Origin of the sequence: Arthrobacter sp. SO5, from assembly GCF_020532805.1 — a bacterium.
Lineage (GTDB): Bacteria > Actinomycetota > Actinomycetes > Actinomycetales > Micrococcaceae > Arthrobacter.
Map to the genome: position 1 here is coordinate 1 of NZ_MQTQ01000037.1, position 50,172 is coordinate 50,172.

The 50,172-nt window shown below is 67.1% G+C and carries 50 protein-coding genes and 1 tRNA gene; 10 read left to right on the forward strand and 41 right to left on the reverse strand.

All coding sequences use genetic code 11. The features are described from left to right. The 29 genes from BJG92_RS06470 to BJG92_RS06610 all read right to left on the reverse strand — a co-directional run. Positions 1-465, reverse strand: a 465-nt coding sequence (locus BJG92_RS06470; protein WP_232083204.1) for a hypothetical protein, incomplete at its 3' end; no start/stop codon positions are given. Then, positions 443-2,491, reverse strand: coding sequence for a flagellar biosynthesis protein FlhA (locus tag BJG92_RS06475; RefSeq protein WP_232083205.1), 2,049 nt, complete (start codon positions 2,489-2,491; stop codon positions 443-445). The genes BJG92_RS06475 and BJG92_RS06470, both read right to left, overlap by 23 nt. 37 nt (positions 2,492-2,528) lie before the next feature. Beyond that, the gene (locus BJG92_RS06480; RefSeq protein WP_232083206.1) at positions 2,529-3,641 is read right to left on the reverse strand and encodes a flagellar biosynthesis protein FlhB; all 1,113 of its coding nucleotides are present in this window, start codon (positions 3,639-3,641) and stop codon (positions 2,529-2,531) included. After that, positions 3,641-4,399, reverse strand: coding sequence for a flagellar biosynthetic protein FliR (locus BJG92_RS06485; protein WP_232083207.1), 759 nt, complete (start codon positions 4,397-4,399; stop codon positions 3,641-3,643). Before BJG92_RS06485 ends, BJG92_RS06480 begins: the two co-directional genes overlap by 1 nt. Before the next feature lies 1 nt (position 4,400). Continuing rightward, positions 4,401-4,676 (reverse strand): flagellar biosynthesis protein FliQ, encoded by a 276-nt coding sequence (fliQ, locus tag BJG92_RS06490; protein ID WP_232083208.1) that lies wholly within the window; start codon positions 4,674-4,676, stop codon positions 4,401-4,403. Further along, entirely contained in the window at positions 4,673-5,563 is an 891-nt protein-coding gene (gene fliP, locus BJG92_RS06495) for a flagellar type III secretion system pore protein FliP (RefSeq protein WP_374199764.1), read from the reverse strand. Before fliP ends, fliQ begins: the two co-directional genes overlap by 4 nt. After that, positions 5,560-6,159, reverse strand: a complete 600-nt coding sequence (gene fliO, locus BJG92_RS06500) for a flagellar biosynthetic protein FliO (RefSeq protein WP_232083209.1) — start codon at positions 6,157-6,159, stop codon at positions 5,560-5,562. Before fliO ends, fliP begins: the two co-directional genes overlap by 4 nt. Next, complete coding sequence (gene fliN, locus BJG92_RS06505; protein ID WP_232083210.1) at positions 6,160-6,888, reverse strand: flagellar motor switch protein FliN; 729 nt, start codon at positions 6,886-6,888, stop codon at positions 6,160-6,162. Then, positions 6,885-7,781 (reverse strand): flagellar motor switch protein FliM, encoded by an 897-nt coding sequence (locus tag BJG92_RS06510; RefSeq protein ID WP_232083211.1) that lies wholly within the window; start codon positions 7,779-7,781, stop codon positions 6,885-6,887. The genes fliN and BJG92_RS06510 overlap by 4 nt, the downstream gene beginning before the upstream one ends. Before the next feature lie 47 nt (positions 7,782-7,828). Beyond that, entirely contained in the window at positions 7,829-8,656 is an 828-nt protein-coding gene (locus BJG92_RS06515) for a flagellar motor protein MotB (RefSeq protein ID WP_232083212.1), read from the reverse strand. After that, a complete protein-coding gene (locus tag BJG92_RS06520; RefSeq protein ID WP_232083213.1) occupies positions 8,653-9,468 on the reverse strand; it encodes a motility protein A in 816 nt (271 codons plus the stop codon). Before BJG92_RS06520 ends, BJG92_RS06515 begins: the two co-directional genes overlap by 4 nt. 3 nt (positions 9,469-9,471) lie before the next feature. Next, complete coding sequence (locus BJG92_RS06525) at positions 9,472-9,759, reverse strand: flagellar FlbD family protein (protein ID WP_232083214.1); 288 nt, start codon at positions 9,757-9,759, stop codon at positions 9,472-9,474. A gap of 100 nt (positions 9,760-9,859) precedes the next feature. Next, positions 9,860-10,858, reverse strand: coding sequence for a right-handed parallel beta-helix repeat-containing protein (locus tag BJG92_RS06530; RefSeq protein WP_232083215.1), 999 nt, complete (start codon positions 10,856-10,858; stop codon positions 9,860-9,862). Positions 10,859-11,105: 247 nt separating this feature from the next. Beyond that, complete coding sequence (locus tag BJG92_RS06535; protein WP_232083216.1) at positions 11,106-12,269, reverse strand: flagellar hook protein FlgE; 1,164 nt, start codon at positions 12,267-12,269, stop codon at positions 11,106-11,108. A gap of 31 nt (positions 12,270-12,300) precedes the next feature. Continuing rightward, positions 12,301-12,750, reverse strand: a complete 450-nt coding sequence (locus BJG92_RS06540) for a flagellar hook assembly protein FlgD (RefSeq protein WP_232083217.1) — start codon at positions 12,748-12,750, stop codon at positions 12,301-12,303. 18 nt (positions 12,751-12,768) lie between these two features. Continuing rightward, positions 12,769-14,403: a flagellar hook-length control protein FliK gene (locus BJG92_RS06545; protein ID WP_232083218.1), complete on the reverse strand. Its 1,635-nt coding sequence runs from the start codon at positions 14,401-14,403 to the stop codon at positions 12,769-12,771. Further along, positions 14,400-15,098 (reverse strand): C40 family peptidase, encoded by a 699-nt coding sequence (locus BJG92_RS06550; RefSeq protein ID WP_232083219.1) that lies wholly within the window; start codon positions 15,096-15,098, stop codon positions 14,400-14,402. The genes BJG92_RS06545 and BJG92_RS06550 overlap by 4 nt, the downstream gene beginning before the upstream one ends. Continuing rightward, positions 15,095-15,529, reverse strand: a complete 435-nt coding sequence (locus BJG92_RS06555; protein WP_232083220.1) for a flagellar FliJ family protein — start codon at positions 15,527-15,529, stop codon at positions 15,095-15,097. Before BJG92_RS06555 ends, BJG92_RS06550 begins: the two co-directional genes overlap by 4 nt. Beyond that, positions 15,526-16,854 (reverse strand): FliI/YscN family ATPase, encoded by a 1,329-nt coding sequence (locus BJG92_RS06560; protein ID WP_232083221.1) that lies wholly within the window; start codon positions 16,852-16,854, stop codon positions 15,526-15,528. Before BJG92_RS06560 ends, BJG92_RS06555 begins: the two co-directional genes overlap by 4 nt. Then, positions 16,851-17,504: a FliH/SctL family protein gene (locus BJG92_RS06565; protein WP_232083222.1), complete on the reverse strand. Its 654-nt coding sequence runs from the start codon at positions 17,502-17,504 to the stop codon at positions 16,851-16,853. The genes BJG92_RS06560 and BJG92_RS06565 overlap by 4 nt, the downstream gene beginning before the upstream one ends. Next, positions 17,494-18,507: a flagellar motor switch protein FliG gene (gene fliG, locus BJG92_RS06570; protein ID WP_232083223.1), complete on the reverse strand. Its 1,014-nt coding sequence runs from the start codon at positions 18,505-18,507 to the stop codon at positions 17,494-17,496. Before fliG ends, BJG92_RS06565 begins: the two co-directional genes overlap by 11 nt. After that, entirely contained in the window at positions 18,504-20,111 is a 1,608-nt protein-coding gene (gene fliF / locus BJG92_RS06575) for a flagellar basal-body MS-ring/collar protein FliF (protein WP_232083224.1), read from the reverse strand. The genes fliG and fliF overlap by 4 nt, the downstream gene beginning before the upstream one ends. Beyond that, complete coding sequence (fliE, locus tag BJG92_RS06580) at positions 20,111-20,416, reverse strand: flagellar hook-basal body complex protein FliE (protein ID WP_232083225.1); 306 nt, start codon at positions 20,414-20,416, stop codon at positions 20,111-20,113. The genes fliF and fliE overlap by 1 nt, the downstream gene beginning before the upstream one ends. Then, positions 20,416-20,808, reverse strand: coding sequence for a flagellar basal body rod protein FlgC (locus BJG92_RS06585; RefSeq protein ID WP_232083226.1), 393 nt, complete (start codon positions 20,806-20,808; stop codon positions 20,416-20,418). Before BJG92_RS06585 ends, fliE begins: the two co-directional genes overlap by 1 nt. Continuing rightward, complete coding sequence (gene flgB / locus BJG92_RS06590) at positions 20,808-21,149, reverse strand: flagellar basal body rod protein FlgB (RefSeq protein WP_232083227.1); 342 nt, start codon at positions 21,147-21,149, stop codon at positions 20,808-20,810. The genes BJG92_RS06585 and flgB overlap by 1 nt, the downstream gene beginning before the upstream one ends. 145 nt (positions 21,150-21,294) lie before the next feature. Then, positions 21,295-21,690 (reverse strand): hypothetical protein, encoded by a 396-nt coding sequence (locus BJG92_RS06595; protein WP_232083228.1) that lies wholly within the window; start codon positions 21,688-21,690, stop codon positions 21,295-21,297. Further along, positions 21,683-22,222, reverse strand: coding sequence for a flagellar export chaperone FliS (gene fliS, locus BJG92_RS06600; RefSeq protein ID WP_232083229.1), 540 nt, complete (start codon positions 22,220-22,222; stop codon positions 21,683-21,685). The genes BJG92_RS06595 and fliS overlap by 8 nt, the downstream gene beginning before the upstream one ends. Beyond that, complete coding sequence (gene fliD, locus BJG92_RS06605; protein ID WP_232083230.1) at positions 22,219-23,550, reverse strand: flagellar filament capping protein FliD; 1,332 nt, start codon at positions 23,548-23,550, stop codon at positions 22,219-22,221. The genes fliS and fliD overlap by 4 nt, the downstream gene beginning before the upstream one ends. Before the next feature lie 188 nt (positions 23,551-23,738). Then, a complete protein-coding gene (locus BJG92_RS06610; protein WP_232083231.1) occupies positions 23,739-24,575 on the reverse strand; it encodes a flagellin in 837 nt (278 codons plus the stop codon). 307 nt (positions 24,576-24,882) lie between these two features. Here BJG92_RS06610 and BJG92_RS06615 point away from each other — a divergent pair, with 307 nt between their 5' ends. Genes BJG92_RS06615 through BJG92_RS06630 form a run of 4 tightly spaced genes read left to right on the forward strand, consistent with a single transcriptional unit; the run spans position 24,883 to position 28,094 of the window. Next, entirely contained in the window at positions 24,883-25,365 is a 483-nt protein-coding gene (locus BJG92_RS06615) for a flagellar protein FlgN (protein WP_232083232.1), read from the forward strand. Positions 25,366-25,375: 10 nt separating this feature from the next. Beyond that, positions 25,376-26,809 carry a flagellar hook-associated protein FlgK gene (gene flgK, locus BJG92_RS06620; RefSeq protein ID WP_232083233.1) on the forward strand — a complete coding sequence of 478 codons (1,434 nt, stop codon included), beginning with the start codon at positions 25,376-25,378 and terminating at the stop codon, positions 26,807-26,809. 2 nt (positions 26,810-26,811) lie between these two features. Then, positions 26,812-27,705 (forward strand): flagellar hook-associated protein FlgL, encoded by an 894-nt coding sequence (gene flgL, locus BJG92_RS06625; RefSeq protein WP_232083234.1) that lies wholly within the window; start codon positions 26,812-26,814, stop codon positions 27,703-27,705. Then, positions 27,702-28,094: a flagellar assembly protein FliW gene (locus tag BJG92_RS06630; protein ID WP_232083235.1), complete on the forward strand. Its 393-nt coding sequence runs from the start codon at positions 27,702-27,704 to the stop codon at positions 28,092-28,094. Before flgL ends, BJG92_RS06630 begins: the two co-directional genes overlap by 4 nt. A gap of 19 nt (positions 28,095-28,113) precedes the next feature. Here BJG92_RS06630 and BJG92_RS06635 read toward each other — a convergent pair whose 3' ends face one another. The 6 genes from BJG92_RS06635 to BJG92_RS06660 all read right to left on the reverse strand — a co-directional run bounded on the left by BJG92_RS06635 (position 28,114) and on the right by BJG92_RS06660 (position 33,538). After that, positions 28,114-28,659, reverse strand: coding sequence for a hypothetical protein (locus BJG92_RS06635; protein ID WP_232083236.1), 546 nt, complete (start codon positions 28,657-28,659; stop codon positions 28,114-28,116). 243 nt (positions 28,660-28,902) lie between these two features. Next, positions 28,903-29,205, reverse strand: coding sequence for a DUF4193 domain-containing protein (locus BJG92_RS06640; protein WP_090956868.1), 303 nt, complete (start codon positions 29,203-29,205; stop codon positions 28,903-28,905). A gap of 212 nt (positions 29,206-29,417) precedes the next feature. After that, on the reverse strand, positions 29,418-29,906 hold the full coding sequence (locus tag BJG92_RS06645; protein ID WP_232083237.1) for a GyrI-like domain-containing protein: 489 nt from the start codon (positions 29,904-29,906) through the stop codon (positions 29,418-29,420). A gap of 137 nt (positions 29,907-30,043) precedes the next feature. Beyond that, on the reverse strand, positions 30,044-32,122 hold the full coding sequence (locus tag BJG92_RS06650; protein WP_232083238.1) for a multicopper oxidase family protein: 2,079 nt from the start codon (positions 32,120-32,122) through the stop codon (positions 30,044-30,046). 297 nt (positions 32,123-32,419) lie between these two features. Continuing rightward, positions 32,420-32,496: transfer RNA gene (locus BJG92_RS06655), tRNA-Thr, on the reverse strand. Positions 32,497-32,647: 151 nt separating this feature from the next. Then, on the reverse strand, positions 32,648-33,538 hold the full coding sequence (locus tag BJG92_RS06660; protein ID WP_232083239.1) for a DsbA family protein: 891 nt from the start codon (positions 33,536-33,538) through the stop codon (positions 32,648-32,650). Between the two features lie 275 nt (positions 33,539-33,813). Between BJG92_RS06660 and BJG92_RS06665 the strand changes: the two genes are divergently transcribed. The 4 genes from BJG92_RS06665 to BJG92_RS06680 all read left to right on the forward strand — a co-directional run bounded on the left by BJG92_RS06665 (position 33,814) and on the right by BJG92_RS06680 (position 38,898). Next, positions 33,814-35,223, forward strand: a complete 1,410-nt coding sequence (locus tag BJG92_RS06665; RefSeq protein WP_232083251.1) for a trehalose-6-phosphate synthase — start codon at positions 33,814-33,816, stop codon at positions 35,221-35,223. After that, positions 35,213-36,013 (forward strand): trehalose-phosphatase, encoded by an 801-nt coding sequence (otsB, locus tag BJG92_RS06670; RefSeq protein WP_232083240.1) that lies wholly within the window; start codon positions 35,213-35,215, stop codon positions 36,011-36,013. Before BJG92_RS06665 ends, otsB begins: the two co-directional genes overlap by 11 nt. Before the next feature lie 256 nt (positions 36,014-36,269). Beyond that, positions 36,270-37,352 carry an ABC transporter ATP-binding protein gene (locus BJG92_RS06675; RefSeq protein WP_232083241.1) on the forward strand — a complete coding sequence of 361 codons (1,083 nt, stop codon included), beginning with the start codon at positions 36,270-36,272 and terminating at the stop codon, positions 37,350-37,352. Positions 37,353-37,485: 133 nt separating this feature from the next. Next, positions 37,486-38,898 (forward strand): DUF4032 domain-containing protein, encoded by a 1,413-nt coding sequence (locus BJG92_RS06680; protein WP_232083242.1) that lies wholly within the window; start codon positions 37,486-37,488, stop codon positions 38,896-38,898. 39 nt (positions 38,899-38,937) lie between these two features. Here BJG92_RS06680 and BJG92_RS06685 read toward each other — a convergent pair whose 3' ends face one another. The 5 genes from BJG92_RS06685 to BJG92_RS06705 form a co-directional block, all read right to left on the reverse strand. Further along, complete coding sequence (locus BJG92_RS06685) at positions 38,938-40,305, reverse strand: FAD-binding oxidoreductase (RefSeq protein WP_232083243.1); 1,368 nt, start codon at positions 40,303-40,305, stop codon at positions 38,938-38,940. Between the two features lie 59 nt (positions 40,306-40,364). Continuing rightward, positions 40,365-42,302, reverse strand: coding sequence for a glycoside hydrolase family 13 protein (locus tag BJG92_RS06690; RefSeq protein ID WP_232083244.1), 1,938 nt, complete (start codon positions 42,300-42,302; stop codon positions 40,365-40,367). 2 nt (positions 42,303-42,304) lie between these two features. Next, positions 42,305-43,270 (reverse strand): sugar ABC transporter permease, encoded by a 966-nt coding sequence (locus BJG92_RS06695; RefSeq protein ID WP_232083245.1) that lies wholly within the window; start codon positions 43,268-43,270, stop codon positions 42,305-42,307. After that, on the reverse strand, positions 43,267-44,913 hold the full coding sequence (locus BJG92_RS06700; RefSeq protein WP_232083246.1) for an ABC transporter permease subunit: 1,647 nt from the start codon (positions 44,911-44,913) through the stop codon (positions 43,267-43,269). Before BJG92_RS06700 ends, BJG92_RS06695 begins: the two co-directional genes overlap by 4 nt. Before the next feature lie 133 nt (positions 44,914-45,046). Continuing rightward, entirely contained in the window at positions 45,047-46,345 is a 1,299-nt protein-coding gene (locus tag BJG92_RS06705; RefSeq protein WP_232083252.1) for a maltose ABC transporter substrate-binding protein, read from the reverse strand. A gap of 338 nt (positions 46,346-46,683) precedes the next feature. Here BJG92_RS06705 and BJG92_RS06710 point away from each other — a divergent pair, with 338 nt between their 5' ends. Beyond that, complete coding sequence (locus BJG92_RS06710; protein WP_232083247.1) at positions 46,684-48,465, forward strand: glycoside hydrolase family 13 protein; 1,782 nt, start codon at positions 46,684-46,686, stop codon at positions 48,463-48,465. A gap of 2 nt (positions 48,466-48,467) precedes the next feature. Further along, the gene (locus BJG92_RS06715; RefSeq protein ID WP_232083248.1) at positions 48,468-49,502 is read left to right on the forward strand and encodes a LacI family DNA-binding transcriptional regulator; all 1,035 of its coding nucleotides are present in this window, start codon (positions 48,468-48,470) and stop codon (positions 49,500-49,502) included. Between the two features lie 45 nt (positions 49,503-49,547). On the opposite strand, the gene BJG92_RS06720 is transcribed toward BJG92_RS06715, so the two are convergent. Further along, positions 49,548-50,036, reverse strand: a complete 489-nt coding sequence (locus tag BJG92_RS06720; protein ID WP_232083249.1) for an SRPBCC domain-containing protein — start codon at positions 50,034-50,036, stop codon at positions 49,548-49,550. Positions 50,037-50,172: the final 136 nt, after the last annotated feature.

The following is a 50,172-nucleotide window of genomic DNA, read 5'->3' on the forward strand; positions in this document are numbered from 1 at the left end:
GGGTGCGGCGGGTGCGGGTGCGCGCAGCCCGGCGCCGAGCTGCGCGAGCAGCTCGGCGAAGTCCGGGGACTCTGTGGACAGGCCTGCGTTGGCGGGCCGGTGCATGCTGACCTCGGCCGCGTCCGCCTCCTCGAGCAGCGCTGCGATGGCGGCACCGTGGAGTTGGTGGGCCGGGGCAGCCGGCGCACGCGAGCTGGTGCGGGCGGGCACTTCGCCTGCGGCGGCATCGGCTGGAATTCCCTCGGCCAGGACGTCGGCGTCGGGAACAACTTCACCGGTGACAACCTCGCGGCCCGCAACCACTTCGACCATTGCCTCGTAGCGGTCCCCGGCGAACAGCCCGGCGATCCCGGGGCTGATCACGCGTTCCGCGGAGACGATGCGGACGCCGGGCCCGTGCTGCTTTTCCGCCTTGCGACGGATCTCCTCCAGCGAGGATCCCTTAAGCCGAAAGTGGTTCGGCATGGCGTACGACTCCTACTGTTTCGATCCGGACATTGGCTGAGGTGACTTCGCGGTAGGACAGCACGGGCACTGAGCCCGGCTGGGATCCCACGAGCCGGTGGATGGCCGGCCGGAGCGCCGGAGCGCAGACCAGCACGGCCTGCCGGTTGGCGGCGGCCGCGGCGTCGACGGCGGAGCCCACGGAGCGCAGCACGGCGTCGAGCCGGTCCTGCCCCATCACGATCTGGCTGCCGCCTTCCGCAGGCCGCATGTCCTCGAGCATGTGCTGCTCCAGGAGCGGGTCGATCATGATGACGTTGAGCACGGGCCCGTCCATGAACTTGGCCGTCAGCGCCGGGCCGAGGGCCTGGCGGGCAGACTCGACCAGCGATTCCGGGTCGGTGGAAATCTTGGCGCGGAGCGTGAGCGCCTCGTAGATGCGGGCGAGGTCGTTGATGGGGACCTGTTCGTCCAGGAGGCCCTGGAGAACGCGCTGCAGTTCGGCCAGGGAGAGCAGTGCCGGGGTGAGCTCGTCGACGGCGGAGGGGCTTTGTTTCCGCACGCCCTCGGTCAGGACCCGGACGTCCTCGCGGGAGAGCAGCCGGGCGGCGTTGGCCGTGACAATCGAGGACAGGTGCGTCACGAGGACGGAGACGCGGTCGATCACGGTGGCGCCGGTCATCTCTGCGTTGTGCCGCATCTCCGCCGGGATCCATTTGCCGGCCAGGCCGAACACCGGCTCGATCATGGCGATGCCGGGCAGCGAATCGAGGCTGTCGCCCAGGGCGAGCATCTGGCCGCTGGGCGCGGTGCCGCGGCCCGCTTCCACCCCGGCGATCCGGATGGCGTAGCTGGACAGCGGCAGGTCCACGCTGTCCCGGGTGCGCACGGGCGGAATGACCAGGCCCAGCTCCATCGCGATTTTGTGCCGCAGCGACCGCACGCGCGCCAGCAGGTCATCAGAGGCGCCGGAGACCATGTCCACGAGGTCCGGGGCCAGCAGGATCTCCACCGGATGGATCCGCATGTCCTCGAGCAGCTTGTCGTTGGGATCCATCTCGGGGAAGTTCAGCGCCGTCGCCTCGGCGTCGCGGCTCAGCTCGTCCTGCTTTTGCCTGGCCGCGATCCGGCGGGACGCGAACAGCAACCCCGCGCCGACCAGCACAAACGGAATGGGCGGCATGCCGGGGATCAGGGCCATGGCGATCGCGGCGACGCCGGCGATCATCAGCGCGTTCGGTGACTGCATCAGCTGCGTGGACGCGGTGCGGCCCATGTCCGATTCGGCGTTCGAGCGGGTCACGATCATGCCGGTGGAGACGGCCATCAGCAGGGCCGGGATCTGGGTGACGAGCCCGTCGCCCATGGTCAGGATGCCGTAGGTGCTCACGGCGTCGCCGATCTCCATCGAGCGCTGCACCATGCCGATGGCGATGCCGCCGATGAAGTTGATGATGATGATGATGAGGCCGGCGATCGCGTCGCCCTTGACGAACTTCGAGGCTCCGTCCATGGCGCCGTAGAAGTCGGCCTCGGCGGAAACCTCGGCCCGCCGTTCGCGGGCCTGCGTGTCGGTGATCAGCCCGGCGTTAAGGTCGGCGTCGATCGCCATCTGCTTGCCCGGCATGGCATCAAGGGTGAAACGGGCACCGACTTCGGCGACGCGTTCGGCACCCTTGGTGACCACCACGAACTGGATGACCACGAGGATCAGGAACACCACCGCGCCGATGATCATGGAACCGCCCACGGTCACCTTGCCGAAGGCCTCAATGACCTGGCCGGCGTAGCCCTGCCCCAGCACCAGCCGGGTGGAGGCCACGTTGAGGCCCAGCCGGAAGAGCGTCGCGACCAGCAGCAGCGAGGGGAAAACGGAGAAGTCCAGGGGCTTCTTCACGAACATGCTGGTCAGCAGGACCAGCAGCGCCAGCAGAATGTTGCAGACAATGAGGAAGTCCAGCAGCGGCGGGGGCACGGGAACAACCAGCAGCAGCACAATGCCCACAATGCCGATGGGCACCGTCAGCGGGGCGAGCTTCTTGATCATGGTGCGGTCCTTTCACAGACGCTGCTTCGAAACGTGGTCATACGGTGCTTGCCATGGCGCTTCCCACGGCAGGGGCCGCGCTGCTCATGCGGTGCATCCCGGAGGCGGCGCCGCGGGCCTTGAGCGCCATGACGAAGGCGAGGACCCCGGCCACGGCGCGGTAGAAATCCACCGGGATCTCCTGGCCCAGCTCGCAGGCGCCGTGCAGTGCCCTGGCCAGCGGGATGTCCTGGACCATCGGCACGCTCTTCGCCTCGGCCTCTTCCCTGATTCTCGCCGCAACATGGCCCGAACCCTTGGCCACCACGCGGGGCGCGGACTTTCCGGGTTCGTACTTCAGTGCCACCGCCACGTGCGTGGGGTTGACCAGGACGACGTCGGCATCTCCGATCGCCGAGATCATGCGGTTCCGGCTCATGGCCATCTGCCGTGCCCGGCGCTGGGACCGGATGAGCGGATCGCCTTCGCTGCTCTTGTTCTCGTCCTGGACTTCCTTCTTGGACATCCGGGTCTTCTTGCGGTTGCGCCGCATGACAACGAAGAAGTCCGCGGCCGCCAGCACGATGCCGGCCGCCACGGCGAACTGGATCAGCGAGGCCACACCGCCGCCGGCGAACTGCACGACGCCGGACACGGGCAAGCCCCCGGCGGTCAGCAGGACCGGAACCAGCCCCTGCACCACGCCGTACAGGACCAGGCCCACCACGGCGGTCTTCAGCAACGCCTTGACCCCGCCCCAGACCGCCTGCATGCCGAAGACGCGCTTGAGCCCGCCGAGCAGTTTGAAGTGCTCGAAGTCGGCCTTGAATTTCTTAAAGTGCACGCCGCCCTGCAGCGCGGATCCGGCCAGGACCACCACGAACACGACCAGCAGCATGGGGCCGACGATTCCGGCGATGGCGGCGAGGCCGTCTTCCAGTGCCTTGACGGCTTTGCCCGGGTCCGGCGCCGCCACGATGCTGCGGACGCTGAAGAGCTGGTCCGTGGCCGCGTTGGCGGCACGGGCGATGGTGGCCGGGACCATGACGGCCGCGGCGCCGATGCCGAGCCACGCGGTGAGGTCCTGGGACCGGGAAAGCTGGCCCTTGGAGCGGACCTCTTTCATCCGTTTATCGGTGGCTTGCTCGGTTTTTTCCTGTGAATCCGCCACTAGCCCACCCCCAGGACTGACTTGGCGGCCTGGCCGGCGAGGCTGGAAACGATGCGGGGCAGCGCGAGGAACATGAAGCCTGCCAGCGACAGCGTCAGGAGGATCTTGAGCGGGAAGCCCAGCGAGAAGGCATTCAGCGCCGGAGCCACCCGGGTCAGGAGGCCCAGCCCGACGTCGGCAAGGAACAGCACCACCACCAGGGGTCCGGCGATCTGGACCGCAGCGAGGAACATGCCGGTGACCGCCGTCGTCATGGCCTGGACCGGCTGGGCCAGATCGATGCCGCCGGCAAGCGGCAGGGCCGCGAAACTCCCCGTCAGCCCGGTGATCACAAGTTGATAGCCGTCCGAGGAGAACAGCAGCGCCAGCGCCGCCATCTGCAGGAGCCGGGTGAACTGCGCGCCGTTGACCATCATCTGCGGGTCGAAGGCCTGCGCCATCTGGAAGCCGCTGAAGAGGTCGATCAGGCTGCCGGCGGACTGGATCGCGGCGAAGATCACGAGGACGAGGAACCCCAGTGCCAGGCCCGTGACGAGCTCCAGGACAACCCCGGTAAGGAAACCGGCGGTGTCCCGGGCCGCGTAGCCGACGGAAACCCGCTGCGAGACGGCCAGGCCGAGTCCGAGTCCGAGCATGGCCTTGATGCGTCCCGGGAACGCCTGGTGGGCGAAGGGCGGTGCCACGATCAGGAATGCCGTCATCCTGACGGTGGCCAGCAAAAGCACTTCCAGCCACGTCGGGTCGATCGGAATGCCCACCTCACAGGCCTCCGAGCAGGGACGGGATCCTGGCGAAGAGGTCGTTGGTGAAGGAGACCATCTCCGAGATCATCCAGTGTCCGCAGATCACGAGGGCGATCGCCACGGCCGCTGCTTTCGGCACGAAGGACAAGGTGGCTTCCTGCAGCTGGGTGATGGATTGCACCAGCGCGATGGCGAGCCCGACCACCAACGCCGTCACGAGGACGGGTGCGGAGAGTTTCGCGGCCACGATCATGGCCTGGAGGCAGATGTCCAGGACGGCGTTGGCGTTCATCCGGTGCCCGCATAGCTTTGGATGAGCGAGGTGATGATCAGCCCCCAGCCGTCCACGAGGACGAACAGGAGGATCTTGAACGGGAGCGAGATCATGACCGGCGGAAGCATCATCATGCCCATCGACATGAGGGCCGCAGAGACCACGAGGTCAATCACGAGGAACGGGATGAAGATGACGAAGCCAATGATGAACGCCGCCCGCAGCTCGGAGATCATGAACGCCGGGATCAGGCTTTGCAGCGGCACGGACTCGGGCGTCGCCGGGTTCTCCGCGCCCGAGGCCCGGGACATCAGGGCGATGTCCTCCTCGCGCGTGTGGGCCAGCATGAACTGCTGCAGCGGGCCGGAGGCTGCACTGACGGCACCGTTGAAGTCCAGCGTTCCGTTCAGATAGGGCTGGATCCCGATCGTGTTCATCTCGTTGATCACGGGCCACATCACGAAGATGGAGAGGAACAGCGCCAACCCCGCCAGCACCTGGTTCGGCGGGATGGACGGCAGTGACAGCGCGTTGCGGGTCATGGCCAGGACCACGAAAATCTTGGTGAAGGACGTCATCATCAGCAGCAGCGAAGGCGCCACCGAGAGCAGCGTGATCCCGATCAGGGTCAGGACGGCGGTGGACGGTTTGCCGTCGAGGCCGTTGATTTGGATGTTGACGTCGCCGCCCGGGTTCGCCGGATCCACGGGGGCGACCGGCGGGGTGGGGTCGACGGGCGCGGCGTGGCCGGCCGAGGCGTTCAGCCACAGCAGCAGGACCGCGAGGAGGACGGCGGCGAGCCCCAGCACCAGGACCCGGGCGCCCTGGTTCCTGTCGGCCGCAGCCGCCGCGGGGCGTGCGGGACGGGCGGGGCGTGCGGGACGGGCGGAAAGACGGCGGATCAATTGCGCCGTCCGCTCCTGAGAGCGGCAGCGGCCTGCTTCCAGGTGGAACCGGCAAGAATGGAACCGTGCATGGGCGGGTGGCCGGAACCCTGGCGCGTTGCGGGGCCGCGCGGGTGGGGATCGCGGTGCAGGGTGCTGCGCCGGGACAGCGGGACGCCGTCGGACGCGGCACCCGCGCTCTCCCCCGCGCCGTTGCCGGGCTCCCCTGTGGCCTTGCCGGACGCATCCGGGGTGTCGGCCTCGAAGCTGTTCCGGCCGCCGGACAGCGGACCGAAGCCGGAAAGGATGCGGGCGAACTCGCCGGCACCGCGGCGGCTCTCGGGAGCCGACGCGTCTTCCGTTTCCGGCGGGATCTCGCCCGTGTGCAGGACGTTGACGGTGTGGTCGGTGACGCCGAGCAGGAAGCGCTGGCCGGCGGCGTCCACGACCACCACAGAGGCTTTCTGGCCGACGCTCTGGCGGCTGACGACGGTCAGGGCACGGTCAGCCCGCCGCCGCCCGGTGCCTTTGCCGAGCCGGCGTTGCAGCACCCACATGAGGCCAAGCACCGCGCCCAGGGCCACGAGTACCCGCAGCCCGAGGATCAGTGAGTCCATTCAGCTGAGCCCCTCGGCCACATCGAGGATGCGCGTGATCCGGACCGCGTAGTCCTGGTCCAGGACCACGACTTCGCCGTGGGCGATCAGCCGGCCGTTGAGCAGGACGTCCGCGGGCGCGCCCGCCGAGCGGTCCAGTTCGATGATCTTGCCCGGTTCCAGCGAGAGCACGTCGCGCACCGACATCCGGGTGCGCCCGATCTCCACGGTCAGGGCCATCTCGATGTTGTTGATCCGGCCCAGGCGCCCGGCGACGGCGTCGCCGCCGGCGAACACGTCGCCGCCGCGGTCCTGGCCGGCGCTGTGCTCGCGGAGCCGCACGGCGAACCAGGCTGCGGGGCTGGTGCCGTCGGAGAGTTCAAAGACGGCAGTATCGGGGTCGGAGAGCAGCCCGGAGGCATCCGATTCGCGGAGGTCGCTCAGGACGCCGGCGCCGAAGACGGAACTGGCGCTTTCCATGGCCGGGCGGAGCACGTCGGTCACGGAAACGACGCCGAGCTGGCTCCCCGTCATCCCGCCGGCGGCCTCGTCGAGGAAGGTGCGGTCGCTGAGCATGAGGGCCAGGTCCGCGGTGACGGAACCGACGAAGGTCGCGGTGACGGCCTGGCGGGCATAGGCCGCGGCTGCCCGTGCGGGGACCAGCGCAACAACCTTGAGGGCCACCGGGCTCGGCAGCTCCTCGACAAGCCGTTCCGCCGACGATTCGTGCCTGGTCAGGGTGATGCTCATCGCTGATTCTCCTCGATTGTGACAATAACTGCGGCCGCCCGGGATCCGTTGCGCGCCGGTGCGGCGGTGGCGAGCCTGGTGCCGTTCAGGGTGAGGTCAAACGGGCGGTTTTCCAGGTGCGGAAGGGTGAGGACGTCACCGACGGCGAGGCCAAGGATCTGGCTGGGGGTGACGAACGACGTCGACAGCCGCACCGACAGTTCCACCGGAACCCGTTCCAGCTGAGCGCTGACGCGCACTGCGGCGTCGCCGCGGTTGTCGGTCGGGTTGACCTTCTTGAGCCGCCCCAGCAGGATGGCGGCCGGGACGGCCAGAGTGGCCGGGGCACTCATATCGCCGACGTTCATGGTGAATGCCGCGACGATCATCAGTTCGCTGGGCGCTGCGGCCTGGGCGAACTGGGAGTTGTACTGGATGGTGTCCACCCGGACGTCTTCGCTCAGCAGCGGGCCGAGGGAGTACCCGAGGTCCTCGAGGGCCTCGTCCATGAGCCCCTTGACCAGGGCCTGCTCGATCTGGGTGAACTTGCGGTCCGGCATGGGCCCGTCCTTGGACGCTCCGAGCATGCGGTTCACCCAGCCGAGGGCCGCGGGGGCGGGGAACTGCACAACAAGCTTGGAATCGTGGGCCTCGACCGTGCACAGCACCATGGCGGTCACGGCGGGCAGGGAGGCCGCATACTCGTCGTAGCTCTGCATCGTGACATCGTCGAGCCGCACCACGGACTTGACCCTGACCTTGGCGGTCAGCTGGGTGCCCCACTGGCGGGCGAAAGTTTCAAAAGCGAGTTCGAGGACGCGGCTGTGTTCCCGGGCCAGCGTCGCGGGACGCCGGAAGTCGTAGAGGGTTACGGCCCGCTCCCGTACTACTTCCCGCTCATCCAGAACACTCACGGTTGCCACTATCGGCAAGGGATCCGCCGCCGTAAGCAATCCGCCCGCTATTTCTGGCTAAGCTTCAGTGCTTCCGGGATCAAGGCCCTGACGACGTCGGGCTGGTCCGAGATGATCACAATGTCCACCCGGCGGTTGCGTTCCATGAGTTCCGGGGTGGAATCGTCGTTGACCTGCCGGGCGGAGCCGAACGCGACCGCGCCGATGGTCGCCGGCGGGATCCCGCCGCGGTCCACCATGTAGCGCAGCACGTTGACCGCGCGCGCCGAGGAAAGCTCCCAGGTGGAGGGGTAGGCGGTGATTCCGTTCGCCGCGTGGCCTTCGACCATGATCTCCAGGGCTGCCGGGCCGAGGATCGGGGAAATGATCTGCAGGACCTGGGAGGCCCGGGATGTCAGCTCGGGCCGGTCGGGTTCGAAGAATGCCTGGGACCCGACCAGCTTCACCGTCAGGCCGCGCTGGTCGATCTGGAACTCGACGTTGTCGCTGAGTCCGGCGGCGGCCAGGCCGGCCTTCATCCGCTCTTCGAGGGCGTGCAGCCGGTCCACTTCCTTGAGGGCTGCTGCCATCGCGTCGGGTGCGGCCGGGGCGAGGGCGGTTTTCTCGGCGGCGAAGGACTCCGAGTCCTTGTCCGCGAATTCCGGCGGCACAACCGTTCCCGAGGCGGTGTCCACGGTCTCACTTACGGTCGCACCAAAGCCGGTAGCCAGGGAGTTGCGGAGCTTCTCGAACTTATTGGCGTCCACCGTCGACATGGCGTACAGCACGATGAACATGCACATGAGCACCGTCACCATGTCCATGTAGGAGGCCATCCAGCGTTCGTCGACGTGGTGCTCCTCCGGCTTCTTGCGCGGGCGGCGTCGGGAACTCACGCGGCCTTGTCCAGGTTGTCCGCGCCCTTGTCGGCGTCCTTCTTGCCGCCGCCGGAAGCTTTGAGCTGGTGTTCGGGGACCATGGACCGGAGCCGTTCGGCGAGCAGCAGAGGCTGGGCGCCGGACTGCACGGCCAGGACGCCTTCCATCAGCAGCGTCATCCGTTCGATGTCCAGCTCGGACAGGCGTGCCATGCGCGAGCTGAACGGGAGCCAGATGAAGTTGGCGGAGAGCAGGCCCCACAGGGTGGCGATGAACGCGGCGGCGATCATGTGCCCCAGTTCGTCGGGCTTGGAGAGGTTTTCCAGGACGTGGGTCAGGGACACCACGGTGCCAATGATGCCGACGGTCGGGGCGTAGCCGCCCAGGCTGGCGAAGTACTTCGAGTTGGCGTGGTCGCTTCGCGATTTGGAGTCGATCTCATCTTCAAGGAGCACCCGGAGGTCCTCGGCGTCGGTGCCATCGGCGATGTTCTGCAACGCCCGGGCCAGGAAGGGATCCTTGACGCTGGCGGCCTCTTCTTCGAGGGAGAGCAGACCCTCCGCACGCGCCTTTTCGGCGAAGCGGACAATCTGGTCGATGCTGTCCTGGGGCCGGGACGTCTTGCCCATGAACATCGCCGGCAACGCCTTGAAGGCCTGCAGCGCGTCCTTGAGGGTGTTGCCGGCGAGGCCCACCGCGAGGGTGGCACCAAAAACGAGGATCATGGGGGCCGGCAGCAGGAGGGACGTAATGTTGGCGCCCTCCAGGGTCACCATGGCGATGACGGAGCCAAAGGCGAGGAGCAGTCCGATGACTGTAGCGGGATCCATGGCTTACTTTCTTGGTTGCTCTGGCGCGGGGCGGCGGGCGTCGTCCTCGGTGTCCGACGTCGGAACCAGGCTTAACGGGTACCCCGTGACTGCGGGAAAATCCCGCGCCTTGCTGAGGACGTAGGCCCGGTAGTCGGCAATGAGTTCGACCACTTCCGCGAGGCTTTCCAGGACCACGTACGCCGCGCCGTCGAGCGTCACGAGGTGGGTGTCCGGGCTCTCGTGGATACGCTCGATCAGGTCCGGATTGATCGCGAAGCGCGTTCCGTTGAGGCGTGTGACAACGATCATGGGCCGATTCTGCTTTGTTAGTCTGCTCAGCGTTGCTCAGCAAGGGGAAAGGTGTTCTCCTCCTACTGTCGGCATGGCCGCCTGCTTCGTTAGGCGGCTGTTACGAGCAGTTCCGGTCGTACCGGATCCCGGCAGCGGTCCCTTCGCCAAGCGGCTCAAGGGTATCCGCCCACACGTTGGTGGCCAGGCCCGTGACGGTGCTGGCCCGGCAGTCGATGATGCGCACGGGGTACTTCGAGTTGTTGCCGAAATCGAACTGGTTCCGGCCCAGTTTGTTCGCGCGGACGGTCACCGCGATCGCGGGGTAATCGGCGTTGTCGATGACGATGCTGCTCTGGCCGCCGTCCAGCCAGTTATTGTCGACCACGACGCCGGAGAGCCTGGCGACGTTCTGCTGCAGCAAGATCGCCGCGCTCGCGTGCTTACCGTGGGCGCTGGCTTTGCTGCCCGGGCCCCGCACGGTGGACGCGATCACGTGGTTGCCGGTGATCCGGATGTTCTCGCCGCCCTGGACCTGGATGCCGTCGTTGTGGGTGCCGTCAGCATGGGCGGGGTCATTGCTGAAGTAGCTCAAGTCGTGGATGTAGTTGCCCTCTGCCACGACGTTTGCGGCCGGGGTGCCGCCCGGGCGGCTGAAGATCCCGAGCCCGTCGTTGCTGCCGTAGATATTGTTCCGGCGGGCCGTATAGTCGTGGCCCACGATCCCGTCGCGGAAGTAGGACGGCCGTTCCGGGGCAATGGTGCTGTCCTCGACCAGCAGCCCGACGACGCCGGCGTCCGTGGCGTCGACGATCCCGGTATTGTTCGCCGGGATCTGCAGTCCGCCCCGCAGCCGGCAGTTCCGGATAGTCACCTGAGCGGCCCGGATTTTGATGTCGCCCCAAATATCCAAACCCTCCAGGAGGGTGCCGTCCTTGGTGATGATCAGGTCCGCGCCTGCAGTGTTGTAGGGGGTCAGCACTGCATCCGGCTGAACCCCGATGGTGGCCTCCGGGGGGATGCCGGTGCCGGACGGTGTCACAAAGTAGGCAATGCCTGCCCAGACAATTGCCAAGACCGCGGCCATGACGGCGAACTTCAGGAAGTGCCGGCTCCTCATGAAGGACCGGCCCGCTCCCAGGTAGCGGGCCGGCCGCGGCCCTGGCGATTGGCCGCCAGGCGCAGGCGCAGTTCCTTGAAACTCGTCGAGGTCGCTCATCCCCGCGGCATTCCAGCTCTCACAGCACCGATTCTCCACGGAAGTGCCAGTCTGCGCTATGGCTGGAGCTGCCCGGTGTTCAGCGGAAACGCGACGGCGACTCCCCCACCACGGCTGGTGCCGTGGTCCGGGAGCCGCCGGGCGGGACTTAGCGCTTGAGGTTGCCGAGCTCCTGTAGGACCTCGTCGGAGGTGGTGATGATGCGGGCGTTGGCCTGGAAGCCGCGCTGGGCAACAATCAGGTTGGTGAATTCCTGGGAGAGATCCACATTGGACATTTCCAGGGATCCGCCGGCGAGGCTGCCGATTCCGGGGTCGCCGGCCGCGCCGAGCTGGACGTTGCCGGAGTTGGCGGTGGCGACGTAGGAGGATGCGCCTGATTTCTCCAGGCCGGCGGGGTTGGTGAACTTGGCCAGCGCGATCTTGGCCAGAACTTGCTTCGTGCCGTTGCTGAACGAGCCGATCAGGGAGCCGTCGTTGCCGAGCGTGAAGGACTCCAGCTTGCCGACGGCGGAGCCGTTCTGGCCGCTGACCGTCAGGGAACTCATGCCGGCGAAGGACGACACCTGGCTCACATCGACGGTTTTGCCGGCGACATTCAGCTTGCCCGAAGAGGTCAGCTTGCCGTCGGTAAAACTCATCGAGTCAGCAATCGTGGCTCCGCCATCGGCCGACACGCCCCAGGAAGTGGCGGACTGCTGCACGAAGGTGAGGGTCAGGTCGCTGGGGGCGCCGACGGCGTCGTAGACCTTGACGACGCGGTCGAAGGATGCCGTGCCGGCCTCTGCGGGCAAGTTCCCGTCCAGCGTCACCGTGGTGGTGGGGGTCGCGACCATGGTGTTGGGGTTGAGCGTAATGTCGCCGATGGCGCCGGCCTGGTTGACCACGCCGTTCTGGGCGGTCCAGCCCTGCAAGATTCCGCCGTCGGGGCTCACCAGCTGGCTGGCGGCGTCGAACGTCATGGATCCGGCGCGGGTAAAGAGCTGCTGGCCGCCCTTACTCGTGACGAAGAAGCCGTCGCCGGAGATCATCATGTCTGTGGCGCGTCCGGTGCTCTGCGAGGAGCCCTGGGCGAAGTTGGTGCTGACGCCGGCGACGCGGACGCCGAGGCCGATCTGCGCCGGGTTGCTGCCGCCGGACTCCCCCTGCGGCGCGGAGGCACCCTGGGTCATCTGCGAGAGGGTGTCCTGGAACTGCGTGGAGGACGCCTTGAAGCCGGCCGTGTTGACGTTGGCGATGTTGTTGCCGGTGACGTCCAGCATGGTCTGGTGGGCGCGAAGGCCGGAGATTCCGGAGTACAGCGAGCGGAGCATGGGAACTGCCTTTCTACGGGTGGAAAACTTGTCAGGAAGCGGCCGGCGCGGTGAGCCCGGTGATGGAGTCGAGAGGGATGGAGAGTTCGCCAATCTTGACGGTCGGGACTGCTCCGGAGTAGGACACGGAGCTGGCGATACCCGTGCCGGTAGTGCCGTCGCCCAGCGTGTAGCCGACGGAATGGCCGATCAACTGCGCGGCGGCCTGCCGCATTTGAAGGGAAAATCCTTCCTTGCTGTTGGTGGTCAGTTCCTGCATTTTCTCCATCATGGAGAGCTGGATGGTCTGGCTCATCATCTGGTTGGTGTCCATGGGCGCGCTCGGGTTCTGGTTCTTGAGCTGTGCCACCAGGAGGGACATGAAGACGTCCGAATCCATGGTCTGCACGGGCGCGCGAACGGCTGCTGCCTTCGAGGTCTCCCCCGCGGCCGTGACCGGCTGTGGGGCGACAGGCTGTGGGGCGATGGGCTGAATCGTCATGAGTCGCGTTCCTTCGTGTCAGGCAAGAATGTCGAGGGTGGTCTGGGGGCCGTTGAGGATTCTGGCGTTGCGCAGGGCCGCACCGTCCGCCAGGGCGTCCCACCGGTGGCCGGTGCGCGGTTCGTCCGGAGCGTTACGGTTGCCCTGCCCGGAGCCGCTGCCGTCCCGTCCGGAGCCGTTCCGGCCTGCCGCGTCCTGGCCCGTGCCGTCCCGGGCCGTGGTCCCGGGTCCGCTGTGATCGGAGACGTCGAGGCTCGCGCCGAAGCCGGCACCGGCAAGTTCCTTGCGAAGGTCCGGCAAGATCCCGCGGATCGCCTCCCGGCCCGCGTCGCCGGGCGCGAAGAGCTCGATGCGGACGCCGGCAGCATCGATATGTGCCCGGACCGTCATCGGGCCCAGGTCTTCCGGAGACACCTTCAGGGTCATGACGTGTTGCCCGTGCGGAGCCCCCGCCAACGTGAAGAGGGGTTTGGCGAGCTGCGGCTGGAGCGTGGCACCGGGCTGGGACGGCGCCTGGGCTGCGGGCTGCGCAGCGGACGGCGCTGCCGCCGGAGTCGGCTGGCTGGTCGGCGGCGTGGCGGCGCCCGTCGCGGCCGCGGCCGCGGCGAGTGCGTCGGAGGGTGTTGCGGCGGGGGTGTTCTCGGGACGGACGGGGCCGACGGGCATGCTCTCGGCGGTCGCGACGGCGGCGAAACTGACTGCGGCGCTGCCTGCGGTCACGGCGGCCGCGGCGGGAGCGAGAGCTGCCGGAGCTGCCGGGCTTGCCGGAGTAGCGGGAGCTGCCGGAGCTGCCGGGCTTGCCGGAGTAGCGGGAGCTGCCGGAGCTGCCGGGGTAGCCGGAGCTGCCAGGGTAGCGGGAGCTGCCGGGGTTGCGGGAGCTACTGGGGTTGCCAGGGTTGCGGGCAGTGCCGGGGCAACGACGTGCGACGGCGCGGTGCCGAGGATTGCCGTGGGTGCTACGTCCTGAATACCCTTTGCAGGCATCCCAAGTGGAGCGGCGGTGCCGGGCGCAGGCGGCGGTCCGGCGGACTGCTGTGCCGCGACGGCGGCGGCCGTTGACGCAGTCACGGGCTGCAAGCGGGGCGTCTGTCCGGTCGCGGCGTCCGACGCCTGCGGAGCGGCCGGCGGTGCCGTAGTCGCAGCCTGAGTGTTTCCGTTCAGGAGCGCTGCCGGGACTGCAAGGCGGGGATCAGGTCCGGGCGTCGCTGCCACGTCCGCCGCAGGGGTCGTCGACGGCTCGTGGCGGCGGGTGGCCGGAAGGCCAAGTGCCGCTGCCACGACGTTCTGCTGGGTGCCCTCGAGGCTGGCGGCCACCTGCGCGGAGCCGGCAAACGCGGAGCCGGCAAACGCGGAGCCGGCAAAGGCTGCGGCGTCACGTGCTGCGGCAGCGGCGGCGTCCTGCCCGGGGGCAGAAGCGCCTCCGGCAGGCTGCGCAGCGCCGTCGGACGGCTGAACAGCGGCGTCGGCGGGGCCGTCACCCGAGGTGTCGGCGTCGGTCACCTTACCGGGAGAAACGCTGTGGACGTCGTTGAAGACGGCGTCGAAGGAGCCCGCGTCGGGGCTCCCTGCCTCGGAACGCGAGCGTGTGCCCTGCTGGGCGCCCCGGGCCTGCAGGGGCGGGGCCAGCGTGGCGGCCAGATCCACGCCTTTCATGACCCAGCCCCTGCCGGGACGATCCGCCGGATGGATGTGAGGTTGGAGTGCTGTTCCCAGGCGTCGCGGATCTGGATGGTCTTGCCCGGAACTGGGGCGTCGATCGCCTTGCCGTTGCCCAGGTAGATGGAGATGTGGTCCCCGCCGAAGCTGACCAGGAGGTCCCCGGGCTTGGCCTCGGCCAGCGAGGCCACGGGCGTGCCCTGGCGCATCTGGTCGCTCACGACGCGCGGAATTTCGACGCCAAGGTCCTTGAAGACGCGTTGGGTGAAGCCGGAGCAGTCCATCCCGGTGGCGGGGTTGGTGCCACCCCACACGTAGGGAACGCCGATGTACTTCTTCGCCATGGCGACGACGCCGGTCCCCGTTGCGGCGCCTGCGGCAGGGGCGGTGCCGGCAACGGGTGCGGTGCCGGGCGCGGTGAGCCCCTTGAGCGCGCTGACCGCCGTCGTGCTTCCCAGCCCCAGGTTGTTGGCGAGCGAGGAAACATCGGTCCCGGCGGTCCCGCCCAACGCAGCGGTGAGCGCCTGGGTGAAGGAGGCGGCGTCGCCGCTGCCCGTCCCGGTGGCGAGGGAGGTTGCTGCGGCGGACTTCAGGGCGGCGGCTTTGCTCTCCGCGGCGGCGGCGGGCTTCGTCAGCTCCGAAATCATGGACTGGATGCCCTGCATCCGGCCGATTGCCTCGGTCATGCTCATGACTTCACCTGCTGTTCGTCGCGGTGCCAGAGCGTCGAGGCGATTTCGTCCAGGGCCGACTGCTCGACGCGGAGGTCCTCGGTGGTGACCTCAGCGTGGTGGCGGGCCTGCAGCTTTTCGAGGCCGACGGAGCGGGTGCGGGCGGCGATGAACTCGCTGCGGGCGGCCGCTTCCTCGGTCTCGGCGATCTTCCCGAGGTTCTGCAAGTCGGCGAGCATGCTGTGCGACGAAGACCGGGCTGCCGCAATGGCCCGCAGGGACGCGGAGCCGGAGATCGGCTCGTCCGTGGCCGCCAGTTCGCGGCGGGCGGCGGCTTCACGGGTCCGCATGGAACTGGATCGCGAGCGGGCTCGGGCCAGGCCTGAGGCGGCCTGGTCCTGCTGGATCTGGCGAAGGCGCAGTAGCCCTGCCAGGGAGAATTCGCGGTTCATGCTGCGGCTCCAAGAATCGATGTGAGGTGGCCGAGCCGCATCCAGGACTCGGGGTGGGCCGTGGATTCGTCCATCGGCTGCTGCAGGAAGCCGTTAACTTCCTGTTCGTGGTCCAGGGCCGCGTCCACGAGCGGGTTGGTACCTGTCTGATAGGCGCCGACGTCGATCAGGTCCTGTGCCGCCTTGCGGGCTGCCAGGACCCGGCGCAGGGACGCCGCTGCCTCGAGGTGCGGACGGGAATTGACCTTGCTGGCGACGCGGGAAATGGAGCCCAGCACGTCCACAGAGGGGAAATGCCCGGTGACGGCCAGTTTCCGGTCCAGCACCACGTGGCCGTCGAGGATGGAGCGGGCCGCGTCGGCGATCGGTTCGTTGTGGTCGTCGCCGTCGACCAGCACGGTGTAGATGCCGGTGACGGACCCGGTTTCGGCGGTGCCGGCGCGCTCCAGTAGGCGGGCCAGGATGGAGAAGGTCGACGGCGGGTAGCCTCGGGTGGCGGGAGGCTCCCCGGCGGACAGGCCGATCTCGCGCTGGGCCATGGCCACCCGGGTGAGCGAGTCCATCATCAGGACCACGTCCTGGCCCTTGTCGCGGAACGATTCGGCGATGCGGGTGGCGGTGAAGGCGGCACGCATGCGCATCAGGGCCGGTTCGTCCGACGTAGCGACCACGACGACGGAGCGGGCCAGGCCGGCCGCGCCAAGATCATCCTCCAGGAATTCGCGGACTTCACGCCCGCGCTCCCCCACGAGCGCGATCACCGACACCTCGGCGTCCGTGCCGCGCGCGATCATCGAGAGCAGGGAGGACTTGCCGACGCCGGAGCCGGCGAACAGGCCCATGCGCTGGCCCTTGCCGAGGGTGGTCATCGTGTCCAGGACCCGCACCCCGGTCTGCAACGCCGTGTCGATGCGCGCGCGTTTCATCGCGTTCGGGGCTTCGTTGTCGATGGGCACGCGGGGTCCGCTGTGGAGCGGGCCCTTGCCGTCGATCGGCCGGCCGAGGCCGTCGATGACGCGGCCGAAGAGTCCCGGTCCGGTGGGGACAAGAACGCTGCCGCCCTTGGCCCGGACGGGATCTCCCGCCGCAACACCGGCCAGCCGGCCCAGCGGCATGCAGCGCACAGAGCCGTCCAGGGCCGCCACCACTTCGGCGTCGAGACCCGGGTTCTGCCCCACGGTCAGCAGATCGCCCAGCGCGCAGTCCAGCCCGGATACTTCAAGTCCCAGGCCCATGACCGAGGTGACGACGCCGACCCGCTGGGGGGCGGCAGCCTTGAGCGCTTCGGCGTAGTCGGCCCGCTTGGGGCGCCATTCGGTGATCATGGCCGGCCTCCCGGGGCACTGTCTGCCCAGCCGTGGTCCCCGAGGAGGGCGGCGCGGGCGCGGGCCAGGGCGGAGCTGAGGCTCGCGTCGAGCCAGCCCTGCTGGTATTCAACCTTGGCGTCCCCGCGGCTCAGCGACTGGTCCGCGATCAGCGGCAGGCCGGCGGGCAGGTCCTGGCCCTCCTTGGCGAGCACCTCGACGTCGCGCGGGTTGAGCCGGATGGCCAGCACGGTGGCGGCGTCGTTTCCGGCGAGGGCACGGTCCAGGGCGGCGCGTGCCGTCCTGGTGCCTTCGGCCAGTTCGTAGCCCAGGATGGCCTCGGCGAGTTCCAGGGCCGTGCGGGCCAGGACCTCTTCCGCGTCCTCCAGGGCCTGAACGTTGCGGTTGGCGAAGTCGGTCCTGGCCACGGCGAGGGCACGCACGGCACGGTCGAGGTCCTGCTGCCCGGAGGCCAGCGCGGCGGCCTGTTCGGCTGCCATCCGGTCCCGCCAGCGGCGCTGTTCCTTGGCGGCGGCGCGGACGCCGGCAGCATAGCCGGCGGCGTGGCCCTCGGTGTAGCCGGCCTGCTCGCTGGCAGGGCTGCTCGAGCGCAGGGAGGGGAAGACGATCCGGGCCGGAGCGCTGCCGGCCGCGGACCCGTCAGTAAACATAGTCTTCTTCATCGCGGTGGATGGTGATCTCGCCTTCGGCATCCAGCTCGCGGATGGAGCGGACGACGGCGGCGCGGGCCTCTTCGATCTGCGAGGTGCGGAGCGGTCCCAGCGCGGCGATTTCGGCTTCAAGGATTTCCAGGTTGCGGCCGGAGACGTTGGTGGTGATGGCTTCGAGGACCGCTTCGGAAGCGCCCTTCATGGCGACGGCCAGCACGGTCGAATCCAGCCCGCGCAGCACCAGCTGGGCGTCCCGGCGTTCCAGTTTCACGATGTCGTCGAAGGTCACCATCTGGGCCCGGATCTCGCCGGCGAGCTCCGGATTCAGCAGGTCCAGGCCGTCCAGCACGGAGCGTTCCGTGCTGGCGTCGGCCTTGTTGATGATTTCCAGCAGCGGCTGGATGCCGCCCACCACCTTGGAGGCCTGCTGCGAGACGGCGGCCCCGCCGCGCACCTTGAGGGTTTCGGCGACAATCCCGATCGCTTCGGGCGCGCCGGAACCCATGGTGGCGATGCACAGGGCGACGTCGGCCCGGAGGGAGCCGGGCAGCCCGGACATGACGGTCGAGGCCTTCCGCGGGCTCAGGTGGGCCAGGACCAGCGCGATGGTCTGCGGCAGTTCGCCGTCGATGAGGGCCAGGACCTGCACCGGTTCAATGTCTTCGAGGAATTCAAAGGAACGGCCCGCCACGTTGACCGCCAGGCGGTTGATCAGTCCGGCCGCCTTCGCTGCGCCGAACGAGGCTTCGAGGAGGTTTTCGGCCAGTTCCCGGCCACCCCGGGCCTGGCGGGGCGCGGACAGGGCGCTTTCGCGGAATTCGGTCATGACCTGCTCGGCCACTACCGGGTCCACCTTGCGCAGGCGCACAATCTCGGCGGCAATTTCTTCTGCCTCAGAGTCCGTGAACTGCGCCATCACGCGGGCGGCGTTGGGTGGGCTCATCTGCATCAGGACGACGGCGGCTTTTTGGGTGCCGGTGAGGGTCGAATCGGCGAGTTTCATACCGGCTGCCTGTCATCCATCAGGCCGCGGAGGTAGTCGGCGACCTTTTCGGGGTTGTTCGCCACCATGCTGTCAATCTCGAGGCGGTGCATCTCGTCCTCAAGCTGGGAGGGCGACGGCTGCAGCGGCGGCAGCGCGGTCATCGGGATTGCCGAGGTCATGGGCGGTGCTGCGATCGCGGAAACGGCAGGCATGACCGGCAGCAAGTCCAGGTCCAGGCGCTCGCCGAGGTCCACGGGTTCGCGCTTTTGGCGGCGCCGCAGCACCAGGGCGATGACGAGGGCCAGGATGAGCAGCCCCAGCAGGATGCTGCCGGCGGTGATCAGCGTCCCGAAGAACGCGGCCTGCTTCTTCGCTTCCGCCTCGGCTTTGGCGGCCTCCAGGGAGGCGGCGGCCTGGTCCGCGGCTGCCGTGCTGAACGGCACCACTTCCACAGTCACGACGTCGCCCCGGGCGGTGTCGATCCCGGCTGCGGCGGTGACGAGTGAGGTCAGCGAGCCCAGGTTCAGCCCGCCGGCGGCGGACTGGTTGACGGCCACCGAAATCGTCTGGCGCTTGACCGCACCGGGCGGAATCACCCGGTCCTCGGTGACTTTGTTGACGGCGTTGTTCTTGGTGGCGGTCGAGGAGTCGAAGCTGCCGTTGCCGCTCGTGCCGCCGGGAACGGCGATGTTGTCCGGGCCGAGGACGCCGGCGGCGCCTCCGCCGGTTCCGGTGTATTTCTCGCTCTTGGAGGACTCGCTCAGCGGAAGCGCACCCTCGGCATTGGAGAAGGTTTCGCTCTTCTGCTGGGCGGACTCACCGGTGACATCGGCGGCAACTGCGACGGTGGAGTTTCCGGGACCCACTACGCGGTCCATCACGGCTTTGACCGCGTCGGACGTGCGCTGCTGGTAGTCGCTGGCCTGCTTGGTTGCGGACCCGGCCGCGCCGCCGCCGACGGAGGACAGGACGTTGCCTTGCGAGTCGACGACGGAGACGTTGGCCGGCTTGAGGTTTTCGATGGCGGCGGAGGTCAGGTGCACGATCGCCTGGACCTTGTCACCGGAGAGCGTGGTGCCGGGCGCGGTTTCCACAAACACCGAGGCGGTGGTGTCCGGGGTTTTGGACACGAAGACGGTCTTTTCCGGGATGGCAAGGCGCACCGCGGCGGTCTTGACCCCGTCCATGGCCGTGATGGTGCTCGCGAGCTCGCCCTCGAGGGCCCGCTTGTAGGTGATGGACTGCTGGAATTCGGAGGAGGTGACACCCATCTTGTCGAGCAGGGAGTAGCCGGTGGCGGCGGCCGTGGGCAGCCCGGCGGCGGCGGCCTTGAGTCGCTCGTCGTAGACCTTGGCCTCCGGCACCAGGATCGTGGAGCCGCCGTCGCTGAGTTCGTAGGGGACGTTGTCCTTGCGCAGCTGCTCCACGATGCCGTTGGCGTCGGTGTCCTTGAGGCCGGAGAACAACGGCGTCATGGTGGGCTTGGAGAGCCAGGCGGACAGGGCGATGATGCCGACCACCAGGAGGGCGGCACCGATCACGGCGACGGTGCGCTGGCCGGTGGTGAATCCTTTGAGGCCTGATCCAAAGCGCTGGAAGAAGCCGGTAATTTGCGGAGGCATCAGGCCTGCATCCTCATGATCTCGTTGAACGCGTCGACGCCCTTGTTGCGGACGGTGGCAACGAGCTCGAGCGTGATCTGCGCGCGGCTGGCCGCGATGGTGGCGTTGTGGATGTCATCCAGGTTGCCGGTGACGGCAGAGACAGCGAGCTCTTTCGACGTCGACTGCAGCTGCTGGAGGTTATCCACGGCGCCGGTGAGCGAGGCGCCGAAGGCGGAGCCGTCAGTGCCGGGGACCGCGCCCGCGCCGGAAAGGTAGTCCGTGGGCATGACGCCCTGGACGGGGGCGATGGGGGTAACAGGCATTAGGATCTTCCGATCTCAAGGGCGGCAAGGTAGGTCTCACGGGCGCGGTCCACAACCTGCGCATTGGCCTGGTAGCCGCGCTGGGCAATAATGAGCGCACCCATCTGTTCGGCCATGTCAACGTCCGGGTACTTCACGTTGCCGTTGGCATCCGCCAGCGGGTGGTCCGGCTGGTACACGACCCGGCCCTCGCCGCTGCCGAGCTGGGTGCTCTTGACGTACACGCCGGTACCCTCGGACCCTTCGGCGGCTTCCACGTATTTGGCCTGGAAGGCGGGACCGCTGGTGCGCGAGGCGTTGTTCATGTTGGCCAGGTTGTCCGAGACGGCGTCGAGCCATTTGCGGTGCACGGTCAGGGCGGAGCCGGCGATCCCGATTGCGTCGAACGTCATCAGTTGGTCCTCATCGCGGCGCGTACAGCGTTGAATTCCCCGCCGATGGCACGGGCGGCGAACTGGAAGCGCAGCACGGTGTCAATGTTGGACAGGGTTTCGGTGTCCAGGTTGACGTTGTTCCCGTTCAACTGGGTCGGCTCGAGCGACGTGCCCGAAGTGGCGCGGACGGCACCTTCCCCGGATTTCACCGAGTCGGCGAGGGCAGCCTCGAAGCTGACGCGCTTCGCGTGGTAATTCGGCGTGTTGACGTTCGCGATGTTATTCGCAATGGAGCGCTGGCGCAGCGCAAGGCCGTCCATGGCGCTGGCCAAGGCGGCGGAAGTCACGGATTCGAGCACAGTGTCCTGCCTGGGATGGTTTCGGGTGGCCGATCCGTGGCCGTCAAACGAGCGATCCGTGCTCTATCAGTGGTTATCGGCACTGCTCAGCCGCGCGTTAGGAGAAAACACGGCAGTTTTTCCAAAGATTTGAACTGAGGATATTTCAGCCGTTCACGTCGAGATAAATCGCACCGGACGGGTCCCCGACGCCGGGTACGGAGGAGACCGCGTGGAGCTGCCGGGCCACGTCCTTCCGGGCTTCCTCGAGCCGGCGGGCAACACGCTCCTGCGCGGCGGACAGGGCGAGGGCGCGCCGCCTGGCTTCAGCCGGCAGGCGGCCTATTGTTGCGGGCGGGGACCAGCGCGTCTCCGGGAGCGGCGCCACCACACCCTGGGGCGAGGAGGACAGCGGGCCCAGCGGGTCTTTCAGGGTGCGTTCAGCTGCCCCGACAGCCATCTCCAGCATGTCCAGGATTGCCGTCCAGGCTGCCAACGTGGGGTCTTCGGCCGCGGACGCTGCTTCGCCGGCATCGGCTTCCCAGTAGGCGGGCTCAGCCAAAGCCGAGGCTCCCGCCACCTGATCCGGGCTGGGTGTTCCAGGCCCCGGCTCCTGCGAACGCGGACGACGCCGGGGCGGAGGAGGCGTGTGTTGATCCGAAGGCGGCCGCGGCGGGCGGCGCGGGAGCTGCAGCGGCGGCCTCGTGCCAGGCCTGGCGCAGCGGCTCCAGCAAGTCGATGGCCTCGCGCGTCAGTGCCGGGTCGCGCTGGATATTCGCGTTGACCAGGGCGGTGAAGGCGTAGTTGTAGAGGCCCAGCAGCCCGTCCGCGCCGTCCCAGGCATCCGTCTTGAGCGACGACATCAGCTCGGCGATGATGGCTTGGCCGTGCAGGAGGTTCTCCGAGGCGACGGGCCAGTTGGCGGCCTGCTGCGCGGTTTCGGCGCGGCCGAGGTCCAGCAGGAGCCGGTCGTAGAGCATGGTGAGCAGGCGCGCCGGCGGCGCGGACAGGACGGAGTCCGCCAGGTACTGGTTCCGCTGGGCGGCGCCGCCAAAGCCGCTACCGCTGCCGTAGCCGAAGGGTTTGGTGGTCATGCTGACTTACTTCCTGAAAGGCCGGAGAGCTGGGCCGTGAGCCAGGACTGCTGGGCCTTCATGCCGCTCAGCGCCGTCTCCAGGCCCGAGTAAGTGCGCTGCAAGGTGGCTTTACGGGAGGCCAGCCGGGTGTCCCAGTCGCCAATCCGGTTAGCCAGATCGCGGACTTCGGACTGCTGGCCGGTGATCTTGGTGGTCAAGGTGCCGTTGTACTTGTCCGAGGCAGCGGTGGCCGCCGTGGCAACGCGGCCGGCAATTTCCTGCACCTTGGCTGCGGTGCCGGCGGGATCTTTGGCAAGGGCAGCAGCGAACTTCGTGGCGTCGAATTCCATTGTGCCCGTCTTGGTGATGCTGATGCCAATTTCCGACGGCGACCGCGGCGGAGTGCCCACCGGCAAGGACGCGGCGGAGAGGATGTTCTGGTTCACGGAGCGCACGGCACTGTCGCCGGCGAAGATGCCGGCCTTGGTCGAGGTGCCGCTCGTGTTGGTGGTGCTCGTGACTGCGGTCCTGGCAGCCACGTACGAGAAAATGTCGTTGACGCCGGCGACGAGATCGGAGGCTTGTTTCGTGATTGCGGCGTCGTCACGGGCTACGGTGAGCGTCACCGGCGCGGTGGTTACTTCTTTGGCGGTGACGGTGACGCCGGGAAGGACGTCAGCGAAGGTGTTCGTTGAAGATTTGACGGGCTGCGCCGCATTTCCCGCGGTCGGCCAGAGTGTGATCTGCGCGTCCTGCGCCGCCATAACGTCGGTGAACGTGGCTGCCGGGTCGGTAATAGTGAAGGCCCCGGCTTCCCCGGACTTCGTCGCGGTGAATTGCAGGCGGTATTCCCCGGCACCAACGGCTACCTTAGTGGCAGTGACGCCGGCTCCGGCCGCGTTGACGGATTTCACGACGTCATCCAGGTTGCTGGTGAGCGGCTCGATGGTGAAAGCCTGGCCGCCGCTGTTGATCGTCATGGTCGTGTAGGGCCAGCCAACCACAGCGTTGATCTTAGGTGTGACGGTAACCTGAGTCTGGGCCAGCTTGTCGACCTGAAAGTCGATCGAACCGGCCTTAGCGGCCGCCGTGGTGGTCGCTACGACCTTGTCGCTGCTCGTGGTCGCGGCATAGAGATCGAAGGCGCCGGGCTTGGCCGCGGTTGTAGCCTGGGTGGCGAGCGCGGCAACCTTGCTGTTGAGGCCCTGCAAGGCAGACACCATGGACTGGAGGTCCTGGGACTTGTACTTGAGCAGCGTCTGCGGGACGGCCTCCACCTGCATCACGGAGCTGATGAGCGCGGTGGTATCGAGCCCGCTGGCTAGTCCGTCGAGTGAGATTCCCATCGCTGCCTCTCATTGCTGCACATGTCTGCTGGTGCTTTGTGTTCGAAACTTCAGTTGTTGCGCGTAAGGGCCGGACGATGGATTGCTCTCATCGTCCGGCCCTTCCGCAGTGTCTTGATCGGGGTTAAGTCTTCGTCCGATCAGGGTGGCAGCCCTACTTCTGGACTACCGGACTTGCCGAAACCGGCTTAGCGCAGGAGGGAAAGAACACCCTGGCTGGACTGGTTTGCCTGGGCCAGCATTGCGGTGCCGGCCTGGGACAGGATGTTGGCCTTGGTGAACTTGACCATTTCCGAAGCCATGTCGACGTCAGCGATGCGGGACTGAGCGGCCTGCAGGTTCTCACCGGCGATGTTCAGGCTCTTGACAGTGTGCTCGAGACGGTTCTGGGTTGCACCCAGGTCGGCTCGCTGCGAGGAGATCGCAACGATTGCGGCGTCGATCGTGCCGATCGTGGTCTGAGCGGCAGTGTTGCCAGACACATCGAAGCCAGCGTTCGCGGCGGCCCCCTGGAGGGTGCCCAGGGTGGTGGCCACGTCTGCCAGGTCGATCGCGATGGTGTCGTTACCGGTTCCGCCTGTTCCGACCTGGATGTTGATCGTGCCAGTCTTCAGCAGGTCGATGCCGTTGAAGTTGGTCGCCTCGGTGAGACGGTTCAGTTCCTTGCCGAGGGCGATGCCTTCCTTGCCAATGGCATCGCGTGCGTCGCCATTGTTGGTGTCGTTTGAGCCCTGGACAGCGAGGTCACGCATGCGCTGAAGGATCGAGTGAACCTCGGTCAGGGCGCCTTCGGTCGTCTGGATGAGGCTGATGCCGTCCTGGGCGTTGCGGGCAGCCTGGGCTGAGCCCGTGACCTGGGACTTCAGACCCTCGGAAATGGCGAGGCCGGCTGCGTCGTCGCCGGCACGGTTGATGCGCAGGCCCGTCGACAGCTTCTCCAGGGACTTGGAGAGATCGGTCTGCGTGGCGTTGAGGTTGCGGTAGGTGTTGTTTGCCGCGAGGTTGTTGTTGATAACGAAGCCCATGATGTTTCCTCCGTGAGTGGGACTGTAAGCGATGGCCCATCCGTGGGCCTTCAGGAGTAGTTATCGCCCTTTCGGAAGCACAGGTAAGGAGAAATCCAAAATTCTTTTCGGAATTTCTTGGCCGCGAAAACCCGCCCGTCCTCAGCCCTATTCCTGCTAACGGGTGCGGAAATCTTGCCGATAGTTTGTACGAACCCTGCTGCAGGCCTCATCGTCCGCACGACGCGACCACGCGGTGGGGTCATTGCATAAGTCACCGCATTGATCGCCCGCACCATTCGCACTCATATAGGGAGCCGTCCGGACCATGGCCATCCACGAACTTTCAGCCCTGCTGTGGCGGGAGCGTGAACTCCTGGACGTTCTCACCTTCAAGCTGGAGGAAGAGCAGCTCCTTCTCACCTCGGGCAAGTCCCGCTGGCTCCCCCACGGCACCAAAGAAGTTGAACAGGTACTGGGCCATCTCTCCCAGGCGAGCCTGGCCCGCACCATCGAGGCGGCCGTCGTCGCCGAGGTCTGGGGACTTCCCACCGATGCCTCCCTGGCCGAATTGGCCGCCGCTGCCCCGGAGGGCGCCTGGGCCGAGGTCCTCACCGCGCACCTGACGGCGCTGACCCGGCAGACGGCCCTGATCAAGGAACTGCGCGACTCCAACGAGCAGTACCTGCGCACCGCTGTCCGCTCCACGCAGGAGTCACTGGCCGACCTTCGCCCCACAGCCGGCACCTACGATGCGCACGGCAAGACCGGCGACACCGCATCCTCCCGCATCTTCGACAAGCAATTCTAAGGAAGCGACCTTGAGCACTTTCGGCGCCCTGAATACCGCCTACCGCGGACTGACCGCAGCCCAGCAGGGCATGAATGTTGCCGGTCAGAACATCGCCAACGCCGCCACCGAGGGCTACACCCGGCAGCGCGTCGAGCAGTCCTCGCTGGCGGCACCCGCCCGTGGCCTCTTCAGCGGAGGTCTCCTGCAGGCCGGCCAGGGCGTGTCAGTGGACGCCATCGCACGGCTCGGCAACAGCTTCCTCGACGGCGGGGTTCGCTCCACCGCCGCCCAGGCCGGCTACGCCGGTGTCCGTTCCTCCGCCCTGCAGGGCATCGAAGGCGTTCTCCAGGAACCGGGCGAGAACGGCATCTCCACGGCACTGCATGGTTTCTGGTCCGCTTGGCAGGGCGCCGCCACCCAGCCCGACAAAGACGGCCCCAAGGGACTGCTCCTGAATGCGACAAACTCCGTGACGGACAAGATCTCCTCCGCCTACCAGGCCCTCGATGCCCAGTGGACCAGCGTCCGCGGCCAGGCACAGGACTCGGTGACCGCGGTCAACGCGGCAGCCGCCCAGGTTGCTTCCTACAACACGACCATCCGCTCCACCCTTGCCGCCGGCGGATCGGCCAACGAACTGATCGACGCGCGTGCCAAGCTCACGGACCAGATCGCTGGCTTGGCCGGCGGCACCGTCCGCGAACAGCCTGACGGCACGGTGGATGTCCTGGTCGGCGGCAATGCGCTCGTCACGGGCGGCTCTGTCCGGACCTTGCAGCTGGCAGGCGCAACTAGGCTGGCGGATGCCACCGGCAACGCCCCGCGCGTCGAGTGGACCACGCCTACTCCCAGTAGCACGGCGGCCCTCGACGGCGGCGAAATCGCCGGTGCGCTCTCTGTCCTGGCGCCGGCCGACAAGGGCGGCGCAATCGCCCAGGCAGCCGAGTCCTACAACTCCTTCGCAACCAAACTCGCCGAAATAGTCAACACCGTTCACAAACGAGGCCAGCTCCCTGACGATGCGCTCGGCAATCCTGGAGCGACTGAACGGGACTTCTTCACGACGACCGGCGTCGGCCCCGCGGCGCTCAACATCCAGGGCCCGTCGGACACGAACGCCATCGCGCTGAAGCTAAAGGATCAGGGCGCCCTGGACACCAGCATTGCGGACGAGATCTCGCAGCTCGGTACGGGCCCGGATTCACCGGACAAAATCTGGTCAGGCATCGTCACCAACATCGGGGTGCAGTCCCGGGGAGCCCAGCAGCACGAGGCGCTCACCACGGCCGCCCAAATCTCGGCCCTGACCGGGCGGGCCTCCCAGGCCTCGGTCAGCCTGGACGAGGAAAACGTCAGCCTGCTCACCAACCAGCACGCCTACCAGGCCGCTGCCCGCGTGATGACCGCCGTCGACGAGGCCCTTGACGTCCTGATCAACCGCACCGGACTGGTAGGAAGATAACCATGCTGAACCGCGTCACAAACCTGACCATGAGCGCGAACGCCCAGCGGACCCTGCTGACCCAGCAGTCCCGGCTGGCCGAACTGCAGGAAAAGGCCACCACTCTCACCAAGATCTCCCGCCCCTCGGACGATCCCGCCGCTACGGCCAAGGCATTGGAGACCCGGTCCCTTCTCGCAGCCAACGCCCAGTATGGCCGAAACATCGACGACGGCAACACCTGGCTCACCGCGGCTGATTCCGCCCTGGAGCAGGCCACTAACGTGATGCATAAGATCAAGGACCTCACCGTCCTGGCCGGCAACGGATCGCTGCCGCAGTCCGGCAAGAACGCCATCGCTGACGAGCTCAATTCCCTGAACGAGGAGCTTGTTTCGATCGCCAACAGCAAGCATCTGGGCCGCAACATTTTTGCCGGCAACTCGGATGAGCCGAAAGCCTTCAGCGGTCCCATGCCTCCTGATTTCAAGGGCGGCATTGGCCTCAGCCCCGTGGATCGGCGCATCAGCGCCACCCAGACGGTTCGGGTTGACGCCCCTGGCGAAGTAATTTTCGGCAGCGGCGCCACCTCGGTCTTCGGGGCCGTCAAGTCCATCGCTGATGCACTGAACGTCGGAACGGCCCCCACATCGCCGCAGCTCGGCAACCTTGAGTTCCGCTTTAACAGCATCGTCAACGGACGTGCTGACATAGGAACACGGCAGGCCCAGCTGGAACGTGCCGGCACCGTCAACACAGATTTGGAGGCCAACTTGGATGCGCAGAAGATGGGCATAGAAAAGCTAGATCTTGGCAGCGTCATCATGGACCTGAAACTCCAGGAAACCAACTACCAGGTGGCCCTGGCCGCCACGGCCAAGGTCCTGCAGCCCACGCTGATGGACTTCCTCCGGTGAGTACCGCCGTGCTGAACACGCCAGTGTCATTCACCGCCCCCATGCCTGGACTCGAGAACGCCCACGACTTCACCCTGCGCACCGTCGAGGGCGCCACCGGGCTGTACGCACTGGAAGCGGCCTCGGGGACGCCGGTGCGACTGTTCCTCGCCGACGCCGCCGTGTTCGTGCCCACCTACAACCCGCCGGTCCCGGCCGCCACGCTGCAGGCCCTGGAACTGGAGCAGGGTGACGCGCCGCAGGTGCTGGTGGTACTCAACCACTCCCCCGCCGCAACCACGGTGAACCTCATGGCACCGATCATCCTGAACCCGGCCACGCGCCGCTGCACCCAGCTCGTGCTGGACGGCCGGGACTACCCGCTCCGGGCGGACCTCAACTCGCTCTGACTCGCCCCAGGCTCGGCCGTCACCAGAAATGCGCGACGTCGATGACCAGCCGTGAACCGGCGTCGGGTCCAGCCAGGGTGAACACCCGGAACGGCAACCGCGCCCGGACCCCGAGTCCCAGGCTGGAATAGCCCTCGAAGCTTCCCGCCCACGCCACCTGCCGGAAGGTCTGGTAGCCGCTGACGTTGGCCAGCTCATTCTTGTCGGCCGGGTTGTACGTGGCGTTGCCGCTGCTGTCATAGGCCGGCGCATTGACCGTGACCTCAAGGAACGCCTGGCCCCGCAGCGGAACCGGCAGCCCCGAGCCGTCCTGCAGCACCTGGGGGACGTACCGTACGGTGTACCCCGCGACTGGTCCGTTGAGGTCAATGACCAGCCGGTCAAAGCAGTAATGCTGGCCGGTGCGGACACCGGTCACCTGGGCCTGGCTCAGCGCCGGCTCCGCCTTGGCCAGCGATCCCCACACCAGTCCGCAGTAGGGATCAGCCTGCGCAGGACCCGGCGCCACCAGCCCCAGCCCCGCGGCCATCAGCAAAGCCACCAGCAGTACCCGGATCTTCTTCATGTGGGCCGCCCCCTCAAGTGATGAGATAGCTCCAGAATAGGAGCCTTTCCGGCCCGTATCGAGGGCTGGCGCAGGATCGGCGCCCAACCGTTAGGCTGCCCCGCGCCCGGTCACGGGACGGTTGCCCCGCCGTCGTCCGCTTGTGTGGGAAATCCCGTGGAAACGGCGAAGCGCCGGTCCCCTTGCGGGATCCGGCGCTTCGCAGAGCTGTACGTGACGTGATGCCGCGCGGTGGAAGGTCCCCTATCCTTCGCAGTCGCGGCAGTACTTCATGCCATTCTTTTCACGGGCAACCTGGGAGCGGTGGCGAACCAGGAAGCAGGAGGAGCAGGTGAATTCATCGGACTGCTCGGGAACAACAATGACGGTCAGTTCTTCGCCGGAGAGATCCGCGCCGGGAAGGTCGATGCCCTCGGCGGTGTCGTTCTCGTCGACGTCGATGACAGCGGTCTGGGCACCGCCGCCACGGGACGCCTGAAGGGCCTCCAGCGATTCGGCGGGAGATTCTTCTTCTGTCTTGCGTGGGGCGTCGTAATCGGTAGCCATTTCGGGGGTTCACTTTCGTTGCTGCGCAGCGCCATTTCAGGCACCTCAGTGAAGCAGTTTAGGTCATTATGCGCGCAGTTGGAGAATAGTGTGCCGAAACAGACAGTTTAAGTCGCGCCGCCGCGCGAATTGGTCGGACAGGGCTCACCGCCGGCACCAAACAGCTGCCCGGAAAGGTCGACGCCGGGGGGCCGGTTCGGCGGGCAACCCGCTTAGGCCACCGGCCAGACGACAAGCGTCTTCCAGGCCGCGGGGTCCGGCTCCCTCGCCGGGTCGCTGAGGTAGTACTCCCACATCGCGTCCCCGGGAGTGAGGCCTTCGGCCTGCATTTTCGCCATGATCGCCCCGTAGGTTTCAGGCAGGGACTCGTAGGGCCCGATATGCATGGCTTCGACTGCCTGCCCGGCGGGGAGGGACCCTGCAGTCACGCCGCCGTCGCCGGCCTCCGGGAACGGCGTCGCCACCGGGAAGCCCGCTTCGACGTCGACGACGTCGGTGGGCATCCCGTGATACATCGCAAACGGCGGCCCGGCGAGTTGGACGTGCTGTTGCTGGGCCGCGCCCATAACGGCTCCGTAGGCGCGGCCGAAGAACTCGCGCAGGCCAACCATCGGAACCCTCTCGCGCAGCACCGCCGTCGGCTGCTCGTGAAGCTGGGTGGATTTGATGTCCGGCGTCTTTTCCGGATTCGTTTCAGTCATACGCCAAGACTCCGCCGCCAGGTTTCAGGGGTCTAGGGGCGAACGTCCCGGCGCACGCCCGGCGTGAAACCGGCTGCCGAGGTGGCGGCCGGTTTCACGCCGGTTGGGCTGCGTCCTGCGTGCGCAGGCGGAACCTGTCAGCCCGCGGGTTGTCCCGGCTGCTTCGGTCCGATCCGGTAGGGGCGCATCATCTCGTTGTCCTCATGTTCGAGGATGTGGCAGTGCCATACGTACTGCCCCCGTTTGTTGAACGCGGCTTTGATGCGCGTGACCTCCCCGGGGAGCGCGACGACGGTGTCCTTGAGCCCGGTCTCCCAGAGCTCCGGCCCCGTCGGGACCGACCCGGGCGTCACCTGCACCTCCTGGGTGGCCTCGTCCACGGTGATGGGCTGCCGGTTCACTACTTCGAACAGGACCTCGTGGACGTGTATCGGGTGTGCGTCGCCGGTGGCGTTGTAGAACTCCCACACCTCGGTGGATCCGACGGCAGGGTTCTCGGTGACCTCGTCGCCCCACATGCGTTCCGTCCAGACGCCCGGAGCGGTATTGGGGTCTCCGGCGACGGTGCCGAGCAGGACCTCGGCGGGGGAACCGGGGAACGTGGTCGAGACCTTCTCCAGGAGTGCAAGCGGCCGCGTCACTGTTGCTGCCGGAACGGACGGCTGTGCCGGGAGGCGAAGGAACCTGGGCGGGGTCGTCTCGTCCTTGTCGTACCCCGTTCCGACCCGGAACTGAAGTATCTGCCCGGTCCCGTCAGGGTCCGAGGGGGCAAAGTCGACTCCGGGCTGGCCTCCGCCGTACGGCTCATCGGGTCCGACGTTATTGAGTACGTAGTTGCCGGCGTCCACGTTGGTGAAGTCCACGATGATGTCGGCACGTTCTGCCGGCCCCATCAGGAGACGGTTCCCGTTCCCGGTGGTGAGGTCGACCGGCTGGTCCAGGAAGCCGCCCTCGTTGCCGATCTGCCACGCCTCGACCCCCGGAATGGCATTGAAGTCCAGGATCAGGAACCGGGCCTGGCAGCCGTTGAGGAAGCGCAGCCGGTAGCGCCGCTGTTCGACGTCCAGGAACGGCCAGGTGTTGCCGTTGACCATGAGCGTGTTGCCGAAGAACTCCGGGTTCCAGATCGGGGAGAGGTCGCTGTCCGGGATGAACGGGCCCGTGACGCCGTCGAAGAACGTCCGGCTGTCGGGGTAGAACAGTCCGCCATCGGTGTTGAAGGACCTGTCCTGGATGACGACGGGGATCTCGAACTGCTTCCGGTTCCGGCCCCGCTTATCGGAGTCCTCCGGTTTGGTCCTGGGCAGAACGGCCCGGCGCCCGTTGCGCGTGTCACGGACGGCGTCGTCGCCCTGGGGTCCGCCGCGGACGAGGTAGAACCCGGCCGGCCCGGCGTAGACGTTGAGGCGGGTCATGCCGACCGTATGGTCGTGGTACCACTTCGTGCCGGCTTCGGTGTTGGGGTACTGGAAGACGGCGAACCCCGGACCCCACTTCGCGCCGAAGGACCTGCCGGCCTTCCGGGCGAAGAAGTCGTACCAGGTGCCGCTGGAGGCGTAGCCCGCCGGGATGTTGCGTGCTTTCGGGAGGAACCAGGCTTCTGCGTATCCGTCGCTCTCGTCGCCGACGCCCACCGCACCGTGCACGTGGGTGACCAGAGGCACCGGACCCTGGTACCGGCCGGGTGTCGAGGCGAAGGTGGGCCGGGTATCGCGTCCGGCCGTCCCGCCGCCCGGGTTGGCCCAGTGCAGGGTCGGGTCCACCGGCAGCAGGTGCGGCAGAAAGTTCCCGGATCCGTCCGTCAGTTGGTTGATCCACTTGATCCGCACGGGACGCTTCCAGTCCGCCTCGATGGTCAGCGACGGTGCGTTGAAGATCTTGGGCGCCTTCGGGTTCAGCGTCTTTGCCGGCCCGTAGCCCCACACTGTCGTGGCCGGCAGCCCCGCCGGCAGGATCTGCTGGGCGAACTGGCGGACCGCGATCTCGTAGTAGTCAACAAGCTTCGACCCCATCCGCTTGGTCCCGGCCTTGGGCATCGGCGGCGGTACCAGCAACGGAGTCATGTATTTGGCGACTTGGCCCGGCGTCAACGTGCCGCCAGGGATCGCAACCGCCTGGACCAGCTGCGCGCTGCTGAACCGTTCCAACCCGGCACTCCCCAGCATCCGGGGGAGGAACATGCCGAGTGATCCGGCGGAAGTGAGTTTGAAGAACATACGACGATCCATGACAGCTTCCCCTTTTAGTAGCGTCCCGGTCCCGTCTGTCCGCCGCCTGGACCCGCACCCACCTGCTGCCGAGCAGGCTTAAGCCGTGTCGTCCGTGGCGTCGCCGGCTGCCAGCACGTGCGAACGTCCAAAATGGATCAATCCATTTGCGGTCACCATAGCCATGGAGCCTTGGGAAAAGGTTGGGGAAGAAAAGCCAGCCGCTCCGCACTGTCGTCGCTTGGCGGGAAGTCGGACGCGTCCGGCGGATAGTGTCGGCCGGGTCACGCGGACGACGGCCTTCGTTGGGGCCCCCTGTCGGATTCGAACCGACGACCCCCGCTTTACAAGAGCGGTGCTCTGGCCAACTGAGCTAAGGAGGCATTCCTGCTAACCGGCCGGAACCGGAACGCGTGTAGGCGCCCGGCGCCACGGCGCTAGATAAGGTTAGCCCACGGACGCCCGGTGGTAAAAACAGGCCCGGCCCGGGACGCACCCGGGCCGGGCCTGCTGCTGTTTCAGCCGGAGACGCTGCTACTTTTTGGCGTCAACCGCAGCGGTCAGGAACTGCTCGAACGGGGTCTTGGCGCTGTCGCCCTTGCCCCACTGCTTGCCTTCGACGAACACGGTCGGAGTGCCGGTGACCCCGATGGCCGCGGCTTCCTGGGTGGCGTGCTTGACGTACGGGCGGTACGTCTTGTCATCCACGCACTTGTCGATGCTCTTGGCGCCGAGATCGGCAGCCATCTTCTTGAGGTCGGCGTCGGACAGGCCGGCGGTACCCTCGGCAGGCTGCTTCGCGAAGAGCTCGTCGACGAACGCTGAGTACTTCTCCGGGGACTCGTTCACGACGCAGGCCGCAGCGTTGGCCGCACGCGAGGAGTAGTTGGTGGTGGAACGGCTGTCCAGGAAGCCCAGCGGACGGTACTCCACCGTGACCTTCCCTTCATTGCGCAGTTTGGTCAGGGACTCGTTGTACTGGGTCTCGAAGCTCTTGCAGACCGGGCAGATGAAGTCGATGTAGAGGACCACCTTGACGGGCTTGCCGGCCTCGGGCTCGGCACCGGGGGCGGTGACCTCCGCCGGCGGGGTGGCCGGGGCGGACGGAACGTCGGCGATCCTGACCGTCGCGGGCTCCGATTTTGCGACGTCGGTGTTGGCCAGCAGCGTGACACCACCGTGGATGTTTCCGTTGGCCGGGGTGGGGCCCTCGTCGGCGATGGGCGCGTTCTTCTGGATGTTCGTGGTGACCACGAGCGCCACAATCACAATGATGGCCACGACGGCGGCAACAATTCCCCAGCCGATGAGCAGCTTGTTGCGCTTCTCCTTCTTCAGCTGCGCCTCGCGGATCTCACGTGCTTTCTCGCGGGCCGCGGCAGTGCGGTCTGCTTTGGACTGACGGGGTTCGTTTGCGGGGGTCATTAATTCCTCGGGTCGATCGGCCTGGGATAGTCCACTGGTTGGCAATTCATCATTTTAGGGGAGAAAACTGGGAAGTTGCGCTTCAAGTTTGCTCCAGCGGTCCCCACGGGGCGAATGGCACCGAGGATTCCGTCCGGCTAGGGTGGGCTGAGAGCCACGAGCGAGCCCAGGGGGCACCAATGAACACAACAGAACACGCCGATTCGGACCGAGAGCTTTCGAGCCAGGCGGGGCACAGCGGCTCGGCGGCCGAGTCGGATGCCCTGTACGACTTCATGGTTGTCTCCAACCGGTTGCCGGTAGATCGCTGCTCCCCCGACGAGGCCGGCTGCGAGGACGGCTGGCGGCGCTCCCCCGGCGGACTCGTGACCGCCCTGGCCCCCATGATGACCAAGACCGACGGCGCCTGGGTGGGCTGGCACGGGGCCCCGGATGAGACCCTCGAGCCCTTCAGCCATGGCGGCATTGATCTCATCCCCGTCCAGCTGAGCACTGACGACATCGAGCTGTTCTACGAAGGCTTCTCCAACGCCACCCTCTGGCCGCTGTACCACGATGTGATTGCCCCGCCGGAGTTCCACCGGACCTGGTGGGACTCCTACCGCAAGGTCAACCGCCGGTTCGCGGACGCCACCATCCGCAGCGCGGCCGAGGGCGCCACGGTCTGGGTCCAGGACTACCAGCTCCAGCTCGTCCCCAAGATGCTCCGCGAGGCCCGCCCGGACCTGAAGATCGGCTTCTTCAACCACATCCCCTTCCCGCCGCCGGAGATCTTCGCCCAGCTGCCGTGGCGCCGGGCCATCATTGACGGGCTGCTGGGCGCCGACCTGGTCGGTTTCCAGCGCCCGAGCGACGCCGGAAACTTCATGCGCTCCGCCCGCCGCTTCCTCGGCGCAAGCGTCAAGCAGCAGCAGATCCATGTCAAGGACACCGACGGGAAGACCACGCACATCGCGCGCGCCCAGGCCTTCCCCATCTCCATCGATGTCAAGCAGATCAGCGAGCTGGCACGGAACCCGGAGATCATCGAACGCTCCCGGCAGATCCGCCGGGATCTCGGGAACCCGAAGACCATCCTCCTCGGCGTCGACCGGCTCGACTACACCAAGGGCATCCGGCACCGGCTCAAGGCCTACGAGGAACTCCTCGCGGACGGCAAGGTCACGGTCGAGAACGCCGCCCTGATCCAGGTCGCCAGCCCCAGCCGGGAAAGGGTGGAACATTACCGCCTCTTGCGGGAAGAAGTAGAGGGCACCGTGGGCCACATCAACGGCACCTACGACACCATGCAGAACACGGCCGTGCGCTACCTGCATCACAGCTACCCCATCGAAGAGATGGTGGCCTTGTACCTCGCGGCGGACGTCATGCTTGTCACCGCGCTGCGCGACGGCATGAACCTCGTGGCCAAGGAATACGTCACGGCCCGGACTAACAACGACGGCGCGCTGGTGCTCAGCGAGTTTGCCGGCGCCGCGGACCAGCTCAAGCAGGCCCTGCTCATGAACCCGCACGACATCGACGGCCTCAAGGACACCATCATGAGGGCAGTGAACCTGGAGCCTTCGGAGGCCGCGCGCCGCATGCGTGCCATGCGCAAGCAGATCCTGGACCACGACGTCGACCTCTGGTCCTCCGACTTCCTGAGCGCCCTCGAAGAGAAGGTAATCCGCGATGACTCCTGAGGCCACCCCGCTCTCGCTCTCCCCCGAGCTGCTCGCGGCCGTGCGAACCGTGGCCGGCACGGAACAGCTGCTGGTCGCCATGGACTTTGACGGCACCATGGCCCCGCTCGTTGACCACGCCGCGGACTCCCGGGCGCTGCCCCGCTCGGCGGCAGCTTTCGCCGCGCTGGCCGATCTCCCGCGGACGACGACGGCACTCATCTCCGGGCGCGCGCTGGACAGTCTGCGTGCAGTTGCCTTCCCGCCGGAGAAGACCCTGCTGATCGGCAGCCACGGGGCCGAAGTGTGGATGGGACCGGGCTCCGCGGAGCTCGAGCTTGACGGCGCCCAGCGGGAGCTGCTGGCCGACGTCGGCCGGGTTCTCGGGGAAATCGTTGACGCCGCGCCGGGCACGCTGCTCGAAGACAAGCCGGCCGGCGTCGTCCTGCACACCCGGCTAGCCGCCGACGACGTCGCCGAAGACGCCGTGGCCGCGGCCCGCGCCCTCTTGCAGGACCGCCCCGGGGTGTTCCTCAAGGCCGGAAACCGTGTGCTCGAGACCTCCGTGGTCCACGCCTCCAAGGGTGAGGGCATTTCCTTCCTGCGGCAGGCGACCGGCGCCACTGCGCTGGTGTTCGCAGGCGACGACACCACGGACGAGGACGCGCTGGGCAGGCTTCTCCCGGGCGACCTCGGCGTCAAGGTGGGGCTGGACTTCACGCAGGCCCAGTTCCGCGTCGAAGCTACGGCCCACGTCGCGGAGCTGCTGGAGGCACTGTTACGGGAGCGTAAGCTCGCCGTCGGCGTCTAGTACCTAGCGCATCCGGAGGCCGAAGTAAGGCGGATCACGCGTGACTTCAGCAACATTTTCGCCCTTTTGCCATAAATCTGACATACTCTGGGTGTGATGTGGCGCACAAGTACCGTGCGGCGTCATTGGATACTCCTCGGCTTCGGCCGGGGAGTATGCGTACGATTGATGCATACAACTGAATTAACAACTGAACAATAAGACCATTCACTACGGATCGTCCGGCACGTACCTGCCGGTGAAGGGATTGATAACTGTGGCTACAGTTACTTTTGACAACGCAACACGCCTGTACCCGGGCACGGAAAAGCCCGCTGTTGACAAGCTCAGCATTGAGATCGCCGATGGCGAATTCCTGGTCCTCGTTGGACCCTCCGGCTGTGGAAAGTCGACCTCCCTGCGGATGCTTGCAGGTCTCGAGGATGTGAACGCCGGCCGAATCCTGATCGGCGACCGCGATGTCACCGACATGCCGCCCAAGGATCGCGACATCGCCATGGTGTTCCAGAACTACGCCCTCTACCCGCACATGACCGTTGCGGACAACATGGGCTTCGCGCTGAAAATCGCGGGCGTCAGCAAGGAAGAGCGTGCCGAGCGGGTCCGCGAAGCAGCCAAGCTGCTGGACCTCGAACCGTACCTGGACCGCAAGCCGAAGGCACTCTCCGGCGGCCAGCGCCAGCGTGTCGCCATGGGCCGCGCGATCGTGCGTAACCCGCAGGTCTTCCTCATGGATGAGCCGCTCTCAAACCTTGATGCCAAGCTCCGCGTGCAGACCCGCACGCAGATCGCATCCCTGACCCGCCGCCTGGGCGTCACCACGGTTTATGTGACCCACGACCAGGTCGAGGCGATGACCATGGGTGACCGCGTCGCCGTGCTGAAGGACGGTCTGCTGATGCAGGTCGACACTCCGCGCAACCTCTACGACAAGCCGAAGAACGTGTTCGTTGCCGGCTTCATCGGCTCCCCTGCCATGAACCTGCTCGAACTGCCGGTCGTCGACGGCGGCGTGCAGTTCGGGGGCACCGTCTACCCGGTACCGCACGACGTCCTCGAAGTGGCCAGCGGCAAGACCGTGACCCTCGGCTCCCGGCCGGAGGACCTCGAGATCGCACCGCAGGGTGAGGGACTCCACGTGGAGGTGGATGTCGTCGAAGAACTCGGCGCCGATGCCTACGTCTACGGACACACCACGCTGGACGGCAAGAGCTATGACATCGTGACCCGCGTCGACGGCCGTCGCCCTCCGATGAAGGGTGAGTCCATGTGGGTCCGCCCGCAGTCGGGCCACGTGCACCTGTTCGACACCAAGACCGGCCTGCGCCTCGGCGACTAACCTTCGCACTTGCACGGCTGACGGCGGTCCTCCCAACCGGAGGGCCGCCGTCGGGCGTTAACTACTTTCCTGCATTTCCAAAGGCCACGCCCCATCGTTAGGGCCGTTGCCGTAAGTACGGAAGAATTGGTTCATGACCGAGGACAATAACGCCCAGTGGCACGACGAGCCCACCGACTACGGTCAGATCGGCAAACTTCCCCGTTACGAGGCCGCCAGCGCCAACGACTCCAAAGCCATGGCCTCGAGTTCGTTGAGCATCACCGCGGCGGCCACCGAACCGGAACTCCTCGATCTTCCGTGGCACATCGCCCTTGAGGACTGGCCAGCCGAGAACCTCGCAGCACTCCCCCGCGGAATTTCCCGCCACATTGTGCGCTTCGCGCACCTCGGCGGCAGCGTGATCGCCATCAAGGAAACCTCGGAACACATCGCCCGGCACGAATACCATATGCTCCGCAAGCTGGCGCGGCTGGACGTTCCTTGCGTGGAGCCCGTGGCCGTCATCACCGGGCGCACCACGCCGGACGGGCGGCCCCTGAACCCCGTACTGGTCACCCGGCACCTGAAGTTCTCCATGCCGTACCGCGCGCTGTTCTCCCAGATGCTCCGCAAGGACACCCTCACCCGCCTGATCGACGCCCAGGCACTGCTCCTGGTCCGGCTGCACCTGATCGGCTTCTACTGGGGCGACGTCTCGCTCTCCAATACCCTCTTCCGCCGCGACGCCGGCGCGTTTGCCGCCTACCTTGTGGATGCCGAAACCGGAGAGCTCTACCCGGATCTCTCCACCGGGCAGCGCGAGTACGACCTCGAAATTGCGCGGGTCAATATCGCCGGTGAGCTCATGGACCTGCTCGACGGCGGACTCATCGAGGAGAAGGTGGATCCGGTGGCCACCAGCGAGCTCATCATGGACAGCTACCGCCGGCTGTGGACCGAGCTGACCGAAAAGGAGTCGTTCGAGATCGGTGAGCGCTGGCGGGTGGCCGCCCGCATTCGGCGGCTCAACGAACTCGGCTTCGACGTCGAGGAATACGCCATCAAGACCACCCAGAACGGCTCCACCATCCAACTCCAGCCCAAGGTGGTTGACGCTGGGCACCACCAGCGCCGGCTGCTCCGGCTGACCGGACTGGACGTACAGGAGAACCAGGCCCGCCGGCTGCTCAATGACATGGACTCCTTCCGGGCTGACAACCAGCCGGCCATGGACGAGGAATACAGCGCCCACCTCTGGGTGAGCCAGATCTTCGAACCGATTGTCCGTTCCATCCCCCGCGACCTGTCCGGGAAGCTCGAGCCGGCCGAGGCCGTCCACGAGATCCTGGAGCACCGCTGGTACATGTCCGAGAAGGAGAACCGCCACATCCCGCTAGCGGAGGCCGTGCAGTCCTACATCGATTCGGAACTGCGCCACCGCAGGGACGAGGCCGCGATCATGCTCAATCCGGACACGGAGCTGCTCAAGATCCTCGAGGCGGAAACCGAGGAGTCACGCTACGGCGATGAAGACGGGGCCGACTACCCCGACTCCGACGACTAGCGGGAAGAACCCGGCGCCCCGCATGATGGCACAGGCGGGCTAAATCGCTTTTCCGGGGTTCAGGATCCCGGCCGGGTCAAAGAGTTCCTTGATCCGGCGCTGCAGTTCGCGCACGGGTTCTTTCTGCTCCAGGCCAAGCCAGCGCAGCTTGAACTGCCCGATCCCGTGTTCGCCCGTGATGGTGCCGCCCATCGCCAGGGCAACGGTGATGGATTTATCCAGGGCCGCGCCGAGGCGAGCCATGGCCTCGGCGTCGACGGCGTCATCCACCCGGTCCACCCAAAAGGTGGGGTGCAGGTTCCCGTCGCCGGCATGCGCCACCACCTTGAGCTGGACCTGGTACGCCACAGCCATCGCCTCCAACTCCGCGACGTAATCCACCAGCCGGGAACGCGGCACGGCCACGTCCTCGCCCACCCGGTATTCGTCGTCAACCTCCACGCCGCGGCTGTTGCGCCGCAGCTCCACGAGCTGCTCGGCCTCGGCGCTGGCCTCCATGGTTACCGCGGCGCCGCCGGCAATCAGCAGGGGTCGGATGGCGGCGGCCTCCGCCGCGGCGCCGTACCCGTCGGTCTGGATCAGCAGCAGGGACGATCCCCGGGAGGCGAGGTCGGAGCCGTGCGCGGCATCGAGCTGGACAAGCGAGCCGGCGTCGAGCAGTTCCATGATCGCGGGCTGGACCCGGGCCCTGCCCACGGCCAGGACGCCGGCCGCGGCGCTGCGGAAGTCCGGGTAGAAGGCGGCGATCGTGTGCACGTCCCGTGGAAGGTATTTGAGCCGGACAGTGACTCCGACGACGATGCCCAGCGTTCCCTCCGAGCCCACGAACAGCCCGGTGAGGTCATAGCCGGCGACGCCTTTAAAGGTCTGATGGCCGGTGTGGATGAGGGATCCGTCCGCCAGGACGACGTCGAGGGCCAGAACGGAATCCCTGGTCACCCCGTACTTGGCGCAGCGCAGGCCGCCGGCGTTGGTGGCGACGTTGCCGCCGATGGTGGACATCTTGAAACTTGCCGGGTCCGGGGCATACATGAGCCCGTGGACGGCAGCGGCTTCGTTGAGGTCCGCGTTGACAACGCCGGGTTCGACGACGGCGGTCTCGTCGTCCGGGTTGAGGGCCAGGATGCGGTTCATCCGTTCCAGGCTCAGCACCACGCAGCCCTTGCTCGCGTGCGCGCCGCCGGAGACCCCCGTCCCGGCGCCGCGGGCCACCAGCGGGACACCGTGCGCGGCGCACGTCCGGACGGCGGCCTGGACGTCTTCGACCGATTCGGCACGGACCACGGCCTGCGGCAACTGGTAGTCCAGCACCGGCGCCTGATCCACGGCATAGACAGTCAGGGTGGGGTGGTCCAGAGCGACCTTCGCCGGGCCCAGGGCCGAGGTGAGCTCATCGATGATGCTCATGCGGTCTCCGCTTCGTCGATTCCGGCCTTCAGTCTAAGCCGCGGAGTCGGGTGCCCGGATTACGGCGTTGATAGCGGCATGGCTCCGGGTGCCCGGACGGCGGGCAGTTGCGTGCCGGGTAGCACCCAGATACCGGCCGCGGCACCGCGGGTGCAGATCAGGGCGCCTGAGGCCAATGCATCCGCCCTGATCTGCCCGCGGGCGGTGGGAACTGCGCTGATGGGACCTGCGCTGTACGCAGGATCCGCGGCAAGTGCCAGCCGCTGGGACACGGACAAAGCGCCGGGCGCCAGGTGCACGTCGGCGGCGGCCCGGGTGACGACGACGAGCACGGCGCTCCCGGCCGTTTCCCGGATAAACGCCAGGGCGTCGCCTTCGGCGTGCAGCCAGCGGATTCCGCCGCCGCTCAGCGCGGGCAGGTCCCTGCGCAGCGCGGCGAGCGCAGCGTAGTCATCCCGGAGGTCGCCAAGGACCCGTTCGGGGTCGTTCCAGGGCATCGGCGTCCGCGATGCCTCCCCGTTGTGCCCTTTGAGCCCGAATTCGTCTCCGGCGAACACCACCGGGACGCCCGGCAGGGTGAACATCAGCACCGCCCCAAGCCGCTGCCCGCCCTCGATCATGACGGTCGCGGCCCGCGCTGTGTCATGGCTGTTCAGCGCGTTCATGTTCTGCTGCCGGACGCCCCAGCTGAATGCGGCTGCGAGGTCCAGGTGGGTGGCCAGGAAGTCCTCGGCGCCGGTCCGGTTGGGGCCGGGCAGGGGGGTACCGAAGAAATTGACGTGCGCGGCGTCCCCGGCGAGCCAGGACCACAGGGGGCGGGTGAAGTTGGAGTAGGTCATGGCGCCGTGCCAGTGTTCACCGCTGAAGTCCGGCGCGGCGTCGTTGGTGGCCTCGGCCAGCAGCGCAGCCTCGGGGTTGATCTCACGGACCCGGTCGGCGATCAGCCGGGCGACGTCCTGGTTCAGATCCGTCGCCCCGAGCCGTCCGGTCATGTTGCCGACGTCGATCCGCCAGCCGTCAAGGTTGAAGGGAGGCTTCAGCCAGCGGGCCACGGGCGAGTCTTCAGCAAGGACGAACCGTTCCCTGAGCCCCTGCGAGGTCCAGTTGAGTTTGGGCAGCGAGGAGACGCCGTACCAGGATTCGTACCCGCTGTGGTCTTCGGTGAAATAGTAGTAGCCCGCCTCCGCGGAGTCCGGTTCGTCGAGGGCTTTCCGGAACCATTCGTGGGCGTCGCCGGAGTGGTTGGCCGTGAGGTCACCCATCACTTTCAAGCCGCGGGCATGGGCGGCTTCCACCAGCTCCACCAGCGACTGGTCCCCGCCGAGGAGCGGATCCACGGACGCAAAAGTTGAGGCGTCGTAGCGGTGGTTGGAGCGCGCCGGGAAAAACGGCGTCAGGTAGATGACGTCCGCGCCGAGCTGCTGGATGTGGTCAAGTCTTTCGGTGATGCCGCCGAGGTCCCCGCCGTAGAACTGGTAGGGGGTGTCCGGGCCTGAGCCCTGCACCGGGGTGGTGTCCCAGCTGCACGCCACGGCCCAGTCCGGCGCCGGGTGTGCCGAGGCCCGGGCAGAGCGGGCGAAGCGGTCCGGGAAGACCTGGTACATCGTTCCCTGCCGCAGCCACTGCGGGGCGGCCGGGAACGTCGTCAGCCGGAAGTCCGTGTAGTCGGAGACGTCCCGGCTGAACAGGCCCTGCGCGTTGAGGCTCCAGTACCGCGGGCCGGCCTCGATCAGGAAGCGGTAGCGGGCCACCGGGTTGGTGACCGTCATGGCCGCCTCCCACCAGCCCCAGCCGTCGGCCTCGCCCAAAGCCGCGCAGGGCTCATAGCGGGGCTCACCGTCCTGGATCGAACGGAGCCACACCCGGGTGGCGGGTCCCCAGCCGGCAGGAATGCGGACCCGCAGCCGGGCCTCGTCCCCGAGCGCCACCTGCTGGGGGGCGTGCAGGCCGGAGCCGTCATGGTGCGGCAGTGGCCCGGCAGTGCCCAGCGCGGTCATGCCTAGCCCTTCACCGAGCCCGCCGTGAGGCCGCTGACGATGTAGCGCTGAAGGAAGAGGAACAGTGCCATGACCGGCACGGCTGCGAGCACGGCACCGGCGGCGAAGACTCCCCAGTTCTCGGACCGCTGCTGCGCCACGAAGGAATAGAGGCCGACGGCGAGGGTCTGGCTGTCCGGGTCCGTGAGCACCACGCTGGCGATCACGAATTCGCCGGAGATTCCAATGAAGGACAGCAGGCCCACAACGGCAAGGATGGGCGTGACGAGGCGCATGATGATGCCGAAGAAGATCTGTGTGTGGCTGGCGCCGTCGATCTTGGCCGCCTCGTCGAGCGACTGGGGCACGGTGTTGAAGAAGCCGTACATCAGGTAGGTGTTCACGCCCAGTGCTCCGCCGAGGTAGACCATGATGAGGCCCAGCTGGCTGCCGAGGCCGAGCGCCGGGATAACCTCGGAGATGCCGCTGAGCAGCAGGAAGATCGCGACGACGGCGAGCAGCTGCGGGAACATCTGCAGCAGCAGCAGGCTGAGCAGGCCGATCCGGCGGCCTTTGAACCGCATGCGGGAGAACGCGTAGGCCGCCATGGCGCCGAGGAAGACCGTGGCCGCGGACGTCACGACGCCCACCACCATGGTGTTCGCGAACCAGCGGGCGTAGGGCCGCGCAGGGTTGTTGAACAGTTCGACAAAGTTGCCGAAGTCGATCCTGCTGAACAGTGCGTTGGAGCCCACCAGCGTGCCGGTGGAGTTGAACGCCGCTGAGAGTACGTACAGGAGCGGGAAGATCGCGAAGATGGTCACGGCGATGCCGACCACGTGCCGCCAGCCCTTGTCCTTGAACCAGACGCCGAAGGGGCGCCGGCGCTGCAGCGAGCGGAGATGCTCGACGTCGGTGGTGCTTGTTGCTGCAACGTCGTCGACGCCGGGCGCCGCCGTTGTGCTGACGGTACTTGCTGACCCGTTCATGAGTTCACGTCCTCGAGTGCCTTGGTCTGCTTGAAGCTGATGGCCGAAACGGTGGCCACGATGATGAAGATGATGATTGCCAGGGCGCTGGCGAGGCCATAGTCACGCCCCGTCCCCTGCCCGAAGGCCACCTTGTAGACGAGGGTGATCAGGATGTCCGTGGCTCCAATGTCCCGGTCTGTGTCCGCGAACCGCGGGCCGCCGCCGGTGAGCATAAAGATCACGTTGAAGTTGTTGAAGTTGAAGGCGAAGGAGGAGATCAGCAGCGGAGCGATGGAGACCAGCAGCAGGGGCAGCTTGATGGAACGGAACACCCGCCACGGGCCGGCGCCGTCCATCCGGGCGGCCTCGTCCAGCTCGGCCGGCAGCGACTGCAGGGCGCCGGTGCAGACGAGGAACATATACGGGAATCCGAGCCACAGGTTGACCACTAGCACACTGATCTTGGCCAGGACCGGGTCCGTGAGCCAACCGATCGTGGCCCCGCCCAGTAGGGTCTGGTTGAGCCAGCCGAACTGCGGGTTCAGGATGCCGGACCACACCAGTCCGGACAGGAACGCCGGGAAGGCGTAGGGCAGGATCATGAGGATCCGGTACACCTTCTTGCCGCGCAGGTCCTCTCGGTTGAACGTCATGGCGAGGAACATGCCCATCGCGAACGTCAGCGCCACAGAAGCCACTGCGAAGGTGAAGGTCCACAGGATGACGCCCAGCAGCGGGCCGCGCAGACTGGGGTCAGTGAAGGCACGGGCGAAGTTCTCCATACCGACGTCGATCTTCCACCCGGTGGTGAGGGTCTCACCATTGCTGGCAGCGAAGGCGCCCTTGCCGTTGTCCCGGTAGACAGCGCCGGAGTCGGTATCGGTGAACGTGTCGGCCGCGGCGTCGTAGCTCAGGGCCGGTTTGAACTGGTAGGCGTTGCTGCCATCCGCCGTCCGCAGGGTGCCGTCCGCGGGGTCGGAGGAGACGGGCACGGTGATGCCCAGAATCTGCTGCTGGTTCGCCACGATCTCCTGGAAGGTCAGGGTGCGGTAGCCGTCCAAAGCGTTGGCCTTGCCGGTGGAATCCTTCCCGGCGCCGGCGGCTGCCTCCAGGGGCGCTTCGGTGCTGCCCAGCGAGATCTTGCCGTCCGGGTCCGTGAACAGCAGGTAGAACGAATTGCCCTTGGCGAGGACGGCCGTCTTATAGGCGGGAGAGTCGGGGACGCGTTTTTGTGCGGTGAGCTGGATGGCGGCGATCGCATCATCCTTGGTGCTGTTGTGCCCGTCGCCGTAATTGGTGAAGGCGATGTAGCCGCTGAACAGGACCACGAAGACCTGGAAGACCAGCAGGAAGAGCACGCCGGGGGCCAGGTACTTCGCGGGGAGCCCGCCCTTGCGCAGGTAGATCCAGTTGATCGCGAGGACGACGGCGGAGGAGACTGCCAGCGCCCCCCACGACTCGCTGAGGAAAAGCATCATCAGGACGTAGACGGCCAGCGCGTCCACGAGGCCGAGCAGCACGATCTTGGCGACGGTGCCCTTCGTGGTGTCCGGGCCGAAGCGGCGCCGCCGCGTGCGCGGGTGGCCCGGCCGCCCGGGAGAGCCGTCGGGGCCCGTTGCTGGGGCGGGGGTGCCGGCCTGGCGGAGTTCGGTATCTGTCATGGCTGTCTAAAGTCCTAGGGAGAAGCTGGTGGTGGTGCAGGAACGGGCCGGGCGGCATGGCTGCCGCCCGGCCCGGTGCATGCGGTTCGTTACGCTCTCCGGAGTCTCGGAGCGTCAGGAACCGGAGCGGGGACTAACCCGCGATTTTGGCCTTGATGCTGGCGGCCATCTTGGCCCAGTCGGCGGCAGGGTCGCCCTGGCCCTTGATCAGGGCCAGCTCGGTGGCTCCCCAGTCCGCCCAGACCGCGCTCATTTCCGGGATGGCCGGCATCGGGACGCCGGTGGCGCCGATCTTGCCGAAGGCGGCAACGACCGGATCGCTCGCGGCCTTTTCGAAGGAAGACTTCAGAGCCGGCGGGCGGCCTCCGGCCTTGTACATGGAGTCCTGGGCCGACTCGGACGTGAGGTAGTTGGTCACGAACTCGTTCGTGGCCAGCGCGTTGGCGCTCTTGGCGCTGATGAAGAAGCCGTTGACGCCGATGAACGGCTGGGCAGGCTTGCCACCGGCGGCCGGCAGGGCGTCCACAGCGAACTTGATGCCCTTCTTCTGCACATCCGGCACGTTCCAGGGGCCCGTCAGGTAATACGGGGACTCGCCAGCCAGGAACTTCTCCTTGGCGATGTCACCGGTGATGTTGGAGTTGATGATCTTCTCACCGGCGTCGCCCCAGGCGGCCAGCTTCTTGGCGAACTCCACGCCAGCAGCGTCGCCGATCAGGAGCTGCTTGGGATCGTAGCCGCCGTCGGCAGCCAGGCCGAACACCTGCGAACCCATGGAGGCCTGCAGCGGGTACAGGTGATAGGGGTCCCCCTGCTTGGGATCCATGCCGACCAGGAACGGGAACTTGGCCTTTCCGTCGGCAACGGCCTTCTTGCCGTTGGACATGACCTCATCGAACGTCGTGGCGGCCGCGGACACCATGTCGGTGTTGCGCAGCAGCGCGATGTTCTCGATCGCGTACGGCACGCCGTAGACGGACCCGTTGAAGGTCATGGCCTTGACGGCCGAGCCTTGGAAGCCGGATTTCTTGTCGCCGAGTTCAACCGGGGCAATGACACCGTTCTGGACGAACTTGCCTACCCAGTCATGCGGGCCGACGATCAGGTCCGGGCCCTTGCCCGTGGGAACCTGGGTGATGAAGTCGTCGCGGACTGCTGCGAAGTCCTTGACCACGAGCTTCACTTCGATGCCGGTGTCGGCCTGGAACTTGGCGGTGATGTCCTTCAGCGCGGGTGAGCGCTCGGCATCAACCCACATGGTGATGGTGCTGGCCCCGGAGGCCTTCAGGTCCGGCTTGGCGGTGGCGGTGGCCGGCGCGGTGGCTGCGGCGCCGCCGCAGGCGCTCAGTGCCAGCGCTGCAACTACGGAGATTGCTCCGGCCGTGAATACACGGCGGCTGGCCCCGGTTGCGAGGGTGTTCTGCACCTTCATTGGTGTCCCTTTCATGAATCCTGCATCCACGCTGACGGCCCTATCGGAAGGCTCTGGTGAAGAGTCCGGGGGCCCGGTGGCATCGTCGGTGATGTGGCTCACAGCAGCTGCAAGCGCTTCCAAACTACACGGTGATGATGACTTTGGAAAGTCCAACTACTGGCGGGTAATGACCGCGGTCGGATCTGCCGGGAACCCGTGTCACCAAAATGTAGCCGGACTTTAGGGCCTGGCGGACGCAGCACCGGACAGCATGACCCCGCCTATGCCGAACGTTGCACCACGATTGCGGCTGGAAGCGTTTTCAATTTGGCGGAATCAGCCTTACGATTACCGGCATGTCCGTTGACTCAGCACTCGCCGCCCCCGCCGAACTGGCCGGGACCCTGACCGGCCCCTTGACGCCGGTGCACCCCGCAGACCATCTCCCCGGCTGGTGGCGCTCAGCCGTCATCTACCAGGTGTACCCGCGTTCCTTCCGGGACCTGAACGGGGATGGCATCGGCGACCTCGCCGGGATCACCGCTGAACTTCCGCAGCTGGCCGAGCTGGACATCGACGCCGTCTGGCTCTCCCCGTTCTACCGTTCGCCGCAGCGCGACGCCGGCTACGACGTCAGCGACTACTGCGACGTCGACCCCCTGTTCGGCACACTGACGGACTTCGACGCCATGCTGGCCGAGGCCACGCGGCTGGGCCTGCGCCTGATCGTCGACCTCGTTCCCAACCACTGCTCGGACCAGCACACGGCCTTCCAGGCCGCCCTGGCCGCCGCAGCCGGCAGCCCGGAACGGGACATGTTCATCTTCCGCGACGGCCGCGGGCAGTTCGGCGGGGAGCCGCCCAACAATTGGGAGTCCCACTTCGGCGGGCCCGCCTGGACCCGGATCACCGAGCCGGACGGGACCCCGGGCCAGTGGTACCTGCACCTGTTCGACACCTCCCAGCCGGACTTCAACTGGGACAACGACGCCGTGCATGAGGAATTCGAACGCGTCCTGCGCTTCTGGCTGGACCGCGGCGTCTCCGGATTCCGGGTTGACGTTGCCCACGCGCTGGTCAAGGCCCCGGGCCTGCCGGAATGGGGCGGCCGAGCCGACGGCAACAGCTGCGACGGCTTCCCGGGCCATGACGCGCCGATGTTCGGCCAGCCCGCCCTGCACGACATCTACCGCAAGTGGCGCCGGATCCTCGCGGAATACGGCCCGGACCGCATCCTCTGCGCCGAAGCGAACGTGGATCCGCTCCCCCGCCTGGCCGACTGGGTCCGGCCGGACGAAATGCACCAGGCGTTCAACTTCCCGTACCTGCACACCGGGCTGGACGTCCGCCGCATGCGCGGTGTCATCACCGAATCCCTGACGGCGCTGGACTCCGTCGGCGCGCCCAGCACGTGGGTGCTCTCCAACCACGATGTAGTCCGGCATGCCACCCGTTTCGGCTACGACGGCCACGCACCCCGGGACGGCGACGGGATCAGCAGCTTCGATCTGCAACCGGACGAGGCCCTGGGCCGCTCCCGGGCCGCGGCCGCCTCCCTGTTCATGCTCGGCCTGCCCGGCGGCGCCTACCTCTACCAGGGCGAAGAGCTCGGCCTGCCCGACGGAATCGACATCCCGGACAACCAGCGGCAGGACCCCACCTTTGCCCGCACCGGCGGCGAACGGCTGGGGCGCGACGGCTGCCGCGTGCCGCTGCCGTGGCGCGCCGCTGAGCTCCACGCCGGATTCGGCGACGGAGCGGCCCCGTGGCTTCCGCAGCCCGCAAGCTTCGCGGGACTGGCCCGTGACGCCCAAGCCGCCACGCCGACGTCGCACCTTAATCTCTACCGGCGCATGCTCGCCGCGCGGCGGGAGCTGGGCCTCGGACAGGGTTCGCTGGCCTGGGCAGAGGACTGGTGCACCGACACCTGCCTGGCGTACCTCAACGGCACCACCCTGGTGCTGCTCAACGCAGGGCGGGAGTCCGTTGAACTGCCCGCCGGACGGGTACTGCTGCGCAGCTCCCAGGGCTCCGCGTCCGACGGCGCCGACTCAGCTGGACTGCTCGGCTCCGGGCATCGGTTAGGCTCAGGGGAAACTGTTTGGCTGGAAATCCACACCGAGGACGCTGAGAGCTAAGAATGCCCGGGATCAAGGACGTCGCGGAGCGCGCTGGCCTGTCCATAGCCACCGTTTCGCGGGCCTTGAGCGGCAAGGGAAATGTCTCGGCCCGCAGCCGTGAACTCGCCCAGACTGCCGCAGCCGACCTCGGTTTCGTCCTCTCCTACCATGCCTCCAGCCTTGCCTCCGGGCGGACCCACAACGTCGGCGTCGTGGTCCCGTCCGTGCACCGCTGGTTCTTCTCCTCCGTGGTGGAGGGCGTCTCGGCGGCACTGCTGGACGCCGGCTACGACCTCACGCTCTACAACATCAGCGAAGGGCAGGAACGCCGGCACAGCGTGCTGAACGACTTCCTGCTGCGTAAACGGGTGGACGCGGTGATTGCGGTGTCGTTGGAGCTCCGTGAGGCCGAGATCCAGCAGTTGCTCGCCATCCACCGGCCGATTGTCGGGATCGGCGGACCATTGCCGGGGGCCTCGACCATCCGTATCGATGACTCGGGCATCGCGGACGCCGCGGCACGCCACCTTATCCAGCTCGGCCACACCAAAATAGCCCACATGACCGGGGACGCCGAATACGACCAGGACTTCCGTCTGCCCGGGACGCGCCAGGCCGGCTTCAAGAAGGCCATGAAGGACGCCAGGCTGGAGATCCGCCCTGAGTGGCAGGTCTCAGCGGACTTCACGATCCGGGGCGCCTACGCCAGCGCCCGCCAGCTGCTCGGCGGTTCCGTGGAACGGCCAACAGCGGTGTTTGCAGCGTCGGATGAAATGGCAATCGGCACCATTCTCGCCGCCCGCGACTTCGGCCTCCGAGTGCCCTACGACCTGTCAGTGATCGGCATCGACGGCCATGAACTTGGCGAGGTGTTTGGCCTGACCACTATCGACCAGGACGCCCGCGGGCAGGGTGCGCTGGCGGTCCGCCGTCTGCTGGCAGGCCTCGACGGCGGCGGGGACACCGCGGCTGCCGACACCCAGTATCCGACGAGCTTTGTGATGCGTTCCAGCACGGCCGTACCGCCGGTGGACACGGTGCCGCGGCGAGGATAGGTCTCACGTTGGGGCGCTGCCGGGCCGCCTACAGGCCAGGTGGGCTCAGCCGCCGGCGCCCATGAACCGCGTGAAGCGACCGAGGACGCCGGGCCAGCCGGCGGCGTAGTCCGCCCGCGTTGCGGCAGGGTCCTCGGCGCCTTCCCAGCCGCTGTGGACAAGCCGCAGCTCCGTCCCGTCCTCCAGTGCCCGGAACGATACCCGGAGCTCGGTAGACCACATAGCCGAGGACCCGGGGTGCCAGCTGGCGTGGAAGGACAAGGGGGGCTGCCAGTCATCGATGGAGCCCCAGATAGCGGTTCGGCCGTCGTCAGCGGTCTCCAGGATCAGCAGCTCTTCGAATTCGACATAGGAGCCCGCGCCGTAGACGCTCTGCGTCTCCATCGGCCACCAGAGGTGGGTGTGCTCGGTAAAGCCCACAAAGGCGCGTGCGACGGCGCCTGGAACGGTCACTGTGCAGCACACCGGGTCCAACGCGTCTACCGACGACGGCTCCGCTCCGTCCGTTGGGGCATGGCTGAAGAGGTTATCCATGGGCATCAACTCTACCCGCGGCCGCCCACACTCATGACCCCTGGCTCCTTGTTTGGTGGTTAAAGTGGGAGAGCCTCCAACCTGGTGGTTGGAGGCTCTCGACCTGAATGATGTTCCGGCGGTGACCTACTCTCCC

What these genes read in the sequence shown, in the direction of transcription:
- BJG92_RS06535 (WP_232083216.1), bottom strand. Translation starts at nt 12,269, where the DNA reads ATGCTCCGCTCGCTGTACTCCGGAATCTCCGGCCTTCGCGCCCACCAG.
- fliG (WP_232083223.1), bottom strand. Translation starts at nt 18,507, where the DNA reads ATGAAACTCGCCGATTCGACCCTCACCGGCACCCAAAAAGCCGCCGTC.
- BJG92_RS06555 (WP_232083220.1), bottom strand. Translation starts at nt 15,529, where the DNA reads ATGAACCGCGAATTCTCCCTGGCAGGGCTACTGCGCCTTCGCCAGATC.
- fliO (WP_232083209.1), bottom strand. Translation starts at nt 6,159, where the DNA reads ATGGACTCACTGATCCTCGGGCTGCGGGTACTCGTGGCCCTGGGCGCG.
- BJG92_RS06560 (WP_232083221.1), bottom strand. Translation starts at nt 16,854, where the DNA reads ATGATCACCGAATGGCGCCCCAAGCGGGCCGACTACGCCGAAGCGCTC.
- BJG92_RS06690 (WP_232083244.1), bottom strand. Translation starts at nt 42,302, where the DNA reads ATGACCGCGCTGGGCACTGCCGGGCCACTGCCGCACCATGACGGCTCC.
- BJG92_RS06645 (WP_232083237.1), bottom strand. Translation starts at nt 29,906, where the DNA reads ATGACTGAAACGAATCCGGAAAAGACGCCGGACATCAAATCCACCCAG.
- BJG92_RS06660 (WP_232083239.1), bottom strand. Translation starts at nt 33,538, where the DNA reads ATGACCCCCGCAAACGAACCCCGTCAGTCCAAAGCAGACCGCACTGCC.
- BJG92_RS06530 (WP_232083215.1), bottom strand. Translation starts at nt 10,858, where the DNA reads ATGAGGAGCCGGCACTTCCTGAAGTTCGCCGTCATGGCCGCGGTCTTG.
- BJG92_RS06475 (WP_232083205.1), bottom strand. Translation starts at nt 2,491, where the DNA reads ATGATCAAGAAGCTCGCCCCGCTGACGGTGCCCATCGGCATTGTGGGC.
- flgL (WP_232083234.1), top strand. Translation starts at nt 26,812, where the DNA reads ATGCTGAACCGCGTCACAAACCTGACCATGAGCGCGAACGCCCAGCGG.
- BJG92_RS06650 (WP_232083238.1), bottom strand. Translation starts at nt 32,122, where the DNA reads ATGTTCTTCAAACTCACTTCCGCCGGATCACTCGGCATGTTCCTCCCC.
- fliF (WP_232083224.1), bottom strand. Translation starts at nt 20,111, where the DNA reads ATGCCTCCGCAAATTACCGGCTTCTTCCAGCGCTTTGGATCAGGCCTC.
- BJG92_RS06540 (WP_232083217.1), bottom strand. Translation starts at nt 12,750, where the DNA reads ATGACGATTCAGCCCATCGCCCCACAGCCTGTCGCCCCACAGCCGGTC.
- BJG92_RS06710 (WP_232083247.1), top strand. Translation starts at nt 46,684, where the DNA reads ATGTCCGTTGACTCAGCACTCGCCGCCCCCGCCGAACTGGCCGGGACC.
- otsB (WP_232083240.1), top strand. Translation starts at nt 35,213, where the DNA reads ATGACTCCTGAGGCCACCCCGCTCTCGCTCTCCCCCGAGCTGCTCGCG.
- BJG92_RS06720 (WP_232083249.1), bottom strand. Translation starts at nt 50,036, where the DNA reads ATGGATAACCTCTTCAGCCATGCCCCAACGGACGGAGCGGAGCCGTCG.
- BJG92_RS06700 (WP_232083246.1), bottom strand. Translation starts at nt 44,913, where the DNA reads ATGACAGATACCGAACTCCGCCAGGCCGGCACCCCCGCCCCAGCAACG.
- fliD (WP_232083230.1), bottom strand. Translation starts at nt 23,550, where the DNA reads ATGGGAATCTCACTCGACGGACTAGCCAGCGGGCTCGATACCACCGCG.
- BJG92_RS06550 (WP_232083219.1), bottom strand. Translation starts at nt 15,098, where the DNA reads ATGAGCATGACCGAGGCAATCGGCCGGATGCAGGGCATCCAGTCCATG.
- BJG92_RS06665 (WP_232083251.1), top strand. Translation starts at nt 33,814, where the DNA reads ATGGTTGTCTCCAACCGGTTGCCGGTAGATCGCTGCTCCCCCGACGAG.
- BJG92_RS06615 (WP_232083232.1), top strand. Translation starts at nt 24,883, where the DNA reads ATGGCCATCCACGAACTTTCAGCCCTGCTGTGGCGGGAGCGTGAACTC.
- BJG92_RS06610 (WP_232083231.1), bottom strand. Translation starts at nt 24,575, where the DNA reads ATGGGCTTCGTTATCAACAACAACCTCGCGGCAAACAACACCTACCGC.
- BJG92_RS06545 (WP_232083218.1), bottom strand. Translation starts at nt 14,403, where the DNA reads ATGAAAGGCGTGGATCTGGCCGCCACGCTGGCCCCGCCCCTGCAGGCC.
- BJG92_RS06685 (WP_232083243.1), bottom strand. Translation starts at nt 40,305, where the DNA reads ATGAGCATCATCGATGAGCTCACCTCGGCCCTGGGCCCGGCGAAGGTC.
- BJG92_RS06640 (WP_090956868.1), bottom strand. Translation starts at nt 29,205, where the DNA reads ATGGCTACCGATTACGACGCCCCACGCAAGACAGAAGAAGAATCTCCC.
- BJG92_RS06525 (WP_232083214.1), bottom strand. Translation starts at nt 9,759, where the DNA reads ATGATCGTTGTCACACGCCTCAACGGAACGCGCTTCGCGATCAATCCG.
- BJG92_RS06695 (WP_232083245.1), bottom strand. Translation starts at nt 43,270, where the DNA reads ATGAACGGGTCAGCAAGTACCGTCAGCACAACGGCGGCGCCCGGCGTC.
- fliS (WP_232083229.1), bottom strand. Translation starts at nt 22,222, where the DNA reads ATGACCACCAAACCCTTCGGCTACGGCAGCGGTAGCGGCTTTGGCGGC.
- fliQ (WP_232083208.1), bottom strand. Translation starts at nt 4,676, where the DNA reads ATGAACGCCAACGCCGTCCTGGACATCTGCCTCCAGGCCATGATCGTG.
- BJG92_RS06715 (WP_232083248.1), top strand. Translation starts at nt 48,468, where the DNA reads ATGCCCGGGATCAAGGACGTCGCGGAGCGCGCTGGCCTGTCCATAGCC.
- BJG92_RS06705 (WP_232083252.1), bottom strand. Translation starts at nt 46,345, where the DNA reads ATGAAGGTGCAGAACACCCTCGCAACCGGGGCCAGCCGCCGTGTATTC.
- BJG92_RS06565 (WP_232083222.1), bottom strand. Translation starts at nt 17,504, where the DNA reads ATGTTTACTGACGGGTCCGCGGCCGGCAGCGCTCCGGCCCGGATCGTC.
- BJG92_RS06520 (WP_232083213.1), bottom strand. Translation starts at nt 9,468, where the DNA reads ATGGATCCCGCTACAGTCATCGGACTGCTCCTCGCCTTTGGCTCCGTC.
- BJG92_RS06635 (WP_232083236.1), bottom strand. Translation starts at nt 28,659, where the DNA reads ATGAAGAAGATCCGGGTACTGCTGGTGGCTTTGCTGATGGCCGCGGGG.
- BJG92_RS06680 (WP_232083242.1), top strand. Translation starts at nt 37,486, where the DNA reads ATGACCGAGGACAATAACGCCCAGTGGCACGACGAGCCCACCGACTAC.
- fliE (WP_232083225.1), bottom strand. Translation starts at nt 20,416, where the DNA reads ATGCCTGTTACCCCCATCGCCCCCGTCCAGGGCGTCATGCCCACGGAC.
- BJG92_RS06585 (WP_232083226.1), bottom strand. Translation starts at nt 20,808, where the DNA reads ATGACGTTCGACGCAATCGGGATCGCCGGCTCCGCCCTGACCGTGCAC.
- fliN (WP_232083210.1), bottom strand. Translation starts at nt 6,888, where the DNA reads ATGAGCATCACCCTGACCAGGCACGAATCGTCGGCGGAACGGCTTGTC.